We start from the raw sequence: 57523 nt of genomic DNA, 5'->3' as shown, positions 1-57523 counted from the left end.
GCGATCGCTGTCTTCGAGGCCATCCTGATAACGCCCGATGCGCCATTCGATCGCTGGCTGCGAGGCGACGACAATGCGCTGACCGTCACCCAGAAGCAGGGACTGAAGATATTCGTCGAAAAGGGCTGCGCCAGCTGCCACAATGGCATCAATGTCGGCGGCGGCATGTATGCGCCTTTCGGCGTGGTGGGAAAGCCAGGATGGGAATATTTGCCGCCGGACGACCGAGGCCGATTCGTTGTCACCAAGAGCGTCAGCGACGACTATGTTTTCAAAGTTCCGACGCTGCGCAATATCGAGTTGACGGCGCCGTACTTCCATAGCGGGCACGCTTGGGATCTGAAGCAGGCCGTGGCTGTAATGGGCGAATCTCAGCTCGGCGAAAAGCTGACCGAGAGCGACATCGATAAGGTTACTGATTTCCTAAAATCTCTGACCGGCCGCCCGCCACAGTTCACTCTCCCGGTTCTGCCGCCCAGCGTGGCGACGACGCCGCGACCCCAGCCCTAGTCGGGCTCACTGCAGAGAAAGCCGCCGAGCGGAAGTCTCGACGGCGACGTTAAATACGTAAAATCAGAGGGTTGGAACGAGAGTGACGACCCGGCGGCGTCTGGGGGCTACTCGAGTCCAGGATCGATGCCCGCCAGGGACATGGCAAAAACGGCGACACACAAGCCAAGCGCAACCGTGACGCCGACAAGCGGCGCCGCGAGACTTTGAAGTTGTTTCAGGAAGCGCATGAATTGGTTCGCCTGAGAAAGGATCACGATCTAATAGGCGGAGCCGTTAAAGGGGCGTTGAGCGTCGCTGTCAAGCCGTAAAACAACGGCCGGGAGCCAAAAGCGAGATTCGACGGTGAAGGGACCTACTTTCCGCGTCGACGACGCCACGATTCGAAAACCCAGGACCCTACGACCAGCACCAGAAGGTAGACGATCGCCGCACTAGCCATCTCCGGAAGCTGATCCGCGACTCCTGGCCAGAACAGCAGCGCGAGCAGGGTCACGACGCCGGCGACAAGAGCAGCCAAGAGCGCATCGTAATGCATGTTCTGAAAACCTCTCATCCTTAGCGTCGCCCGCGCGACGCCGCTCACGCGCGGCGGGAGGATCCCCGCAGACGACTTGGCGTCGTCTCTAGCGCGATCGTCTCTCTGAATGTAGCGCCCTTCGCTCAAAAGCCCTCAATCTGGTTCGTTGTTAGCAACGCTTTCGAATGCGACGGCCGCAATTTCGATGCGATCGACCGACCCGCGCAGCGCTGAAGAGACCCCGTCCTGCTGCCGCTGGCGGCGCGCGATGCGGAAGCGGCGACGCTTGCCGCAGGATTTCTCGCGCTCTACGTGCGTTGCGTTGCGAATGTAGGGCGAAGTCATGTCGCGTTTGCGCTTATCTTGGTTCGGCTCATTGCTCTTTAAGACGCTTCGCCAACCAATCGCGCGGCGCTCGCCGCCGATCAGAAGAACTGGCCGATGGCTTCGCGTGACTACGCAAACACGCGCTACAGCAGTCTCGACCAGATCAATGTTCAGAACGCCTCTCAACTGAAGCTCGCATGGTCGTTCTCAGTTGGCGTCGCTCGGGGCCAAGAAGCCGCGCCGCTCGTCATCGACGGCGTTATGTATGTCGTCGCCCCTTACGACGGTCCGCGTCCCAATCAGGTCTTTGCGCTCGACGCCGCGACTGGCGAACTCAAATGGTCCTATGCTCCAAAGCCGGACGTCGCGGCGAAGGGAGTCGCCTGCTGCGACGTGGTGACGCGCGGCCTCGCCTACGACAATGGCAAGATCTTTCTCAACACGCTCGACAATCACATGGTCGCGCTCGACGCACGGACGGGCGTCGAAAAATGGGTGACGAAGCTCGGCGACATCAATCTCGGCGAGACGATCACCATGGCGCCGCTGGCGGTCAAAGGTAAGGTGCTTGCGGGCAACAGCGGCGGCGAAATGGGCGTTCGCGGTTGGCTGACCGCCGTCGACCAGAACACCGGCAGAATCGTCTGGCGCGCGCATTCGACCGGCCCCGATACGGAGGTGCTGATCGGCCCGGACTTCAAACCGTTTTATGACTGGATGAAGGGAAAGGACCGCGGCGTCGACACCTGGCCGCGCGATCGATGGAAGACCGGCGGCGGCACGGTCTGGGGCTGGATCTCCTACGATCCCAGTCTCAATCTTGTTTTCTACGGCACCGCCAATCCAGGACCGTGGAACTCCAATCAGCGGCCCGGCGACAATCTCTGGACGGCGACGATTTTCGCGCGCGATGCAGATACAGGCATGGCGAAATGGGCGTATCAGGCGAGTCCACATGATCTCTGGGATCACGACGAGATCAATGAGAGCGTGCTCGTTGATCTTGAGATCAACGGCGCGCAGCGCAAAGCGCTCATTCACCCCGGTCGCAATGGCTACATGTATGTGATGGATCGTACGACGGGCGAGGTTCTCTCGGCCGATCCCTACGACACGATCACGGTCTACAAGGGCGTCGATCTAAAGACGGGAAGAATCGAGCCCAATCACGCCCTAGACCCGCAGCTGAACAAGACGATCGAGAATGTCTGTCCGGCGCCGCCTGGCGCAAAGGACTGGCAGCCGACGGCCTGGTCGCCGCGCACGAAACTTCTCTATGTGCCTCACCAGCATCTTTGCGCGAACTTCAAAACAAGCGAAGTGAGCTATATCGCCGGCACGCCCTTCATCGGCGCGACCGTCGACATGTACGCCGGCCCAGGCGGACACCGGGGCGAATTCATGGCCTGGGACCCCGTCAAACGCGAGAAGGTCTGGTCGATCACTGAAAATCAGCTCGTCTGGAGCGGCGCCCTCGTCACCGGCGGCGACGTCGCCTTCTACGGCACGATGGACAGGATGTTTAAAGCCGTCGACGCGCGAACGGGGAAATTGCTCTGGCAAATTCGTGCGCCTTCCGGTCTGATCGGACAACCGGTCACCTATGTCGGCAATGACGGCGTCCAATACGTCGCCATTCTATCGGGCGTCGGCGGATGGCCGGGCGTCGTCGCGAACGCAGAGGTGGATCCACGCGTGCGAAATAGCGCGCTGGGTTTTGTCGGCGCCTCGCAGGATCTGCCGCTCTATACCGTCGGCGGCGGAACGCTGCTGGTTTTCTCGCTAGGAAATGCAGCGACGCCGCAACCGTCGAGAGCTCCATCGGCGCCAGGAGGCGAACGGTGATCAAACGTTCGGCTCAGGTCCTCTGCGTCCTCGCTTGTACGGTCTGCGCAGACGTGGGCGCTCGCGCCGATGACCTGCGGGTTTGCGCCGATCCCAACAATTTGCCGTTTTCCGATTCGCAGGGGCGCGGCTTCGAAAACAAGCTTGCCGAGCTGGTCGCGCGCCAGCTTGGGAAATCGGTGTCTTATGTTTGGTGGGCGCAGCGGCGCGGCTTTGTTCGCAATACGCTGAAGGCCGGCGATTGCGATGTGATCATGGGCGTGCCCGCGCATTATGACCTCGTCGAAACGACCCGGCCCCATTATCGATCGAGCTATGTTTTTGTATCCCGCGCCGATCGGGACATGTCCGTCTCGTCGCTCGAAGACCCGAGTTTGCGCAGCTTGAAGATCGGCGTGCACCTGATCGGCGACGACGGCATGAACACGCCGCCCGCCCATGCGCTCGGCGAACTGGGGATCGTCGAGAATGTCGTTGGCTTCACGATCTACGGCGACTACCGGCAGGAATCGCCGCCGGCCCGTCTGATTGATGCGGTCGCAAACGGGAACATCGACGTCGCTGTCGCCTGGGGACCGCTCGCCGGCTACGCCGCTCTTCATGCCGCCGCGCCGCTGCGGGTGACGCCTATCTCCGACACGCAGCAATTCGCGCCGCTGAAGTTTTCTTTCGCCATCGCCATGCGTGCGCAAGGGCGACGATGCGCTCAAGCGGCGACTTGATGCGGTTCTCGAACGCAAGGGAGAGGAAATCGCAACACTGCTCGCGATTTTCGGGGTCCCTAACGTTCAAGAGCCCGCGGAGTAGGAAGCCCCGCCTATGCCCTTGCGAACTATCACCGCCATTGCGCTTACTTTGTCTGGCTACGCGTGGATCGAGGCCGCTTCAGCGCGTTCAGAGCATCGTCACGTCCCGGACGCCCCCGCGCCGCATTCTCAGCCGCATGCCGCGCCGACGCCCACGGCGCCGTCACCCGCTCAGCGGCAACCGACGCCGAACGCTCAGACGGCGCCAATGCGAGCGCCAGAGAGTTCGGCGTTGCGCGCACCCACGGAGACCCGCGAGCCCTCGATCAGCTTTTTCGAGACAAGCGAGAGATACCTCCGCGCGCCAGTAACCACGCTCATGCCCGGGAACCCGCCGCCGCCTGCCCCGATCGCCAATCCAGTCGCAGGCGATCCGCAGGCGCTTCAGCGGGGCATGTCCTATTTCGCCACCTTCAACTGCGTCGGCTGCCACGCGCCGAATGGCGGCGGCGGCATGGGACCTTCACTCAGCAACCGCCTCTTCATCTACGGCGGCGAGCCAGTGAACATCTATCTCAGCATCTATCACGGCCGACCCAGCGGCATGCCCGCGTGGGGCGCCACCCTGTCGGACGAGATCATCTGGGATCTCGTCGCCTATGTGCAGAGCATCAGCCAGGCGCCGCAGAGCGGCTGGGGACGAACCATCTCTCGCGAGACCTTGAAGCTCCAGCAGACGCCTGCGGAGTTCGTCGAAACACCCAGGCCATGGGATTTCACGCAGCGATTCAGCTTTGGCCGGAAGCCGAGCGGAAGCAGCCCATGAGAGCCATACAGGCGCTGCTTCCCGCACTTCTCGTCGCGTGGTCCATATCGTCCGCGCGCCGGGGCGAAGCCGCCGACACGTCGCCCGGACCGTTGGGCGGCGATCCGAAGCGTGGCGCCGCCGAGATCCGCAACGCGGGATGCGGTTCCTGCCACAGAATACCCGGAATCGCCGGGGCCGACGGTCTCGTCGGTCCGCCGCTGGATGTGATCAGCCGACGGATCTATCTCGCCGGCGTTCTTCGCAACACGCCCGAGAACATGATCGCCTGGCTGCAGAATCCGCAGAGGTTCGTGCCGGGCAACGCGATGCCGGACATGAATCTCAGCGAAGCACAAAGTCGAGACATTGCGGCTTACCTATATACACTCAAGTGACTCGACTGCGGGGCGCGACGGCCAGAAGTGAACCATGCGGCACAAGATCGGCGTCCTGACCTTCCACCGCTGCGTGAATTACGGCTCCTATTGGCAGGCGCGCTGCCTTCTCGAGTGGCTCGAGCGGCGCGGCCATAGCGCAGTGCTCCTTGATCACATGTTTGAAGCGGTGCGCAGGGCGGAACTCAGATGCGCGCTGTCGCCGACCCTTCCTACGGCGACGCGAAGCGAGGACATTCCACGCTACGTCCGGAAGATTCGCGCTTTTCGCCGAGCTGTGCAGCGCCTGCCGAGAACAGCGCCATTCCCGCTCGATCAGCCGCACAACAGCGAGCCCTGCGACCTGGTCATCGTCGGCAGCGACGAAGTCTTCAATCTCGACCATCCCTGGTATGGCGGATGGCCGCTGTTCTTCGAAGAGGGCGTTCCACGTCAGCGGCTCGCGGCCTATGCGGCAAGCTTCGGAAATTATCAGCGCGGCTGCATCGGCGCCCCCTGGCGCAACTGGATCTCGAATTTCGACGCCATATCGGTGCGCGAGCAGACCGCGATAGGGATCCTCGACGAAGCGGGTCTGTCGGCGTCCGAACTGGCGCTCGACCCCTGTCTGCTTTATCCGCCCGACCAGCGCGACGCCGATCCCCATTGCGCCGACGCGCGCTACCTCGCGGTCTACGGACACAGCTTCCCCGATTGGTTTACGCGCCGCATGTTGCGCTGGGCGCGGGCGGGCAGCTTGCGTCTCGTCAGCATCGGTTATCGCAATGACTGGGCCGATGACCAAAGGATTGACGCAGGCCCCGAAGCGTTTCGGATGCTGATGTCCAACGCAGCGGCGGTGGCGACAAACTTTTTTCACGGCTGCGTTTTCGCGCTTATAAACCGGAAGCCGTTTGCATGCGCTGCATCTGCGTATCGAAGCAACAAAGTGCTCGACCTTGCCGCTCTGCTCGGCGCCGGCCGCCATCTCGTATCGGAGTCTGCGCCGCACGCCATTGATGCGGCGTTGGAGGCGTCGCCGGAGCCAGCGGTCTATAAGAGAATTGCTGCGATGCGCGAACGTTCCGAGGCGTTTCTCGATCGCGTTCTGGCGTGAGGCGCAAAGTGAACAGAAGAGAGCACCGCCTGACCGCCGAAGCGATGCGATGTTCCGGGCTTTGTGTCGGCTGCGGCGTATGCGTTCGCGACGGCGTCACGATGGAGCTCAATTGCTATGGGGAATTGATTCCGCGCAGCGAAGCGGGCGCGGCAGTCGCGCGCGACGTGGCGCATATTTGCCCCTTTTCCCCAGAGGCCGTCAACGAGGACGATCTTTCCGCGCGGCGCTTCCCGGCGGCCGCCTCAAGCCATCCGCTGATCGGCCGTTTCGAGGCGGCCTATGTGGGACATGCGGCGGAAGATGGCTATCGCGGCGATGGGAGTTCAGGCGGACTGGTGAGCTGGGTCGCCGCGGAGCTGTTGCGCGCGGGACTTGTGGACGGCGTAGCGCATGTCGCCGCCTTGCAAAGCCCCCTGCCCGACGGTCGACTGTTCGACTATCGCATCTCGCGCAGCATTGAAGATCTGCGCGCCGGCGCCAAGTCGCGCTACCATCCAGTGGAGCTTTCCCACGTGATCGCCGAGATACGCGAGAACCCCAGGCGTTACGCCGTCGTGGGGATCCCCTGCTTCATCAAGGCGATCCACCTCCTGCGCCGCCAGGATCCGCTGCTGCGCGCGCGCGTGGCCTTCACGCTGGGCCTGTTCTGCGGGCATATGAAAAGCGCTCGTTTGGGCGAGAGCTTTGCTTGGCAACTCGGCGTCGCGCCAGGCCGGATGACGAGCATCGACTACCGACTCAAGAATCCGGATCGCCCCGCATTGGTACCGCGCGCGAATTGCGCGTCTCGACGGCCCGCCGCGCGAACAGGACTGGTGGCATCTCGTCGATGGGGACTGGGGCGCGGGATTCTTTCAAAACTCGGCATGTGATTTCTGCGACGATGTCGTCGCTGAAACTGCGGACATATCCTTCGGCGACGCATGGGTGGAGCCCTATGCGTCGGACGGTCGCGGGGTAAATGTCGTCGTTGTTCGATCAGCCTTGATCCGAAGCATGGTCGAGCGCGGCATGAAGGAGGAGAGAGTGGCGCTTACGGAAGTCGACGCGGACTTCGTCGTGCGCACGCAGGCTGCCGGCCTGCGACATCGCCGCGAAGGCCTCGCCTACCGGCTCGCGTTACGTCTCAAGCAACGCCAACTCATCCAGCCGCGCAAGCGCGTCGCGCCTGATCGGACGCTCCCGTTTCGGCGCAGGTTGGTCTACCGCTCTCGCCGCCACATCTCCGTCTGGAGCCGGCGTGTCTATCTCGTCGCCCGGCGCCTTAAGGCGCTTTGGATCTACCTAATGTGGGCGCGCGCCGCCGGCGTGGTTTATGGCGCGCTGACATACGGGCGAGGTCCGCTCGGGGCGGCAATCGATCGACTCGAAGCCATTAGCCGAACCTTGGGGTTTGGGCGCGCGGTCGACTCGTGCTCATCACAACCGCGGTCGCGACGAATGGAACAACACGACGCGCCCGAGGTTTAATCCTTTGTAGTTCTTTAGGTCTTGTCAGACAGCGGAGCGGAAACTGGGCGCGCGAAAACTCCGCATAGCGATCGTCGGCGTGGGCAATTGCGCGTCCTCGCTGGTGCAAGGGATCGCCTATTACGGCCAAACGCCCTTCGGCGGAGCCATTCCCGGACTTATGACGCCAGACCTAGGCGGATACGGCGTCGGCGACATGGAGATCTGCGCCGCCTTCGACGTCAACGCAACCAAAGTGGATCGCGACGTCAGCGAAGCAATTCACGGCGCGCCCAACAACACACATATATTTGCGGATGTGCCGCCAGCCGGCGTGCGCGTCTCGCGAGGACCGACGCTCGACGGCATCGGACAATATCTCGCCGACGTCATCGAGGAATCCGACGCGCCGGTCTGCGACGTTGCGCGCGTGCTTCGAGCATCCGGCGCGGATGTGCTGATCTGCTATTTGCCTGTTGGATCGCAGCGCGCGGCCGAGTGGTACATGGAGCAAGCGCTCGCGGCCGGCTGCGGCGTGGTCAACTGCTTGCCGGTGTTCATCGCATCGCGCCCCGAATGGCGGGCGAAGTTCGAAGCGCGCGGTCTGCCGATCATCGGCGACGACATTAAGAGCCAGGTCGGCGCCACGATCGTTCACCGGGTGCTCGCAAATCTTTTCGCCGAACGCGGCGTCAAGCTCGATCGAACCTATCAGCTCAACGTCGGCGGCAACGCGGATTTTCAGAACATGCTGGAGCGCGAAAGGCTCGTTTCGAAGAAGATTTCCAAGACGCAGGCGGTGACCAGTCAGTGTCCCGAACCCCTGCCGGAAGGGAATATCCATATCGGGCCGAGCGATTTCGTTCCCTGGCTCACCGATCGGAAGTTTGCCTTCATTCGCCTTGAGGGTACCGCTTTCGGCGGCGTTCCCTTGTCCGCCGAAGTGAAGCTCGAAGTCTGGGATTCACCCAATTCCGCCGGCATCGTCATTGACGCTGCGCGTTGCGTAAAGCTCGCCATGGACCGCGGCGAAGCCGGCGCGCTCATCGGACCTTCCAGTTATTTCATGAAGTCTTCCCCGCAGCAGTTCACAGACGCCGAGGCGCGCGAGCGCACGCAGCGCTTCATCGCCGGCGCTGACTCGCCACAGACGCTTCTGAGGCTGCAGGCGTGAGCGAGATCCTGCTCGTGCGACATTCGGCCTACGACAACGTGGGCCGATTTCTAGCGGGTCGAGCGCCGGGCGTCCGACTTGGCGTCGAAGGTCGCGCGCAGGCGGCAAGACTCGCTGAGCGACTGCGGCGGGAGCGTCTTGAAGCGGTCGAGGCAAGCCCCAGGGAGCGCACGCAGGAGACCGCTCGGGCGATCGCAGACGCGAGCGGCCTCGCGCAGCCGCGCACGGTCGACGCGCTCGACGAAATCGACTTCGGCCAATGGTCGGGCCAGGAGTTCGCCACGCTCGACGCCGATCCGCTCTTTCGCGAGTGGAACAATGCGCGCGGCGCCGCGCGCACGCCGGCCGGCGAGAGCATGGGCGAGGTCCAGGCCCGCATCGTGCGGCACATGAAGCTTATCGCGCGCGCGCCGAACGCGGCGCGCATCGCGCTGGTCAGCCATGCCGACGTGATCAAGGCCGCGGTGTGTTACGTGCTCGGGCTGTCGCTCGACTCATACCGGCTTTTCGATATCGACCCCGCATCCATCACCAAGGTCCGAGCAGGCCCCACCGGCATGCGGCTCGCCTGTCTGAATGAAGTGGCGTGGTGAGGAGACCTTTAGAGCACCGAGGCGCGCATGAGTCTCTCGACCGAACAGATCAGGGCGCAGGTGGCGGCGCTAGGACCGTGGTTCCACAATCTCGATCTCGGCGGAGTCATGACGGCGCCGGATCACTTCCTGGGAGACTATCCTCAAACGAAATGGCGTCGTTTCGCGGACAGCATTCCACAGGATCTTGCCGGCTGCAGCGTGCTCGACATCGGCTGCAACGCCGGCTTCTACAGTCTGGAAATGAAACGGCGTGGCGCGGATCGCGTTCTTGGAATCGATTTCGATGACGCCTATCTCGCCCAGGCGAGGTTTGCCGCCGAGGTCTCCGGGCTCGACGTTCGCTTCGAGAAGCTTTCGGTTTACGACGTCGCGAATCTGCAGGAGCGTTTCGATGTCGTTCTCTTCATGGGCGTGCTGTACCACCTGCGCCATCCGCTGCTCGCGCTTGACCTCGTGCGCGAGCACGTCGTGGGCGGCCTGATGGTGTTTCAGTGCATGTTGCGCGGGAGCATGGAGGTGGAAGAAGCGCCGAAAGATTGCGATTTCTTTTCGACCGATGCGTTCGACGCGCCCGGCTATCCCAAGCTGCACTTTATCGAACATCGATATGCGCGCGATCCGACGAATTGGTGGGCGCCGAACCGCGCCTGCATCGAAGCGATGCTGCGCTCATCCGGATTCGAACTGATCGGCCACCCGGAAGACGAGGTCTATCTATGCCGCTGCGCGGGACGGCCGGCGGGAGAGGGCGCGGTCTATCCGGCGCGGGGAGCGTCCGCATGATCGAAGCGGCGATGATCTGGAATGAACCGAACAACAAGTCTCATTGGGATCCGGAGCTTGACCCCGATTGGGCGCTCTTTGCGGAAATGGCGATCCTCGCCGGTCAGGCGATCCGCGCCGAGAATGCGCAGCTCACGCGCGTGCTCGGCGGCATTTCTCCCATCGATCCCGGTTTCATCGCCAATATGCAGGCGCGCGGCGTGCTGGACCATGTCGACGCCGTCGCGGTGCATGGTTTTCCGCTCGACTGGAATCTGTGGCAGATTCAGGAATGGCCGATAAAGATTGCGGAGATCGAGGCGATCACCGATCTGCCGGTCTGGGTGAGCGAAGTCGGCGTTTCGAGCTTCGGCGCAGACGAGGTTCAGGCCTGGGGCCTCGAGCGCACTGCTGAGCTCCTTAAAGGGCGCGCCCCGCGCCTACATTGGTACAGCCTGTTCGATCTGCCCGAGGCGTGGGGCGCCACAACCCGCCATAAGGAAGCGGAGGGCTCGTCTTATTACCGGCACTTCCACATGGGCCTCATCCGCGCTGACGGAACGCCGAAGCCGGCGCTCGACGTGTTTGCGCGCCACACCCCGGCTTTGGGCCTCGTCCAATGGTTCCATTTCGAAGATCCGCGCCTCGATGAGGCGGTCGCCTGGATGAAGCGTCTGGGCGTCACCGATTTGCGCACCGGCCTGTCGTGGGCCGACAGTTTCCAGCCCGGCGCCGAGGCGTTCTTTGATCGCCTGATGCGGGCGCTCGAAGACTTCAACGTCACAGTGACCTTCTGCTTCACCCCCGAACATCGCGGCCTCGCGCCCCATCACACGAGCGCGCCTGTGGCCCCTGAAGAGTTCGCGGAGTTCTGCGCGCGCATGATCCGTCGCTACGCAGGCGCGGCGCGACCAACCGACGTTAGGCAAGCACAGCTGGCGTTGCGATAACCGAAGCGGCCTCGCGATCAACCCGCCGCCCGTCCCCGCAGCTCCCCATCGGGGGCGCCGGACTTTTCCCGGCGAATTCGACGCTTGGTCAACGGCAGCTGCGCGGCTTCGAGAGCGGCGACTTCCGCGAAGTGAGCGATCGTGCGCTCCAGCCCAGCCGCCAACGGCACCTGCGGCGTCCAGCCGAGCACCTTGCGCGCGATGGTGATGTCGGGTCGCCGCCGCTGCGGATCATCGACCGGCAGCGGACGATAGGCGATGGTCGAATGCGTGCCGGTAAGGCGCACCACCTGTTCGGCAAGCTCCCTGACTGTCATCTCTGCCGGATTGCCGAGATTGATCGCGCCTCGATAATCGCCCTCATGCAGCATCAGCCGAACGAGTCCTTCCACGAGATCGTCGACATAACAGAAGGAGCGGGTCTGATCGCCGCTGCCGTAGATCGTGATGTCGTCGCCAGACAACGCCTGTGTGATCGCGTTTGAGACGACGCGCCCGTCGTCCGCGCGCATTTGGGGGCCGTATGTATTGAAGATGCGCGCCACGCGCGCGTCGCCGCGCTTCGCCCTGTAGTAGTCGAAGGTCAGCGTCTCCGCCGCCCGCTTGCCCTCGTCGTAACATGCGCGCGGACCAGTAGGATTGACGTGGCCCCAATAGCTCTCGCGCTGTGGATGGACCTGAGGATCGCCATAAACTTCGCTTGTGGAGGCCAGCAGGAACCGGCCCCCATGGGCCTGCGAGAGCGCGAGGAGATGGCGCGTCCCCAGCACGCTCGTCATCAGCGTGTGCTCCGGGTTCGCCTGGTAGTGCGGCGGGGATGCGGCGCAGGCGAGATTGAACACGTAAGACAACCGGCAACCTGAGCGCGTCAGGCGCGCCGGCGGCGGGTCGGTGACGTCCGCCTCGATGAGGTCGAAACGCGGTTCGCGTTCGAGGTGTCGCAAATTGTCATAGCGGCCGGTGATGAAGTTATCCAATCCCAGAACCCGCCATCCGCGCGCGAGCAGCGCATCGGTAAGATGCGATCCAATGAAACCCGCGCCCCCGGCGACTAGCGCGACGTTTTCGTTTCTACAGGCCATAACAGTTCCTTCCTTCGGGCGCGCGTCATGCGACAGCGGCGACCGCCTGTCGCTCCGCGGCCCCGATGTATCGGGCGAGTTCACTTGCGCGGCGGGCTGCCGTATGAGCGCCGAGCACGCGCGAACGGGCGCGGTTCGCTATCGCGAGCCGCTCCGGCTTTGCAATGTTGTGAAGGGCATGCAGCACATCGTCCGCGCAGCGTCCGATGATGATCTCGTTCCCGGGCGCGAGCAGAGTCTCAAGACCCTCCCATGCATCGGAGATGATGGGCGTTCCGCATGCGGCGGCCTCGAACAGGCGAACGCTCGGACTGAAGCCGGCGCGCACCATGTCCTGACGCGTGACGTTCAGAGTAAAACGGCACTCGCCGTAGAAGGCGGCATGTTCGTCCGGGGGATGTGATCGACGCGCAAGACATTTGCCGGCCAGTCGATATCGTCCGGATAGAGCGGGCCGGCGACGGCGAAGATCATCTCCGGCGCGCGCCGCGCCGGCTCGATCAGCAATTCCTCAAGCGCCGGCTGCCGATCCTTCGCGTAGGTCCCGAGGTAGCCCAGATCGAAGCGCGGCGCGACGTTGAGCGGCCGATAGGGGCCGGGGTCCACGGCGCAATAGAGCGCGCGCGCCGCCTTCGCGCCGTAGTCGCGCTCGATCCGCGCGAGCGTCGGTCCGCCGGTGAAGGACAGATAGAGGTCGAAGCCGGGGATCAGCTCGGGCGAGAGATACGGGCAGTCGTTCTCTTCAAGTTTCGCGAGCGTCACGGGCGTATCAATGTCGTAGAAGGCGGTGACGCCATTCGCCTCAGACTGCACGAAGCGGCAGACGTCGATTCCGTCGGGAACGTAGGAGCCGACCATCGCCGCCCGCGCTGTGGCGATTGCGTCCCGGAACCCTTTAAGCTCGTCGAGACTGCGATAGAAGGCGAGTTCGCAGAAGTTCGGCTCCAGTAGATCGCGATTGTCGGCGTACCAGGGCTGATCGCGCTCGAGGAAGAGCACGCGCGCCCCCTTCGCCGCATAAGCCTTCAGGAGCGCCCGGTAGGTGGTCGCGTGGCCGTTTCCCCAGGAAGAAGAAAGGCTAAGGCCGACAACCACGAGGTCGAAGTCTCTCATGCCAGAGCCCTTTCCTGCTTTTCGGCCATCGCTTGGCGCAGCAGTGAATCCACCTGCGCGGCGCGGCGCGCATAAGTGTGTTCGGCGCGTATCCTTCGCCCGGCCGCCGCTCCGATGGCGCGGGCGCGCGCCGGATTCAGACCGGCGAGACAGTCCGTGACGTCGGCGCCGTCGCGCGCGACGAGGATTTCCTCGCCAGGCGTCAGGAACATTTCCACGCCTTGCCAGGCGTCGGTGATGAGGCAGGCGTCGGCGCCCGCGGCCTCGAACACGCGGGTCGCCGGCGAGAAGCCCGTCTCGGCCATGCTGTCACGCGCGATATTGAGCACGGCCAGCGCGCTGGAGTTGAGCGCGTTGTGATCGCGCGTATAGACATGACCGATCTTGCGCACATTGGCGGGAACGGCGCGATCTTCCCATCCATTGCCGCCCAGAAGAAAATCGCGATCTTTCAACCGAGCGGCGGGCGCCAGGAAAAAGCGCGCCACGCGCTCCTCGCGATCCGGCAGGCGATTGCCAAGAAAGGCCAGATCACAAGCGAACCGGGGATCCGCCGCCACTCGATAATGCGTGTCCGGATCGAGCGCGTTATAGACCGGCTCGCATCGCGCCGCGCCAAGACGCTCATAGCTCTCGACGACAGGCGCGCCGCCGCCATAAGTGAGGACCATATCAAGCGCCGGCAGCATCCGGCGTAGCGGATGAGCCGACGATTGACGAAGCTCCGCGAGAGTCGCCGGCGCGTCGACGTCCCAGAACAGCCGCAGCGCGCCAGGACGAGCGGCCGACACAACGCCCTCAAGGAGCGCATCGTCGAACACGCCGACACCGCTCGCCTTGATTGTCACGTCGGCCGCGGCCGCCTCCGCAACCACGCTCCGAACGCCTTCGAGCGTCGCCGGATAAACGACGACCTTCGCCCAGTCAGGCGGATCGAGATCGCGGTGCTGCTGCCGATCGAAGGCGTCAGGTTCGTAGAATGCGACCTCATGTCCAAGCGCCGCAAGATGCTTGATGACGCCGCGATAATATGTGGCGGCGCCGTTCCAATAGGAGGACAGCAGGCTGGAGCCGTAAAAGGCGATCTTCATGCGGCGCTCTCCCGGAACTTGGGCGCGAGACGCACGACGATCGACATCAGCTCAGCCGCGCGATGTGCGCAGGTATGTCGCGACCTGACGGTCGCGAGGCCATGGGTCGCCAGGCGATCGCGCAGGTCACGATCATCTCGCAGCCGTGCGAGATGCGCCGCGCACTCAGTCGCATCGCGCGCGACAAGATAATCTTCGCCAGGCGTGAAAAGGCCTTCGCTATCCTCCCAGGGCGCTGCAACGAGCGGAATGCCGCAGGCAAGCGCCTCGAATACGCGTATGGTGGGAATGCCCGGCAGCGCGGATGCGTAAAATCTTCGCGGCACATGAACCGTGGCGATATGCTTCGCGAAGGCTTCGGGCGCCAGCGCATTGGCGAGCCAGCCACAGTATCTGGCGCCGTAGCTGCGCAGGCGTTCGAGGGCGGACGCGGGATAGCGCACGCCATAGATATCGAGCGGCAATCCGGCTTCGGACGACGGGCCCAGCAGAAATTCTTCGATTTCCCCGCTGCGCTCGCCGTCTCCCCAGTTGCCGATCCAGATCAAACCTTCGCGTGCAGAATCCTGCAGCGGCGGGTGGAAGCGCCGCACGTCCGCGGCCTCGTGCCAGACGAAGACTCGGCTGCCCCATCCCCATCGCCGATAGACCGCAGCCAACGCCTCCCCGAAGGCGAGCACGCCGTCATAGCCCGAAAGATCAAAGGCGCGGATGGCGTTGGGATCGCTGACCGCGCGATGATGCGTGTCGTGGAATAGCAGGAGGAAATGCGCGCCCTCGGCGCGCATCCGCCCCAGCCTGGCGACGAGTTCAGGATCGTTCCACTCATGAACGATGACGAGACTGGCGTCTTCCACCGCAGCCTCGATGTCCTCCAAGGATGACCAGCGTACAGGCTGTAGCTCTGGATAGGCGGCGCGGAAGGGTCGCAGCGCGGTTTCCCCGTGGTCGGCGAGCAGATTCGCGAGACTCCACGAAGACGCCGGTTCGATCGGAACCACTTCGTGCCCTGCATGGACGAATTCTCGCAGCACGCCGCGAAGGAAATGCGCGTTGCCGTGATTCCAGCACGAGAGCAGCGAATGGCTGAAATAGACGATCTTCATGCAGCCGCTCCGTCGAGATTGATCTGCGGCCGTCCCGTGCGTGCGACAAGTGCGCGGTAGAGATTCGCCATGGCGGAAGCCATCTGATGAACGCCATACGTGCAAGCGCGGTCGGAGGCGGCGACGCCAAAACGTCGGCTCAGCTCCGCATTGCTCGCAAGCCGGTTGACGCCTTTGGCGAATCCTCCGGAGTCGCGTGGAGCGACAAACACCGCCGCGCCCTCCCACAGCTCGCGAAAGGTTGGAATGTCCGAAAGAACCAGCGGGCAGCCCGCTTGCGCCGCCTCCAGAACCGACAAGCCGAAAGGCTCGTAAAGCGCCGCCGAAACAAAAACGGGGCGCCTGGCGAGGCGCTCGCGTACGGCTTTCTCGGCAAGCGGACCAAGCGCCTTGGCGTGACGCGACGCGAACCGCTCGCCGTGCGGCGCTTCCAGTGGACCGGCAAGGAGCAACGGCACATCCATGTCGCGCGCGGCCGCGTCGAGAGTCGCTGCGTTCTTGCCTTCATCCCAAAGCCGGCCAGCCGTGAAGGCGAACGACGGCGCGACTGTCGCGGCGGTCGACGGCAGCGCGGGCGAACGATCACGTCCGTTGTGGACAACGATCGGACGCGCGCCATAAAGGCGCCTGACCGCACCGGCGTAGGCATGGCTTGGGCAGACGAGCGCGTCGGCGCGGGCGATGCCTTCGCGCATCAGACGCGTACGCCAGGCGAAGTCGACCGGAAGCGGGCCGCTCTTGACGTCACCCCACCAGCTCGCAACGCAGGAATGCGCGACGCCAACCACAGGCGCCGGATAGTCGGCCAACGCCAGGGACGGCGCATTCAACTGGACGACATCGGCGCCTGCGCCCCGCGCGAGATCCGCGAGCGCCTCGGCCGAGGATCTTACGTCGTGATCCGATCGTGCGAGCCAGTCGAGCGGGAGGTCGGGCCAGATGACGGAAAGCCCCGGCGTCGCCAGCGCCGCTGCGTGCTGACGCTCGCTCATGGCTGGGCCGAGAACCACAAGGGTGACGCCAACCTCGAGCGGCGTCAAGGCGCGCGCGAGATCGAGAGCGTAAGTGAAGACTCCGCCCACCACGTCGGCGGTCATGAAGAGGTTCAGCGGCAATGCGCGCATGAGGCCTCCAACGCCGGCAGCGGAAGAGGATGTTCTTCCTGTATGTCGCTGAAGCGATCGAACTGGCTCAGGTAATATTCGTGCGCGCGCTCCCATGCGTCGCCATCGGGTTCGCCCCAGAGACGGCGGTAATCGGGCGATGAAGGATAGGGATAGAGCGGCACGGGATCGTTCGCCCATACGCCCGCCCGCTGCAATTTCTCTCGCCATGCCGAGACGAGAGCCGCTTCGTCTTCAGGCGTCTCGATAAGATTGGCCTGCACAAAGGGCACGCGGCGGCGCGCATAGATGAGTCGCGCGGCGAGTTCGTCGGTGGACATGCGGCAGTTCTTATCGAGCGCCTCGCGCCCTTCGGGGGTCAGGCTTTCGACTCCAGCCTCGATCGAGACGCAGCCGGCGGCGCCCAAAAGATCCAGCATCTCCGGCTTCCACAGATCGATGCGCGTCTGAACGCCGAAACGCGTCCGCCGCTGCACCAGCGCTTCGAGCAGCGCTTTCTGAGGCAGAAAGATTTCGTCGATGAAATAGAAATAGGTCACGCCCTGATCGATCAGCCGATCGATCTCGATGAGCAGCTGACCGAGATCGCGTCGGCGATAGGCGTCGCGAAAGTCCATCTTGGCGCAGAAGCTGCAGTGATAGGGACAGCCGCGTGACGCCTCGACCTCCACGCCCGGCCCGTCCGGCTCGGCGTCGAACCGATGATGGTGATGGCGATGCGCCGTGATCCATTCGTCTGGCCAGGCAAGGCAGGTCCGTAAAGCGCGTCGCGCGCGGACCCCCGGTGATGTGGACCGCATCGCCCCGCCTGAAGGCGACGCCGGGAATCTCTGCGAGCCCTCCCCCCGAGGCGATGTCTGTCAGCGCCTCTTCGCATTCGCCCCGCACAATGATGTCGACGCCGAGCTTGGCGAGCGCGGCGGCGGGCGTGACCGATCCATGCGGACCGACCGCGACGGTGCGCGCATTGCAGTCGCCGAGGGCGAGCAGAAAGGCGCGCGGCGCGCGCAGTTCGGGCGGCGCGCATCGCCAGAAGAGATAAGTTGGCGCGGTCGTCACCACGATGAGCTCCGCGCCGAAGGCCTTCGCTTTATCCGCCAGCTGCGCGTCGGTCATCCCCGTCAGATGGCCGTCGCAGATCAGAACGTCGTGTCCGGCCAGCTCGAGCAGGGTTTTCGCGGCGCCAAGCTCGAGAGGCAGATGCGGCGCGCGGCATCCGAAATAGATGGAACGTTCGAAACTCCAAGGCGGATTCACCAGAGCGACGCGCATGTTCACGTCCCTACCTGTTGCAAGGCCGCGGGCGTCGTTCGCTCTGTGTTTTCGTGTGACGTAATCCAGTCGGCGAGGCCAGCCATGCCTTCGCGCCAGCCGAGCGGCGCTGCGAGGCCGAGCGCAGCGCGGACCTGGCGCGTGTCGGAGACGTAATAGCGCTGGTCGCCAGACCGCCAGGGCTGGAATTCGACCGCTACCGTCCGATTGAGGAGCGCTTCGGCGCGGGCGACCACGTCTCTAACCGTGACGGCATTGGCGGGTCCGCCTCCCAGATTGAATGCGCGTCCAGCGATGCGCCCGATCCGGCGCCAGGCTTCCACATAGGCGCCAACGGCGTCGTCGACGAACAGGATGTCGCGTACCTGATGGCCGTCGCCGTAAATGGTGACAGACTCGCCGGCGGCGATTTTGAGCAGGAAATGCGCGACCCAGCCCTGATCCTCGGTACCCATCTGACGCGGGCCGTAGATGCAGCTCATGCGCATCACGGCCGTCGGCAGGCCATAGGAGCGGGCGTAGTCGAGCACATATTGCTCGGCGGCTCCCTTTGAGCATCCATACGGCGTGTGGAAGTCGAGCGGCTGGTTCTCGGAGACCCCGCGCCGAGCGAGCAGTTCGTCCACCGGACGGTAGGCGCCGTCTTTCAGTTCGACGGGAACGTTGGCGAGATCGCCATAGACCTTATTGGTGCTGGCGAAGATAAAGGGCGTGCTCGGCGCGCTTTCGCGCAGAGACTCGAGAAGTCCGAGCGTGCCCGCCGCGTTGATGGAAAAATCTTCGCGGGGATCGACAAGGCTGGTGGTCACGGCGACCTGAGCGGCGAAGTGGAAGATCGCGCTCGCCTCGCGGCAAGCGTCCGCGCTGGCCTGCGCGTCACGAACGTCCGCAGCAATCAGTGAGATCTTGGAAGGGTGGTGCGCCTTCAGCCAGGCGACGTTCCGCTCCACCCCCGGGCGCGCGAGACTGTCGAGCAAAAGCACATGCTCGCCTTCCCGCGCCAGGCGATCAGCGAGATTGGCGCCGATGAAGCCCGCGCCGCCCGTGATGAGAATCGGCGAAAGGCCGCCGATGGGAGGCGCCGCTGGCGTCATGCGACCAACCCGCGCGCTTCGAGTTCGCGACGCGCCTCTTCGGCGCGGTCGACCGCGCGCTGCTCGGCGAGCCACTCCGCCAGCTCGCGAAGTCCCGCCGAGAATTCGACGGAAGGCGTGAAGGAGAGTTCGGCGCGAGCCTTGGAAATGTCGGCGAAGCAATGGCGAATGTCGCCCCCGTGCGGTATTTGCCTGTGATTTCCGGCGCAACCTGCGGCCTGTCCATGGCCTGCGCCAGCGCCTCCGCGACTTCCATCACCGAGCGGTCGGCGCCGCTCCCAATGTTATAGACTTCGCCATCCGCGGCTGAGGCGTCGAGCGCCAGAAGGAACGCGCGCGCGACGTCGGAGACATGCACAAAATCGCGCCGCTGACGTCCATCCTCGAATACAAGCGGCGCGCGGCCATTCAGCAGGCGCGCGGCGAAGATCGCGAGCACGCCGGTATAGGGATTGGAGAGCGCCTGGCCCGGCCCGTAAACATTGAAGAGCCGCAACGCCACGCCTTCCATGCCATAGGCGGCGCACACGTTGAGCGTCAGGCGCTCCTGCACGTATTTCGTAAGCGCGTAGACTGACGCCAAAGCGGGGCGCTTCCACTCGGGCGTCGGCATGGGCCGCAGCGGGCAACCGGCGGCGTCCAGCACGTCCCATATTCCGGGCGTTACCGCTGCGCGCTCAGCGTCCTCGACGACGCGCCCGTCGGCGTCCTGGTAGAGGCCTTCCCCATAGATGCTCATGGAGGAGGCGACCACGACCCTGCGGACAGGCCGCTCGATCAGCGTCTGCAACAGCACGGCCGTGCCGAGATCGTTCACCGCGACATAGCGGTCGATCGCGTACATGCTCTGACCGACGCCGACCTCGGCGGCGAGATGCACGACGGCGCCGACACCCTCGAGCGCTTGCGCAACTCGACCAGCGTCGCGAATGTCGCCGACCATCAGTTCGGCTTCGTCGGGGAGCGTGGCGCTTGCGCGGCCGTGAACCTGATCAATAAGGGCGTCGAACAGTCGCACCTCGTCGCCACGCGCAACAAGCGCCCGGGCGACGTGGCTGCCGATGAAGCCAGCCCCGCCCGTGATGAGGATTTTCGCCATATGCTGAAATCCCCTTCAGTGCGCGCTACGTCGAATGAGCTTGTTGAACCGGCTTTGGCCTTCGTCCTGGTAGAGAAAAGCGAGTTTGTTCCGCTCAAACGTCTCGAAGAAATCGTCCCAGGAAATTTTTTCCAACCGCTCCTCTTCGGGACCGAAGTCGACGCGAAGCAGGCCAGCGTCGGATTTTCCTCCGGTGCCCCTTACGCGCGCGGGCGCGCCTCCGCGCGCTTCGACCCATTTCCGGATTGTTTCGTGGTCGACGGTGGTTTTTCCCTCTGCCATGAACCGTCTCCTCAAATTTCGCCTGAACGAGCAGCTGGGCACCTCCAATAACCTGGCTTTTCGTGACTGGGTGTTGGGCGTGAGGCGGCTCGAGGCCATCCTTCCGGGGAGAATCGGTTCATGGGCTTCGAAAGCGGCGTCGCCCGGTGAGCGGCGCCGTCTTTGCCGCTAATTTTGCTACGCAGGCGCCCCTCTCTCGCGCAGCCAGACGAAGCGGCGCATGTTGTAGGCGAGATTGGCGAGCCCGATCTTGAGCCGCGCCCGCGCCAGGCCGATTGTTCGCACGAACAGGCCCATCAGCCCTTTCTGATGCGCGAACACATGTTCGACGGCGCTGCGCACTTTCGACTTCTGCGCATTGGCGATGCGCGTTCGCTCCGGCATCGGCTTGCCCTTGGGCTTCTTGCGATGAATGCGCGAGACGAAGCCGCGCCGCGACAGCATCGCTTCATTCTTCGCCGAGCGATACGCCGTGTCCGCATAGACCTCGCTCGCCGTGTTGGTTTTGTCGAGCACATCCTCCAGCCGCGCGCCGTCATGCGCGGCAGCGTGCGTCGCCGTCCATTTGCGGATCAGCCCATGCGCCCGGTCGATCGACACATGGTTCTTGTATCCGAATGCGGGGATGGCGAGATCGACCGGCGGAACAGAGCCGTCCTCCTCCCGCACTTTGGCTTTCGTATATTTGACCGTCCAACGCGCATCGCGATCTTTCTGTGCGAGCTTCGCCGGCTTGTCCTTCCAGCCCTCTGGAATGCGGCCGTCCTTGATCGCCTGCTTCTCGCCGTTCGTATTGCGCTGCTTGGGCGCGGCGACAATCGTGGCGTCGACGATCTGGCCCGACATCGCGAGAAAGCCGGCCTCGCGCAGCGCTGCGTCGAACTGCTCGAACAAGCGGTCGGCCGCATTTGCCTTCTTCAGCGCCTCGCGGAACGTCCAGATCGTATTGGCGTCGGGAACCGCGTCGGCCAAACCCAATCCGAGAAAGCGCATGAACGACAGGCGGTCCTTGATCAGATATTCGCAGCGCTCGTCCGACAGAGAATGCATTGCTTGCAGGATCAGCACCTTGAACATGAATACATGATCAAATGGCGGACGCCCGCCCTTGGAGCGGTCGGCCCGCGGGACTGCCGCCTCCAGCGCCGCCCGGAACATCTCGAAATCGACAAGCGCCTTCACGCGCTCCAGATCGTCGCCCTTCGCCGACAGCTCAGCCAGCCGTTCGTCGACATCAAAAAATCCGGGCGTTCCCTTCGCCATGGCCGCGATCCCCTTGCGACATGACCAAGTGAATCAACTCAACGCCGATTTGGCCAGAGGTTTTTGGAGGCGTCCAGCTACTATTCCTGCTGAACCAGCGGCTACAGAGAAGGTTCCAGCAAACACGTCGGGAAAACGACAGTACATCTTGACCTTATGCTTGGTCGCCAAGCCATAGAACAGGTATAACCATCAGCTATGGCAGGTGAGTTCTTGGCCTTATCAGTAATTTCATGAACTTGAGTGTTCAGCTTGCGCGGCGGAAGCGCTCGGAGCCCGAAGCGCCACGAAATTCCCTCCGGCCCGCCCGGTAGCGTTGGACCGGAGCTGCAGCTACATCTCTTGAGGTCTCACCGACGCGCCTGCGCCGCGGCGTAGATGTCCAGCAGGCCGATGGCGGCGACCGCCGCGAGCGCCATACCGCTTGTCAGCTGCTGACTTTTGCGAAGGCTGTAGAGGCCCGGCGCGAGAGTCGCCACGTCGATCGCATCGCCCGCGACACGCGCCCAAAGCCAAGGCGCTTTCCGCCGCGAGACGAGAATTCCGAGACCCGACAGGAACTCGCGAAGCCCATAGGCTTGCAGCAAATCCTTCTTGCCTTCCGCGCCGACCATGCGGCCGACGCGGCGTGGCGCGAAGATTTCCGCCAGTCCTAGCGCAATGGAAAACCATCCGAGAAAGTTGGCGAGCTTTGAAGGCGCATCTTTCCTCATCAGAGTCGTCGCCATCTCAGTCACCTCCGCTACATCCGCTAGCAAGAACGCCGGCCGCCTTCTGCGACCGGCGTCTGCACGTAACGGCTACGCTAGGGGACGGCGCGTTTCGGCGGCGCCGCTGCCAAGTTCGGCGCCGGTCATCGGATCCGAAGCCGGATCGGATTTCGTCCGGGCGGCGAAGTTGGCAAGATCGTCGCTCTGCGACGAAGCGAGATGCACGCTTGCAGCGCCGTCTCCGCCGTCGAGCGGAATGCCTCCGATCACGTCATCCATGCGCCGCCAGCCATCGCCGGAATTCCAGGGACCTTCGTGATCGCTGGGACCCTGCGATGTGTTGACGTATAGATGCGAAAATTGCGGCATGCCTTGCATCTTGCCGGGCGGGAAGTTTGCTTCGATCGCGTAGAGCGCCTTCTCGAAGGAGATCTGATGAGCGATTTCGCGCGTCATCAGAAAGCCGAGCGCCTCTTTGACGCCGGCGTCGTCGGTGACGTTGATGAGCCGCTCGTAGACAATCTTCGCCCGAGCCTCGGCAGCGATATTGGAGCGCAGGTCCGCCGTCGGCTCGCCGATCGTGTCGATATACGCCGCCGTCCAGGGAACGCCGGACGAATTGGTCAGGCCCGCGCCGCCGCCATACAGAATTGCTTGCGTGTGGCTGTCGCCGCCCTGCGTGACTGAACGATAGAGTTCGGCCTCCGATTGCGTCGCTTCCGCCAACTGGCCCTTAGCGCCCTTGTTCAGCATGGCGACGATGCTGCCGATGATCTCGAGATGGCTCAGCTCTTCGGTGGCGATGTCGAACAGCATGTCGCGACGGCCGGGATCGTCTTCGGCGATCGCCTGCGTGAAATAGCGCATCGCCGCCGCGAGTTCGCCCTGCGGTCCGCCGAACTGTTCGAGCATCAGGCTCGCCAGGACCGGGTTCGGTTCGGAGACCCGAACCTGTATTGCAGTTTCTTGTTGTGCGTGAACATGACCTCTCCTTGGTTCGAGGGTCGTGCGTCACGGAAAACTTGAGTGAACGCATCGGCCTCGACGGATATCAATGAACGTGCGCGAATGAACTTCGTTCCGCACAAAGGCTGCAAGGCCTCAAGCGACGGCGGCGCCAAGCCTCAGCCGAAATCGGCGCGACGCCAGCAGGCGGGAACAGGGGCATTGCAGCGGCGTTAGGTAATCGTGATGGAACGTGCCGTGCACGCAAACTTCGCTATCGGATCGTCGCTCCATCGACGTAAGCGACAAAGTTGTGATCGGATGTTTACCCATGCCGGCGACGTGACGCTGGGTCGAACGCCATGAGAGCGCCGCGCGTCACAATTTGTTTTGCCCTCACAACCGCTCTGTCAGGCTGCAACGACCGGCAGTCGGCGCTTTCTCCTCACGCCGCCGAGGCGCAGCATCTGTTCTGGCTTATCCTGGGGTTTGCCGCGCTTCTTGGCGTTATCTGGCTTGTCGTCATGATCGCGCTCGGCTTCGCCGTGCTTCGCCGGCCAATCGACCACCGGAGCAATGAGCACGCCGCAGACGCGGCGATTTCATTCTGCGCCGGACTGACTGGCGTCATCGTCATCGGCCTGACTGTGGTGAGCTTCGCCAACCAGCGTGCAACACATGGCCGCCATCCCCCGCTCATCTTGCGCATCATCGGACACCAATGGTGGTGGGAGCTGCACTATTCCGATGACAATGGCCGTCCTTCCTTCGTGACGGCGAACGAGCTTCATATTCCTGCCGGCCGCGATGTCGTGTTGAAGCTAGAATCCGCCGACGTCATCCACAGCTTCTGGGCGCCCAGTCTTGCCGGCAAGAAAGACCTGATTCCCGGCCGAGTGAACGAACTGACGATTCGCGCGCCTGAAACGGGCGTCTACCGCGCGCAATGCGCCGAGTTCTGCGGACAGCAGCACGCCCATATGGGAATCGACGTCATCGTCGAAAACGCCGAGCGATTCGCATACTGGCGCAAACGCCAGGCTGCGTCGGGACGAGCCCCCGAAACTGAAGCGCAGAAGTTTGGTCAGCAAGTATTTCTCACCCGCGCATGCTTCATGTGCCACGCCGTCCGCGGGACAAGCGCAAAAGGTTTCGCCGGGCCTGATCTCACTCATTTCGCGAGCCGACGGTCGCTCGCAGCCGCTGTTTTGCCGCGCACGCGCGGCGCGACCGCAGGCTGGATCGCCGATCCGCAGCGTCTGAAACCTGGCGCGAAAATGCCGCGCCTTCCCCTGTCGCCGGCCGAGCTCAACGCCTTGGTGTCCTATTTGGAGAGCTTGGAGTGAGTCTCGCCCAACCAGAAGACCGCGATCAGCGCGACGAAGATCTCGACGGAGAGGCGCTGACGGCGCGTCTTGCGCAAGTGTGGTCGACGCCTCGGGGATTCTGGGGAGCCTTGTCGAGCGTCGATCACAAGGTCGTTGGGAGACGCTACATCCTCACGGCCTTCGTCTTTCTGTTTCTTGGCGGCATCCTCGCCGTCATGATCCGCTTGCAGCTTTCGAGCGCGGAGGCGCGCTTCGTTGGGCCGGAGGTCTACAACCAGATCTTCACCATGCATGGTTCAACGATGATGTTTCTGTTCGCCGTGCCGGTGATGGAGGCTTTCGCGGTCTATCTCGTGCCGTTGATGGTCGGAACGCGCAACATCGCCTTCCCGCGCCTGAACGCCTTCAGCTATTGGGTCTATGTCGCCGGCGGCGCCTTTCTTTGGATTGCTTTCATTCTGAATGTCGGACCCGACGTCGGCTGGTTCGCCTATGTTCCGCTGTCAGGCCCGCAATTCACGCCAGGCAAGCGCAGCGACGTCTGGGCCCAGATGATCACCTTCACGGAAGTCGCGGCGCTGGCGGTCGCCGTCGAGATCATCGTCACCGTGTTCAAGCAACGCGCCCCCGGCATGACGCTCGACCGCATCCCGTTGTTCGTCTGGGCGATGCTTGTCACGTCGTTTCTCGTGCTGTTTTCGATGCCGGCCGTGGTGACCGCCTCGACGATGCTGATCATGGACCGTCTTGTCGCAACGCATTTTTTCGACCCGTCGCGCGGCGGCGACGTCTTGCTATGGCAGCATCTCTTTTGGATCTTCGGCCATCCTGAAGTCTACATCATCTTTCTGCCGGCGACCGGCATGGTGTCCGCTATCGTCGAGACGTTCTCGGGTCGGCGGATGGTCGGCTATCTCGCCCTGGTGCTGTCGCTGATCGCCGTCGGCTTTCTGGCGTTCGGACTCTGGGTCCACCACATGTTCACGACGGACCTGCCGCAGCTCGGCGCAAGTTTCTTCACTGCTTCGAGCATGTTGATCGCAATTCCGAACGGCGTGCAGATTTTCTGCTGGATCGCCACGCTCTGGCTGGGGCGGCCGCGCCTTTCTCCGCCGCTCTTGTTCGTGCTCGGCTTCTTCTTCATTTTCATCATTGGCGGCATGACCGGCGTCATGGTCGCTTCAGTGCCGATCGACGCGCAAGTGCATGACACCTACTTCGTCGTGGCGCATTTTCACTATGTGCTCATCGGCGGGGCGGTCTTTCCGCTGCTCGGGGCCGTCTATTACTGGGCGCCAAAAGTCGTTGGAAGGATGCTTGGCGCGCGCCTGGCGCACTGGCATTTCTGGACTGCCTTCATCGGCTTCAACATCGCTTTTTTCCCCATGCACATCCTGGGGCTGATGGGGATGCCGAGACGGGTCTACACCTATCAGCCCGAGTTCGGATGGGACGGCTTGAATCAGCTCTCAACGCTCGGCGCGCTGCTGTTCTTTGCAAGCTTTCTGATCTTTCTATGGAACGTCGCGACGAGCTGGCGTAACGGCGCGCCCGCGCCTGCGAATCCCTGGAACGCATCGACCCTGGAATGGGCGCCGCCTTCGCCGCCGCCGCCGCAGAATTTCGACCGAATCCCGTTTGTCGATAGCCGCACGCCGTTGTGGCGCGAGGATCCCTTGCCGGTCACGGCAGGACTCTCTGTAGCGGAACGCGAGTTGGCGATCACGTCGCTGACTGAGGCGACGCCGCAACTGCGCGAGCAATCGCCCGACCCTTCCCTTTGGCCGCTGATCGCCGCCGTCGCGGTCACGATTGCATTTGTCGGGTCGATCTTCACGCCCTGGGCGGTGGTCTGGGGCGGCGCGCTGGTCGCCGCCGCCCTGGTCGGCTGGTTCTGGCCGAAGAGCATGGCGGAGGACGAGTGATGGAGCAGCGCGTCGCTCGAAATCTGCGTGAGCTCCGGACCTATGGCTTCGGCGCAAGGAGCACGACATGGTGGGGCACGCTCGCCTTCGTCGCCATCGAAGGCACAGTGTTCGCCATGGCTGTCGGCGGCTATTTCTATTTGTCGGCGCTCGCTGAACATTAGCCTCCTGGCCCGATGCCCAACCACTGGCCGGGTTCAATCATGTTGGCGCTTCTGCTCGTCAGCCTGTGGCCTAATCTGCGCATCGATCACGACGCAAGAGCTGAGAACCTCAAGGGGGCCCAGGGCAAACTGCTGCTGATGTCAGCAATTGGACTCGTCGCCATCGCGGTCCGCTTTTACGAGTTCTACAATCTGCCGGTGAAATGGTACGTCAACGCCTATGGCTCGATGCTGTGGTTCCTGCTCGGCCTGCATGCGGCGCACATCATCACCGACGTCGGCGATACGCTCGTGCTTACTGTGCTGATGTTCACCAAACATGCTCGCGGCAAACGCTTCAGCGACGTGAGCGACAATGCCTTTTATTGGTATTTCGTCGTCGGCGCCTGGGTCCCGCTCTATCTCGCCATCTATTGGTTCGAGAAGGGATGAGCGGATGGGCGAGCGCTCTGCGGAACAGTTCAGCTGGGCGGGACTCGCGCTGGGCCCCGGCGCCTGGGCAGTCAACACCTTAGCCGGTTATGCTCTCGTAACCGCCGTCTGCCCACGCCATTCCCTCGCGCTGCTGTTGCTTGCGGTCGCCCTTGCCGGCGTGGCGATCTGCGGCGCAAGCGTCTCCGCGCTCTCCTACAGAGCCGGCGCCGCTGATCGCGACGGCGCGCCGCACGCCCTGTTGGCAGGCGTGGGGGCGGGTCTTGCCGCTCTCCTGGCGGCGGTCGTCATACTCCAAGGCTCGGCGGTCCTGCTGCTTGGATGCGAGCAGTGAGGCGTTGCGGTCCTATCGTCCTCCTGCTGGCGTTTTGCGCGCCCGCCGAGGCGCATGGCAATGCCGGTTACGAGCGGGCGGAGACCGCGAGCGTCATTTCCCTGCTGGTCATCGCCATGCTCTATGCTTTCGGCGCAACAAGGCTATGGCGCCGCGCGGGCGTTCGCGGCGTCACCGGAGGTCAGGCGGCGATGTTCGCGGCGGGTTGGGCGGCGCTCGCGCTGCTTTCGCTGCCCCCGGTGCGCGAGCTTTCAGCGGGCCTGTTCGCGGCTCACATGATCGAGCATGAGTGGGCGATGCTGATCGCCGCGCCGCTGCTCATCCTGTCGCGGCCCTTCGTCGCCTTCGCATGGGCTGCGCCTCGGCCTCTCCTGTCGAACTTCACGGCGCTGCGAAAGCGGCTCCAAACGGCTTGGACCTTGGCGACGCAGCCGCTCTTCGCAACGACTCAGCACGCCTCGGCGATCTGGGTCTGGCATGCGTCGAGCCTTTATGGCCTCGCGCTTGAGGATCCGACGGCGCACTTCGTTCAACATGCTTGTCTTGTGGGGTCCGGGCTGATTTTCTGGCGCGCGATGCTTCTATCGCCGCAGAAGGGGCTGGTCCTGTTCTGCCTGTTCTTCACCGTCGTGCAGAGCGGCTTCCTAGGCGTTCTGTTGACGGTCTCGGAACGGCTCTGGACCGAGAGTCAAAGCGCGAACGCGGGCGCATGGGGGCTGACGCCGATTGAAGACCAGCAACTCGCCGGTCTGATCATGTGGGTTCCCACCGGACTTCTCTACACAGCAGCGGCTCTATGGGTCGCGGGCGGCTGGATCAAGCACGCGCAGCATCGATCTCTGCACGCCAGCTGACGCGACGTGGACCGCCTGCGGCTTACGCAGCTTTCGCTGGCTTGCTGGGCGATACGGATCGTGCGGCTTCTTTAGCGAGGCGGCTGCGCAGAAACGCAAGGACAGCGGCCTCTTCGGATTTGAGGTCTGCTGCGGCGCCTAGCGCATCGGGGTCGGTCCCCAATCTGAACCCAAGCATGAAGCTGCCGTCGAGATACGCGTTCAGCACTTCGGGGTGTACGTAGCATTTTCGGCATATGGTAGGCGTATTGCCTAGTCGAGCGGCCACATTCTCGATCGCTGCGCGAAGATTGCGCTTCGCCTGCGCGGCGCTATCGTAGCTTGTGAGCCTGCTAAGCGCCATCGCGGCGAGGACAGTTCCTGCCCAGGTGCGGAAATCCTTGGCGGTGATGTTCCTCCCGGTGATTTCCGTGAGATACGCATTCACGTCAGTCGATGTGACGTCTCGACGGATCCCGGCCTCGTTAAAATATTCGAGCAGCTCCTGTCCGGGCAGCTCCTGACACGCCTTTACGATCTTCGCGACTCGCCGGTCATTGACTCGAAGCGACCATTGCTTGCCGCTCTTTCCCGTAAACCGAAAGCGGACCTCGTTGCCGTCGACGGCGACATGGTGGTTCTTCAGCGTCGTCAGGCCGTAGCTGTCGTTCTGCTTTGCATAATCGTCATTGCCGACGCGAATCAGGGTCGTCTCCAGGAGATGGACGACGGTCGCCAGCACCTTTTCGTAATCCGCGCATGCCCATATGCTCCCGCACCCTTGCCCGTATGCTGGGCAGCGCCTCGGCGAATGCGACGACGTGCTCGTATTTGGCGGTCTCGCGCAGCTCGCGAAAGCCGGAGTGATAGCGATATTGCTTGCGCCCCTTGGCGTCGCGGCCCGTCGCCTGAACATGGCCGTCGGCGAAAGGACAGATCCAGACGTCTGTCCATGCCGGCGGGATTGCGAGCGCCCTGATCCGCTTGACGTGACAGGATCCGACAGCTTCGAACCATCCGGGCGCAAATAGACGAAACCGCTTCCAGACCTTCTTCGTCGAATGCCTGCGCGCGAGTCGGAGACATATCTGAGACCCACGGACTCGGCAGCGTTCTTTGGGTCAACGATGGCCTGACGAAACTTCGGCGCTTCGAGCGACACGGGCGCATTCCTTTCAGGCGCTCCTTCCGTTCAGGCGCCTTTTTAAAGCTCAACAAACCAGTCGGACGTCAGTTCCCGCAAAGCAAACTGCAGCAGAGCGAGCGGAGCTCGACCTGCGCGTGCGCGGCGATCTCAAGTGGAGAGCTGGATAGGCGCGCAAGCGTAAGTGGCCCAACTGGCTACGGCGCCGCTGCTGAAAGCGCTGCGTGGAACATGGAGGCTGCGGGTTCGTTCTGCTATGGGCCGCCATTGTTACAGCTTGGATCCGCGATGAATGTCTCCTTCGAAAAGAGTCGCTCCTATTGGGTGGATCAGCCGGTTCTCGACGGCGCCGGCGCCCTTGTGAACGATCAGCGCGCCGATGTCGTGATCGTCGGCGCAGGCATCGGGGGGCTTTCAGCGGCTTATGAGCTCGCGAGCGCCGGCAAGAAGGTTGTCGTCCTCGATCGAGGACCGATCGGCAAGGGAATGACCGCGCGCACCACCGCGCATCTTTCATCAGCCAGCGATGATGGCTTTCAAGAGCTCGCGCGTAAGGGGCGAAGACATGGCGACCGCCTGGCGCGAAAGCCAGCAAGCCGCGATCGACCGCATTGAGGCCGTGCAGAAAAGTCTCGGCGTCGAGTGTGATTTCCGGCGGCTCGACGGCTATCTCTTCGCGGCTAAGCCAGACGACGTGGAGTGGCTCGAGCGTGAATATGACGCGGCTCGAAAAGCGGGACTGCCCGTGTTCAAGCAGGAGGGCGTTCCGTTATCTGGCCGTGACGCGACGCCGACGCTTCGCTTCCCCGATCAAGCGCGCGTCCATCCGCTGAAATATCTGCACGGCTTGGCTCGCGCCATTGGTGAAGCCGGGGGCCGTTTCTACGAGAACGCCACCGTCGTCGAGGTGACGGAAGACGACAACGGCGCCCGCGTCTTGAACTCCGACGGTCACACCATCCATGCAGATTTTGTCGTCGTCGCGACCAACGCGCCGATCAGCGACCGTTTCTCCATCCATACGAAGCAAGCGCCTTACCGCACCTACGCCATGGCGTTCGAACTGCCCTCTGGAGCGCTCCCCGACGCGCTCTATTGGGACACGCTGGATCCCTACCACTATGTGCGCCTGCAGCCTGGAAACGGCCTCGACATATTGATCGTCGGCGGCGAAGACCATCGCTCCGGCGAAGAGAATGACGCGGATGATCGCTTCGCGGCGCTAACGGACTGGATGCGCGGGGCGTTGCCTTCTCTGGGCAAGGAGATTCAGCGCTGGTCCGGCCAGGTTCTCGAACCTATCGACGGCATGGCCTTCATCGGTCGAGACCCGGGAAGCGAACGCATTTTCGTCGCGACTGGCGATTCAGGGCAAGGGATCACGCATGGCGCGCTCGCCGGGCTGATGATCAGGGATCTGATCGTGACCGGCGCCAATCGCTGGACCGAAGCCTACGACCCGGCGCGAAAGCCGTTGGCGGCCATCGGCGAATATCTGAGCGAGAATCTCGCCGCCCCAAAAAACCTGGCCGAATATATCGCGCCTGGCGAGATCGACTCATGGGATCAGCTGAAGCCCGGCGAGGGCGCGATTGTCCGCAGCGGGCTCGGAAGGTCGCCGCCTTTCGTGACGACGACGGGAAGCTTCATCTGCGCTCCGCCGTCTGCACGCATCTCGGGTGTCAGGTGAAGTGGAACGCCTTCGAACGCTGCTGGGACTGTCCCTGTCACGGATCGCAATTCGCGCCCGACGGCGAGGCGCTTAATGCGCCCGCCTTCTAGCCGCTGCAAGAATACGAACCCTGAGAGCAGATGCGGATGGATCAGGATCCAACATTATTGGTGCTGATGTATTTTGTCGTGCCGCTCTGGCTGGCGGCGGGTTTCGCGGATTGGCTGTGTCATCGCGCGACAAACATTGAAACAACCGCGGGACCGAAGGAATCGATCATTCATCTGCTGCTGTTTGCCGAAGTCGGAGCCCCCTTCCTCGCTGTTCTCCTGCTGGAGGTCAACGCGCTTGTGCTGGCCTTTATGATCGTGATGTTCTTCATTCACGAGGCGACGACGCTCTGGGACATCAGCTATGCTGACGGCTTGCGCAACGTGTCGCCATTCGAACAGCACGTCCACAGCTATCTCTCGATGATGCCGATGGCTTTGGTGCTGGTGACCGCGCGGCATTGGCCGCAATTCCTGGCGCTCTTCGGCTTCGGCGATGAAGCGGCGCGGTTTGATATCGCGCTCAAAGCGAACCCGCTGCCGTTGTCCTACATTGTAAGCGCAATAACCGCTGCGCTGCTGTTCGCCGTGCTGCCCTTTACCGAAGAGCTTTGGCGCGGCTTGCGGGCAAATCGTGGTCGATTGATTCCGCGCGTCCCTAAAACAGCATCACGGTAGCTCAGCTGTCGAAGCGGCAGAAAGCTCTTGGTCGAGAGAAGCGCACGCAAATTTTGAGATCGCGCACGAGACCGAAGTTTTTTCGACAAGGGTCGCAAAACGAAACCCCCGCGCCACACTGGGACGCGGGGGTTTGCTGACAACGAAACAAAAGGCTTGAGGCCAGACTGAGACGCTTTACTTCGTCGCCGCCGATTTCAGTTTTGCGAGCGGCCGGATTTTGACGCGAACGCTTGCAGGCTTCGCCGCGGCTTTGACCATCTCGCCCGTCGCGGGATTGCGAACCAAAGTCCCCGCCTTGCGCGCCGGCACCTTACGAAGCGACACTTTCAAAAGCCCCGGCAGGGTGAACTCGCCAACGCCCCGCGGATGAACTGAACCGAGAAATACATTCTCCAGCGTGGCGTAGACGCCCACGGCGGTCTTGCGAGGAAGTTCATTCTCTTCGGCAATCAGATTGATGAGCGCCGATTTCGTATATGTTTCTTTGACTGGCCGAATGGCGGCAGGTTCAGCCTTGCTAACCTTCCGGCCCGCGGCCTTCACAGTTTTCCCTCTAGCCATAAGATGTCCTTTACTGGATAAGGCCTCATTGTAACTTACCCGTGCAAACATGATTGCTAACCGCTTCGTTGGTGATTCGCAAACTGCTACGCAGCATTTCCCACGCGAAGATGAGGCGCCGCTATGCCGCCCACCCGGTCTCTCCGGCTCTCCTGATCTGCGAAGATCAAATTCAAGTAATCAGAAAGACGTCCTACGCCCTACGCGGCGGGAGGACGATCGAGCGCGACTCTCCGTTCGTCCATCTGCCCTCGTATGATGGGCCGAGGAAGCCCGCATAAGCTGCGATGAGGTTCTCGCCTCGCCAGCTTCGCTTCGCTTCGATTCGCCGCCGCGCCCGACGGCGAGCTTTGGAATTCCATCCACGCGATCGCCTTCCTCACTTGAAAGCCCTGCCTTGGCCTCGACAATCGACGACGGCAGCACCAAATATAAAGCGACGATCCAGCTTCTGAGGGGGCGTCGCAAAAAACCAACGTTCAAAGGCGAGTGGAGGCAGATATGCGTAACACATTGAAATCGATGCTCACGGGAGCCCTGTGCAGCGGTTTGGCCGTGACGGCTTTGGCGGGCTCCGCTTGGGCGGGGCCGATGAACGCGACGCATTCCAAGGGAATCGAAGCGCCATCGCTAGCCTATCAGGTCTATTACCGCCGTTACTATCGCGGCGGCTATTATCGTCGCGGCTATGATCCAGGCGCCGCCGCCGCGGCGGCGGCAGCCGTCGGCGTGCTGGGAGCCGCCGCCGCAGCCGGCGCCTATGCGCAGCCGTATTATGGTTATCCAGCCTATGGCTATTACGGCTATCCCTACGGCTACGGCTGGTAAGCTAAGGGCAGGCTTCGTTTTTGCGGCGGCGGTCTGCTAAAGGACCGCCGCCACGACGCAATTCAATTCCGCGGCGACCCGTGATCGGAAAACCTGCGGACGCGTTGGGGCTCTCCGTCAGAGCCGAGAGCGTCACCCCTTTTCAAATCCTCGCGCAGGGACTGATTCTGCAGCAGGATCAGGAGCGACGACCGGCACACTGGAAGACGGCGAGACTTTCCGCCGACGGCAACTCGCCATGTCAGCTCCGGAGCGCGGCCCCGGCGTCCGCGACGCCCTCATGGGCGCCCAGCAAGGCGTCAAAACCACTCACCGACATCACTTCTTTCACATTGCCGCGCAGGCCACAGAGGGTGAGCGCGCCGCCCAGTGACTTGGCTTTCTTCGCGACGACGAGAATGGCTCTCAAGCCCGCGGAGCTTACGTACTGAACTTGCGAAAAATCGATTATGACCCTGTTGGGCCCTTCGGCGATCAGCGCCGCGCATTGCTCTTCGAAAGACGTCGCTGAACCGCTATCCACGCGGCTGCTCGGCCTGACCACCAGCATCCCATCCGAAATTTCGTGCGTGAGCTCCATTGGGTTCCCCGGTGACGGTTACGTAATCGCGGTGTAATGCTTGCGTATCCATAAACCCCCTTTCTGCTGATCGTCCAGCCGCCGCTTCTCGGGGAACAAATGACGCTAGTGTCCTGATTCAGAAGTTTCTATCCAGCTTTGGCTTGGAGGTCGAGGGTGCGACGGCAGAAGCGTTCGATGGAGGCCAGAATGTCGTCGGCTGACTTGGTCCAGCGCAGCGGCTTCGGATCAGCGTTCTGTTGGGCGAGGAAAGCCTTGATGGCGGCGATGAGGTCTTTGACGGACTTGTGCGCGCCTCGCTTGATCTGCTTTTCGGCCAGCAGCGCGAAGAAGCGTTCGACCTGATTGATCCACGACGACGATGTCGGCGTGAAATGCATGTGCCAGTGGGGCCGCTTGGCGAACCAGTTGCGGATCACTTGCGTCTTATGGCTCGAAGCGTTGTCCATCACGACGTGAATGTCGAGGCCGGCGGGAACGTTGCTCTCCACTTCGTCGAGAAACTTGCGGAACTCCTGCGCGCGATGGCGCGGCATGCATGTGCCGATCACACTGCCAGCCTTCACGGTCGTCTCAGCCGTGACAGCAGCGATGAAGCCGGCAAAGAGCGTCGTAGTGCCGTGGCGGTCGTAGTCGTGCGTGCGCCGCTCGACTTGTCCAGGGCGCATCGGCAGCAGCGGCTGCGTTCGATCAAGCGCTTGTATTTGGCTCTTTTCATCCACGCATATCACCAGCGCCTTGTCGGGCGGATCGAGATAGAGGCCAACGATGTCGCGCACTTTCTCGACGAACTGCGGGTCGGTCGAGAGCTTGAAAGTCTCGGTGCGATGCGGCTGTAGGGAGAATGCACGCCAAATGCGATGAACCGACGAAGTCGACACGCCCGATGCTTTCGCCATGCCGCGCGTGCTCCAGTGCGTCGCGTTCTTGGGCTGCGTTTCGAGTGTCCTGGTCACGATCTCCTCAACGCGGTCGTCGCCGATCTTGCGTGGCGCGCCACAGCGCGGCTCATCGTCGAGACCATCGAGACGGTGCTTGGCGAAACGCTCGCGCCATGTGCGCACGGTCTGCCGCGTTACACCGACCGCAGCCGCGATCTCGCAGTTGTTGAGCCCGTCAGCGGCCCGCAACACGATCTCCGCGCGTTGCGCATGCCCACGCGCCACCTTGCGTCGCCGGACGAGCCTTTTGAGGTATTCCCGTTCGTTCTCGCTGAGCTCAATCTTGCTCGCTTTGGTCGCTCCGTCCCTCGCCATGCCGCCCTCCCGAATCCCGCCTGGGCCGAAGGAATCACAATCGCGAAAACGTGGCTAGTAATTTCTGGGACAGGACACTAGCCTTAGATCGTCCGGCGAGCCTCGCGCCCGCGTCACAGATAAGCCTCGTCGAGGAATTTCTGCTGCTCACGCTGGAGGACAGCGGCGGCGAATTCGACAGTGTGCCCGAGATTTATCTCAACTGCGGAATCGCCGGCGCGGCCTTGATGGATCTCGCGCTGCGCGGCCGCATCGACTCGGACCTCGATGGCGTCTTCGCAGTGAACCCCGCTCCAACCGGCGACGCGGCGCTTGATCAGGCGCTCGCCGAAATCGCAAGCGAGCCGCGCCGCCTCGGCGCGCAGCATTGGATCACGCATCTCTCGCGCAATGCGCCGGCCATGCGCCGGGCCGCCCTCTCAGATCTCTGCGCGCGCGGCATCCTGCGCCAGAGCGACTACGCCTTTTTCTGGGTCCTCAAGGAACGTCGCTATCCGGTTGTCGAAGGGCAGAAGCGGCCGGAGGCGAAAAAGCGCATCCTCGCCCTGCTCTATAACGACGATATTCCCACGCCCGCCGACGCCGCGCTGACATCGCTCGCTGACGCCTCCTTCGTCTTTGAGCGCATCCTTACGCCGAAGGAGCTCGAAAGGGTCAGGCCGCGCATCCGGCAGATCGCGCGCATCGATCTCATCGGCGCCGAGATCGCGCGCACCGCCCATCAGGTGAATCTCGAAACGCGCGCCGCCGAGCGGCGGACGGTGCTCGCGGGCCTCGCCGGCAATGTGGTCGAGTGGTACGATTTCGGCGTCTACGGCTTCTTCGCGGCCACGATCGGCGCGCAATTCTTTCCCTCCGAGGATCCTTCCGTTTCGCTTATCGCCTCCTTCGGCGTGTTCGCTGTAGGCTTCATCGCGCGTCCGCTCGGCGGGCTGCTCTTCGGCCACATCGGCGATCGGCTGGGTCGGCGCGCGGCGGTCGTCAGCTCCGACATACTGATGATCGTGCCAACCCTGCTGATGGCGTTGCTCCCCACCTATCGGCAGATCGGCCTCGCGGCCCCGGCCCTCTTGATTGTGTTGAGGCTTGCGCAAGGCCTCGCTGTGGGCGGCGAATATACGACATCCATGGTTCTTCTGGTGGAAGAGGCGCAGACCCGGCGGCGCGGCTTCGTGGGCAGTTTCGCTCCTTTCGGCGCGCTGGACGGGCTGCTTCTCGGGTCGGCGATCGGCGCGATGCTCACGGCCTTCCTGCCGGAGACGGCGACGGCTTCGTGGGGATGGCGGCTCGCGTTCTTCACGGGGCTCCTCATCGGCCTCGTCGTCTTCGTCATTCGCCGCCGCCTGCCGCCCGATTCCACGATCGTCGAGACGGAGGAGGCGCGCGCATCGCCGCTTTTCGAGGCGTTCCGCACGCAATGGCGCACGATTCTCAAGGTCGTGGGATTCACGCTGGGTAATGGCGTCGGCTTCTATCTCTGCTTTGTCTATGTCTCGACCTGGCTCAAGCAGCAGCAGCACCTTTCCGCTCCCACCGCGCTAACGCTCAACAGCATCGCTCTTTTCCTGATGTTGATCATGACGCCTCTCGCTGGTGCGCTCTCCGACAGGATCGGACGCAAGCCCGTGTTGATCATAGGCGCGGCGGGGCTCGCTCTATCCGCCTGGCCGCTGTTCTGGCTGATGAGCAGCCCGCATCTCGGCGCCATTCTCGCGGGCCAATGCGTCTTCGCGCTCTTCATGTCCTGCTATGGCGCAAGTCCGGCCTTTCTTGTCGAGGCCTTCCCCAAACATGTCAGATGTTCGGGTCTCTCTGTCGGCTACAACCTCTCGCTCTCGGTCTTCGGCGGAACGGTTCCCATGGTCGCGGTGTCTCTCATCAAATTCACCGGAAACCCGCTGTCCCCCGCCTTCTATCTTTCCTTTGCGGCGATCATCTCGCTGTCGATGGCGCTTCTCATCGGCGCCGACTCGGAAGAAGCGGCGACGCTTTGATAGGCTCGAGAGAAACACGTTACGTCAGCCTTGGCGTCACGGGCGCCGATATTCCGAACGCCGTCGCCTGGATCGCCTCCGAAGCGGAGGAGCTTGGCGCGACTGAACGGCAGTGCTTTGGCGCGCAACTTTGCGCCGAGGAGATCCTTGTCAACGCCCTCAGTCACGGCGAGCAGGCGCGCCTGTCGATCGTCATCACGCTCGAATCTCTTCAAGATCGGCTCCGCCTGACGCTTCGGGACGACGGCGCGGCTTTCGATCTCGCCGAGGCGCCCGCAAGAGAGGTTGACGCCACTCTCGATGAGTCGCGGCCTGGCGGATGGGGCGTCGCCCTGGTTCGCCGCTTCGCAGATCACGTCCATTGGCGGCGCGAGGGAGACCGAAACGTCGTCGTTCTCGATTTTGTCAGCGCGCGTGGAGCATGACGCCGCCTGAGAAGGACTGGTTTCAATCATGGATACCGCGACGCGCGTTGCACTCGAGAAGCTTCTGGCGCGCGCGCGCAGGATCGAGTTGCAAGCCGGCGACATGCTCGTCCGGCAAGGCGATGCGAGCGACTCCGGCTTTTTCCTGGCCGTCGGCGCTGTGCAAGTCTACGCGGAGACGGCCTATGGCGCTGCGCCGCTGGCGACGCTGGAGGCGCCGCGTCTTCTCGGCGAAATCGGCGCCTTCGCCGGTCTGCCCCGCACAGCCAGCATCAAGGCTGCGACAGAAGCGCGCCTGTATGAGATCAGCCGCGGCGAACTCGTCGAGCTTGGCCGACAGTCGCCTGACCTCCTTTTAGGGGCGGTAGAGCAACTTGGCCGTCAGATCGCAACCGTCAATGAAGCCTTGGCGCTTTACGCCAACGCCCTCGCCGCGCTCGAGAGGCGCGAGTTCGACAGTCGCATTCTTGCGGATCTCGACGATCCGCCGCCGGCCCTTGCGACTTTCGCGGCGGCTTTCCATCGGTTTGCGACCGAGATCGTCGGAAAGCGGCGCCGTGAGGACGAAATGGCGAGTGCGGCCTTCATCCAGCGGTCGCTCCTGCCCAAGGAAGCGACGATCAATCGCCTTCGACCGGACGTGAAAATCGCCGCGCGGATGCGGCCGGCCCGCGAGGTCGGCGGCGACTTCTATGATTTCTTCCTTCTCGACGACGACAGGATCGCCTTCACGATTGGCGACGTTTGCGGCAAGGGAACGCCTGCGAGCCTCTTCGCATCCATCGTCGTGACGCTTCTGAGAACGCTCGGGCGAGACCGGGCGGATGTCGCGACGGTGGTCAATCGCGCAAACCTTCTGCTTTGCGAAGACAATGACGCGGCGATGTTCGCGACCGTATTTTTCGGCGTTCTCGATCTGCGCAACGGCGAGATGACCTACGCCAATTGCGGCCATGTCGCGCCCGCCCATCTCTCTCGGACCGGACTTGTCGCGCGCCTCAAAGCGACAGGCGCGGCGCTCGGCATCGATTCCTCATGCGTCGCCCGGGCGATGCAGACGCGGTTTGAGCCGGGCGACAAACTCATCTTGGTCACGGACGGCGTTACGGAAGCAATGAACGCCGCAAAGGAGGAATTTGGCGAGCCGCGTTTCGTGGAGGTCGTCGAAACAGGGCTGCAGGAGTCGCCTCGCGAGTTGGTGTCGAGACTCTTTGCAGCCGTCGACGCCTTCGCGCAGGGCGAGGAGCAGTCGGACGATATCGGCTGTCTGACGATCGAACGAAAACCTCGCGAGACGCCGCGTCTGTGATCCTCGCGAGATTTGCGGTTCAAGGAGATGGGCGCTGCGCCGCCAGATAATCGCATAGCCCCTGCTGTCCGCGCATGGTCGTCCACCGGTGATTCCAGGCGAAAGCGGTGCCTCAGAAGCGGCGCGAGAAGCTTGAGTATCGGCCGCGACACCGTCACCTCCCAGAGCAGGTCGACATGCACGCCGCCCTGCCGCGGTAGAAGAATTGCGATCCAGCGGCCGTCGAGATCGCCGCTTGTCTTGACGTCGACGCGGTAGGGCCACTCGAGCGCCACGGCCTCGAGAATGAATTGCAGGCGATAGGGCAGAAACCCGCGCGCCTTGGCGCGGATGCGATCGCCCACTTTCGGCGCGCCCTCGCCGCTGAGCCGTTCAGCTTCGAGATAAACCCCTTTCCACCACTGCGGCAGCAGCTCGCCGCGCGCGAGCACGTCATAGACCTGATCAACGCTGGAATTTGGTATGTCCCAGCTTTCCTCGAAACGAAAAACATTCGCAGCCATTCTCGTCTCCCCGTGATCGCGCCAACGCACGTGAGCGTTACACGGGGCGCCGGCATTCGGTTGCAACGAGAGGACAGAGGTTCAAAAAAATTCGCCAGCCCGCATCCAAACGGCGAAGCCGCGCGTATCTCCCTGACCGGGAGCGTGAGCCCCGGCAGGACAGGAGCCGACGATGAGCAATTCCGATTTGATCCGATCTCTTTATGCGGCCTTCGGTCGCGGCGACGTCAGGTCCATTCTCGACGCCCTCGATCCGTCGATAGAATGGCAGTCGAACGGCGACGCGAGGATCATTCCCTGGGGTGGCCGCCGCGGCGGCCTCGCAGGGGCGGCGTCCTTCTTCGAGGCGCTTGCTGACAATCTCGATTTCGAGGCTTTCGAGCCGCGGGAATACTTTGAGGATGGCGACACCGTCGTCGTGCTCGGCCGCACCAGGGCGCGGGTGAAGAGCGGCGGCGTCTTCGATAGCGACTGGGCGCATGTCTGTACGTTCAGGAACGGCAAGCTGCTGCGTTTTCGAGAGTTTTACGACACAAAATCCATCGCCGACGCTCTCGCGGCGTAAACCATAGCCGCCGGAGAATCCGGCAAATTTTTCAAGAAGAGATTACGCCAATGGAAGCTGCACCAATATCCGAAGCCTCCTCCCAAGTCCTCCCGCCCGTTCACGGACTGATCGCCGAGGGGCGGAGCTACGCCAATTGGGGCGGATCGCGCGCCACGACGCCCGCGGTCTATGTCGAGCCGATCAGCTACGTGGACGTGCAGTCCGTGGTACGCGATTGTCGACGCTTCCCGACGCCCGTCAATCCGGTCGGCGCGATGCTCTCGGTTACCGACGCGATCGTAAATGACGGGGGAACGCTCATCTCTCTGCGCAAGCTTGATGCAGTTCTGGGGATCGAGATCGATGCGCTCGGTCGCGAAGTCGTGCGCGTTCAGGCAGGCTGCCGCCTGAAGAAGCTGAACATGTGGCTGAAAGAACGTGGGCTCGAGATCGGCTTTCAGGCGGAGATCGGCGAGGCCACTGTCGGCTCGGTCGCAGTGGGAGACACGAAAGAGTCTTCGCTCGATGCGCCGGGCTTCTTCTCGGCTCACGTCGTCGAAATCACTTACGTAAACGAGAATGGCGACCTGCAAACGATCTCTGATCACGCCAATGACGCGATCTTTTATGAGTTCAAATGCAGCTTCGGGCTCATGGGCGTTGTCGTCGAATGCTGCATCGAGACTCGGCCGGCGCGACTCTGCCGCAGCGATGTTTCACTCGAGCCTTACGAGACGCCAGAGCAGCTTGCGCGTAGCCTCGCCGAAAAACGTGGACAGTGTGACGCGCTGCTCGCCATTGTTTTTCTCGATAAGCTCCTCAGCGTCTACGATCAGCGCTATGGCGCGGGCGCAGGGAGCGTCGCACCCTTCCTCCAGCCCGAATGCGAGGAATTCCGCCTCGCCAAGCGGCTGGCGATCCAGCGCGGATTCGACGGCGTCCAGGTGCCGCAGCCGAAGGGAATCCTCTATCCGCGCGCGGATTTCGTCAATGAATATTGGCGTCCCTCTCGCGAAGAGAAACGTCTCGATTTTCAATATTATGAGCACGACATTTCTCATCTCGAACGCGTGATCGCCGAGAGCTACGCCTTCACCAAGGCCTATGAAGCAGAGACAGGTTTTGCGCCGGGCGGATGGGCGACCTATTTCGTCAACCGTCCGCCCCGCGCGCAAAAACCCTTTGGGCTCTATTCGGATGGGCCGGGAGTGTCATTCTCGCTCGATCCGTTCTGCAGCGATCCCTGCTCACCACGCTGGCAGGATTTTTCACGACGTTACAACCGCCTCGCGATCGACGCGCTCGGCGCGCGGGTCTCGCCGATCCAGACGCAATGGCTCGCGAGCGGCGACGTCGTCATCCCGAAAAGGCTGGCGAAGCCGCGCTTCACGACGCCCTATTTCGCTCAGTTCCTGGAATGATCGTCGGTTGCGCCACGCAGGCGGTCCGTCTCGACGGGCCGGCGGACGTTGTCTATGCTGTTTGCGACGCGGCGCCGTCTCGCGCGGGGGCGATGGTGGACGTGCAGAATTCGCTCGAAGCGCTTTTGCAGCGGGTCGCGAAAAAGGATCGCGCCGCCTTCCGCGATCTTTACGCCGCGACCTCGTCGCGCCTGTTCGCCATCTGCCTCGGCCTGCTGCGCGATCGCGCGCGCGCCGAAGAGGCCCTGCAGGAAAGCTTCACCCGCATTTGGGAGCGCGCGGCGAGCTACGATGCACAAAAAGGCGCCGCGCTTGCCTGGATGACCGTGCTGACCCGGCGCATCGCGCTCAATGAACTGCGGCGGCGGGACAGCGCGCATGCTTCGCTCGAAGAGGACGAAGCGCCGCAGATCGCGGCGGATCTTCCGGAGCGCGATCCTTTGGCCAAGGGGCGTCTCGTGGAATGTCTCGACAGGCTGGGCGAGGAGCGCCGGAACTGGGTGATTCTGGCTTACGTCCACGGCTATTCGCATGAAGAGCTGGCGCAACGCTTCCAGCGCCCGCTGGGCACCATGAAATCCGCCCTGTTTCGTGGATTGGCGGATCTGCGAAAGTGCATCTCATGACGAGCGAAGACGACATCGACGTCGCCCTGTTTGCGGCCGGAGCGTTAAATCGCGAGGAGACGGAAGCGTTGAAAACGCGTCTCAAGCGTGATCCTGCGCTCGCCGTGAAGGCGGGTGAATGGGAAGAAGCGCTCGCCCCGCTCGCGATACACGCCGGCGACGTCGCGCCGCCGCCAGATCTCCTCGCCAGGATCGAAGCGCGCATCGACGCGCGAGAGAAACTCGCATCGATGAGCCGGACGCTCCGCGCCAATGAGGGCGAGTGGATCATGCTCTGCCCTGGCGTGCGCTTCAAGGAATTGCATCGCAATGTCGCGCTTAACCGCTGGACCGTACTTGTTGACGCGCAGCCCGGCGCCGTCTTTCCGGCGCATGAACATACGCAGGACGAGGAGATCTTCATGATCTCTGGCGATCTCGCCTTCGACGATGTCGAGCTGGGGCCGGGCGATTTCTACTTTTCGCCCATGGGCAGCCTCCATGCCGCGCATCGCACCCGCGCCGGCTGCCGCTGCATCATCATCCAGGCGATGTGAGATGTCGGATTAAACGAAGTTGCGGCCGTGAAAGGCTCACGGCCGCTCCGGAATCTCACTCGACTCACCGGGTAACGTGGATGACGCCCGTCATATTCGGATGCAGGCGGCAGTAGTACGGATAATCGCCGACCTTCGTTGCGCGCCAGCGGGCGGGTCGCGCCTTCGGCGTGTTGACGTCAAAGTCGCCGTTGCGCGACGTCGCCGTGTGCTCCACAAGATCCTTGTTGATCCAGGTAACCGTTTCGCCGACGCGAACGGTGACCGCCGACGACGCAAATTCGAGATCTGCGATCACGATGCTGGCCGCCTCGCTGGCAGGCGCGAAAGTCGCGTCCGCCAGCAACAGCGGGAGCCAGAACATCGCTAGCAGCGCAATGTTCCGCATGCGCGTTACTCCCGGCTCGCCGATTTCTTGCGGCCGAGCGTCTCGACCATGTGCTCGGCGTGCTGCTGATGGCCCTGGAAGATTTTCAAGCCGACTTTCAGCAGATCCTTCAATTCGCCATTGCTGGCGGACGGAATGAGCTGCGTGTCGACCGCGGCATTCACCAGCGAATGATAGGCGAGTTCGTTCTCCGCATAGGCGCGATCGAAGGCCGCGCCCGACAGGCGCTTCAACTCGGCGCGCTTTGTCGCCGCCTGACTGGCGATCGTCTGGCTCGTCGCATTGTCCTCGGGCGTCACGCCGAGCTTCTTGACGAGCGCCAGCGCCTTGTCATTGACGGCCTTGTGGTCTTTCACCATTTCCATCGCGAATTCGCGCACGGCCCTGTTTTTCGATCGCTGAAGGGCGATTTCGGCATAGCCGATGTCGACCATGCCGGCGGTATAGGCGATGTGCGCGATCTGGGGATCGGTCGGCGTATCCGCCGCGCGGGCGGCGGCGTTCGCGGCGAATAACAAGCCGACGACGATCGGCGCAATGACTTTCATGATGTCCTCCGTTGAATGTGGTCCGAAGCGACCGTTGCCTTTACGGAGGAGCGAGACGTTTGGATGCATGCTTTTTAAAGGGCGCTCGTTGAGGCGCGTCGTCTGCTCGATCAGATCGCGAGGCGCTACCTTGGGGCTCGTGAAGGCGCTATAGGCAGGCGCAGCAACGCGTGCGATGGCCGCATGTCGCCGTTAATAGCAGTTGCGGACGATTTGAACCGTGGTCGGCCTTCCGGGGTAACGGCAAACCAGTCGCTTTGACCCATAGGCATAGGGGAAGCAGCGGCAAAACGCTGCTCTGCCGGCGATCGAGTTCTGGCGCGTATTTGGGCTGTACTGCTGCAAGGGACTGTACCGCCGGTAGGGTCCATATTGCGCTGGCGACGCAACGGACGAACGCAAAGTCTCCAATACCGGGAAGGAGGCCGCTTCCGCGACGTTACCGAAAGTCAGAAAACTTGCGCCAGACAATATGACTGCAGTCGCGCGCGCATAGAGAGGCTTCATCCTGCCCTCCACCTTCTGGCCAAGCCTCGTCCGGCGAGAGGCTACGCCTCTTCCTCCATCTTGAAAGTCGGCCGCTGTTTTCAAGTCCGCCCTTGAAGGGAAGCGCACGACGACGTCCATACTCTTTTGATGAAACCGGGAGGTCGCTAACGATTGCCGTAACAGAACGAACTATTCGATAAATTGAAATTGAGAGATATTCGTGTTCGGCTAAATATAGTGCCGTTAGCATATTGCGGCAATTGCAGTCTTGCCTGACCGAACCAGATCGCGACATCGACGGCTCGGGACCATCACGCCTGGCGCCGCCGGAAGCGCAAGAGGCGCTGCGCTTCGCGATCGTGCCATCGGTTCAGCCATGTTGGGAGGTTGAGTCCGTCACCGACCGAGCAACTGCAAGAGGGATGGAGCCTGTGATTCTTGAAGAAACAGCAAAAAGCAGCGTCAAGTCGGCGAGGTGGCGAATGTGGTCAGAACTGCGCGGACTGAAAGAAGAGATCGATTTTGGCACCCCGCCACGAGACGGATCGCCTGTAACGCTTGATATCGACGACGTGACCGTCACGGTTCCTGCGGGCAGTTCGGTAATGCTTGCCGCCGCGACAGCGGGCCGCGCTGTGCCGAAGCTCTGCGCCACCGATATGCTCGAGCCCTTTGGCAGCTGTCGCGTCTGTCTCGTAGAGATCGAAGGCCGCGGCGGGTTCCCGGCTAGCTGCACCACGCCGGTCGTGGAGGGCATGAAGGTCAAGACCCAGACCGAGACGCTGCAGCGCCTGCGCAAGGGCGTTCTGGAGCTTTACCTTTCCGACTTCCCCGAAAGCGAGATGGCGGACGGATGGAGCGAACTCCACGAAACGCTGAAGGCCGAAGGGATCGCATCCCATCCGTACGGCAAGGGCGGCGCCAATCACTTCGACGCGCCCGTCGACGCCTCCAACCCATACTTCCTGTTCGATCCCACCAAATGCATTGTTTGCAGCCGGTGCGTGCGCGCCTGCGGCGAGGTGCAGGGAACCTTCGCGATCACCATCGCCGGCCGCAGCTTCGAGTCCAAAGTCGTAGCCAGCCAGGATCAATCGTTTTTTGAGTCCGAATGCGTGAGTTGCGGCGCCTGCGTGCAGGCCTGCCCGAGCCATGCGCTGGTCGAGAAGAGTCTCTTCGAGGGAGAGTACAAACATGCCGAACCCGCTGAAGCCTGAAAGATCCGTCGTCACGACCTGCGCCTATTGCGGCGTCGGCTGCGGCTTCAAGGCCGAGACGCGCGGGGGCAAGATCGTGCGCATGACGCCATGGAAAGAAGGCAAGGCGAACCATGGCCACAGCTGCATCAAGGGCCGCTTCGCCTATGACTATTACAATGCGCCTGATCGTGTCCGCACGCCACTGATCCGCGCCTCGATCGACGACCCGTGGAAGCCCGTGAGCTGGCAGGAGGCGTTTGACTACGCGGCGAGCGCGTTCAGGCGCATCCAGGGCAAATACGGCGTTAAGTCGGTGGGCGCTGTCTCCAGCTCGCGCTGCACGAATGAGGAAATCTTTCTCGTTCAGAAATTCGCGCGCGCGGTGCTCGGCAACAACAATATCGACAACTGCGCCCGCATCTGCCACTCGCCGACGCAGTTCGGCCTGACCAACACCATCGGCGCGGGCGCGGCGAGCCAGCACTTCGATTCTATCCTTCAGGCCGACGTCATCATGGTTGTCGGCGCCAATCCGACCGAGGGCCATCCAGTCTTCGGCTCTCTGATGAAGCGGCGCATCCGCCAGGGCGCGAAGCTCATCGTAATCGACCCGCGCAAGACCGAGACCGTGGAATCCGCCCATTGCAAGGCCGACGTCCATCTTGCGATCCGTCCCGGCACGAATGTCGCGATCCTCGACAGCGTCGCGCATGTCGTCGTGCGCGAGAAGCTCTACAACGAAGAATTCGTGCGCGCCCGCTGCGAGGTGAAGGAGTTCGAGAATTGGAAGGCGCTTGTCGGCTCCGACAAATATGCGCCCGAAGTCATAGGCCCGCTCGCCGGCGTCGATCCGGCGGACATTCGCAAGGCAGCGCGGATGTATGCCGGCGGACCCAACAGCGCCATCTATTACGGCCTCGGCGTCACCGAGCATTCACAGGGCTCGACCGGCGTGATGTGCCTTGGCAATCTCGGCCTGTCCTGCGGGATGCTCGGACGCGAAGGCGTGGGCGTAAACCCGCTGCGCGGCCAGGGCAACGTGCAGGGCGGCAGCTGTCTCGGCAGCTGGCCTCATGTGTTCAGCGGCTATCGCTTCGTCACCGACGACGCCACGCGCTCGAGCTTCGAGGCGGAATGGGGCGTGCCGCTCGATCCGGAGCCTGGCCTGCGCCTGCCGAACATGCTCGACGCCGCCGTGGCTGGCTCGTTCAAGGGCATGTACATCATGGGTGAAGACCCGGTGCAGAGCGATCCGAACCAGCATCACGTCATCGCCGCGATGAAGAACATGGAGTGCGTCGTGCTCCACGATCTCTTCCTCAACGAGACGTCGAAATACGCCCATGTTTTCTTTCCCGGCTCCTCGTCCCTGGAGAAGGACGGCACCTTCACCAATGCGGAACGCCGCGTGTCGCGCGTGCGCAAGGTGATCGAGCCGCTCGCCGGCCTTCAGGACTGGGAGATCACCGTCAGATTCATGAACGCCATGGGCTACGACGTCTCCTACGACAATCCGGGCGAGGTTCTCGACGAAATTGCGCGGCTCTCGCCCAACTATCGCGGCATCAGCTTCGCGCTCATAGACCGCATCGGCTCGGCGCAGTGGCCCTGCAACGAGGATGCGCCCGAGGGCACCGAGGTGCTGCACATCGAGAAGTTTCCGCGCGCCAATGGGCTCGGCGCCTTCATGCTCACCGAATATGTGCCGACGGCGGAGCGCACCAACGACAAATATCCGCTGTTGCTGACGACGGGTCGAATTCTGTCGCAGTATAATGTCGGCACGCAGACCCGGCGCACGCCCAACTCCATGTGGCATCCAGAGGACCTGCTCGAGATCAACGAGCAGGACGCGCTGACCCGCGGGGTCAAGGACGGCGAGTGGGTGAAGGTGTCGAGCCGCTTCGGCGAAATCGAGTTGCGCGCGAAGATTTCCGAGCGGGTGAACCCGGGCGTCGTCTACACGACCTTCCATCACGCCAAATCGAAGGCGAACGCCGTCACGTCGGATCTGTCCGACTGGGCGACGAACTGTCCCGAATACAAGGTCACGGCGGTCGACGTCGTGCGCACCAACGGCCCCGCCGAAAACAGTCATCGCGAAGCGGAAAAGCCGCGGATCGAGGAAATGGAGCCGGCGGAATGAGCACGACGCAATCTGCTTCGCGGAGCGCCGACGCGCCGGTCATGGCGATTGATCGCATCGTGCTGATGGCCAATCAGATCGGCGATTTCTTCGCGCCCTATCCGCCGGAAAGGCGCGCGGAAGGCATCAGGAATCATCTGCGCACCTATTGGGATCCGCGGATGCGCGCCGAGTTGCTGGCGCTGGTCGAGATCGGGGGCGCGGGGCTCGCGCCCCATGTCGTTGAGGGAGCCAAGCTCCTTATGGACGAGTCGCATGCGAAGCCGGGATACTATGGGCCGCCGAAAGCGTGATCTATCCGAAATTGCGAGAGCATAGCGATAGAGGAAAGCGCAACGGCCGCGCCCTTTTGCCGCCCCTCATGCTGCGCGCCGGCGATCACGCCGCGAGACGCCCGCTGGCCTTCTATGACGCAGTGGGGCGCCGGCTGGCGATGCAGGGAGGCTCGCGATGAATGCAACGCCCTCCGCCGTCATCGACCGCGTCAAACGCAATCTCGTCGGCCTGAGAATGCCGCGCGCCCTCGAAATCCTCGACATCACCCTGCGCGGCATCGAGCGTGGCGAGACTACGGCGCTCGACGCGCTCGACATTCTGCTCACCGAAGAACTGACGCTACGCGAGAACCGCCGCGTCCGGATGGCGCTCCAGATGGCGCGCCTGTCCGCCGTCAAGACGCTCGCCGGCTTCGACTTCGCCTTCCAGCCGTCGCTCGACAAGAGCCGCGTCATGGCGCTCGCCGAATTGCAGTTCATCGATCGCGCCGAAGCGGTTCATCTCATCGGACCGCCCGGCACAGGCAAAACCCATCTCAGCCTGGCGCTCGGCGTCGAGGCGGTTAAAGCCGGCCGCAGCGTCTACTTCGCCTGCCTCGCCGACATCATCGCAACATTGGCCAAGGCCGAACGCGAAGGGGCGCTGCGGGAGAAGATCCGTTACTTCTGCCGCTTCTCGCTGCTGATCGTCGACGAGATCGGCTATCTGCCGGTTACGCCCGGCGGCGGCAATCTGTTCTTCCAGCTCGTCAACGCCCGCTATGAAAGGGGCGCCATGATCCTCACCTCGAACCGCGGCTTCGCGGAATGGGGCGAGATCTTTGGCGATCCAGTCGTCGCCACGGCGCTCCTCGACCGTCTCCTGCATCACGCCGTCGTCTTCCAGATCGAAGGCTCGAGCTATCGCCTGCGCGAGCACGCCGACCTCTTGCCCGAACATGTTCGGACGAAAGCCAGCATCCAACCCGCGCCAATCCCGCCGACCCTGCGTCGTCGCGGACGCCCGCCAAAAAACGGAGGCGCCGATCAGGACCTCGGCTGATCGCCACGCTCGCCAACTGGGGAATTTTACTCCGGCGCTTCTGGGGAAATTAACATCGGCATTTACAGGAATTTCTCGCCGAGAAAAAAATTCCCTTCGCGATCGAGTGGGAAGACTGGGTCGATCCCGAACCTCATCCGCAGCCGCCGCCGAGATTTTGACGACGCCTGTTAGTCATTTTGGCGCGGTTGGGAGATCATCTCTTGAGCAAATGGTGCACACCAAGGACGACGGGAAGCACGCCATCTTGCCTGCGGCAGGTCCGCCGGACCGCGCACGAATGCCCGTGACTCAGCCTCGTGAATCTGACGACAAAATGCGCCTCGACGGATCCGAGGTTGTTCGACTTGCAGTCGAACGACGACGACAGTTCTCCGCCGCAGCAAGGCGCGTGCGGAACGCCGCGCCGAGCACATCGCCTAACTGCGTCGGCCGACGGCGGATTGTCCGGCGCCTCGCTGGAGCGTCCGGCCTTACAAGGTCTTTTAGAGCAGGTTCGATCCCGTAAGATCGACATGATCGTCGTCTACAAGGTCGTCGCCTGACGCGCTCGCTCGCCGATTTCGCTAAGCCGGTCGAGCTCTTCGACGAGTTCGACGTCTCCTTCGTCTCGGTCACCCAGTCCTTTTACACCACCTCAAGCATGGGAAGGCTGACCCTGAACGTGCTGCTGTCCTTCGCTCAATTTGAACGCTGAAATCACGCCCAATAGATTGACCGAGCTGACGATCCCCTTTGCTCCAAAACCAATTCCCCGGAAGGGAGTTGTGCATGCGCCAATAAACCAGAGGACGATCGACGCCGAAACGCGGGAGGCGCTGCTGAAGGCGATTGCGCGTTCACGCAGATGGATGGAGACGATCCTTTCGGATAAGACCGCCTCCGTCGATGCCATCGCCTCGATCGAAGGGAAAGCGACCGCTGCAAAACCCCTCTCGTAACCCACGGAAATATTTGGCCCTCCCCTTCTCAACCGGGAGCCTTCAGAGCGAGGAAATCAGGGAGTTAGCTGGCTGTGCGCGCAGTCCACTGCGAACGCGTCTCCGCAACTAAATTCCCTGCTATCAGGGAAATTAACAGGGCATTTCAAAAAAGGGACGCAACGCGGTGTTTATGTACTCGTTAGGCCCGGCAAATCAGTGCTTTAATAAGCAAATTCCCTACGCCGCACAACAGGGAATTATTTTGACGGAACTGGGAATTTCATGCAGCGAGCTGGGAAACCAATCCAGTAAGCAGGAGGGCTGGACAGCCACTCGCCCCGACCAGGGGTGTCATATCTCAAGCTTGGCCGAAGCCCTCACTCGCTGGCGACCTCACGCAACCACTAAGAGAGGCTCGAGGCCCGCTTACCCAACGCGACGCATCCGCGCACGCCGCTCTCCCTGCAGGGAAACAGCCGGTTATCCCCGGGATGACGGTGCAGACGGCTGAGAGCAGTTACGGCCATCCCCACCCCGACAAGCAGAAGGGCGGCGTCGAGGCGATCGGCCGGCGGACGCGTTATAACAGGTCTGATTTGCGCCCCGCGGAAACGCGCTGCGCGCGGGCGTGACCAGATGGCGCGGGCGGGAGAGCACAGCCCTATGAACCTCGACGAGCTCACGATTGCTCGGACGTTGCACCTCTTCGGGTGTGGTGAACTGAGCGCCGTTGAATTGTGCCAAGCTTTTCTCGATCGTATTGAAGAGATCGATTGATCGGGCTCTACCTTGCGGTCGGTGTTGGAGGTGGACGCCCTCGCATCTGCGGAGGCCTTTGATCGTGCCCGCGAGGCCGGCGATGCTATTCCACCATTGAACGGCATACCGATCCTCGTGAAGGACAGCATCGACACTGAACCGCCCCGGATTCGCCGGAGGGGCCATTTTGTTTGAGTCACGCCGCCATGGCGCACTCTTTAAGTTGCGCATAATAGCGCGCTTCAGCTTCGGCTGGCGGAATGTTTCCGATCGGCTCCAGCAGTCTTCTGTTGTTGAACCAATCGACCCATTCGAGCGTGGCGAACTCAACCTGCTCCAGGGAGCGCCAAGGGCCGCGCCGCCAGATCACCTCCGCTTTGTAGAGGCCGTTGATCGTTTCGGCGAGCGCATTGTCGTAAGAGTCGCCGACGCCGCCTGCCGACGGCTCGACCCCGAAGTCCTTCAAGCGCTCGGTGTATTTGATCGAAACAGACGATATGACCATGCGGGTGGGAGACGGGGTGGCCCGTCTCCACGATGTGCAATCAGCGAGGGTTGCGCCATAAGCGCCTATCCTCATGCACAGGGAGACGGACCGCCATGGAGTTTAACAGCTACATCGGGCTCGATGTCCATAAGGAAACGATTGCCGTAGCCATCGCAGACGCAGGCCGAAATGGCGAAGTCAGATTCTTCGGAGAAATCGCCAACAACCCGGACGCGGTGGCGAACTTGCTGAAGAAACTCGGCGGCCGTCACGGCAAGCTGCACTTGGTCTACGAGGCCGGACCGTGCGGCTATGGTCTCTACCGCCAGATCCTCGCCGCCGGTCATGCCTGCGATGTCATCTCACCGGCCCACACACCGAAGCGCGCCGGCGATCACGTGAAAACCGATCGACGCGACGCAGCCATGTTGGCGCGCCTGTCCCGCGCCCCGCGATCGCTGTGATGGATGAGGCCGCCGCGAAGGGGCCGGCGCTCATGCACGGCTTGTTCGAGCGCGTCGAGCACAAAGCTCGTTTGCGCCGATCGAGAGGCGCGCCAGCCGACGATCCGCCGGGCAAAAACGTCGATGATGAAGGCGACGTAGACGAAGCCGGCCCAGGTCGCGACATAGGTGAAGTCCGCCACCCACAGCGCATTCGGCCAATCCGCCGCAAACTGCCGGTTGACCTTGTCCAGCGGGCAAGGCGTCGCCTTGTCGCTGATCGTCGTTTTAACCGGCTTGCCGCGGATGACGCCCTGCAGACCCATACGCCGTATCAGCCGTTCGACCGTGCAGCGCGCCACGTTCTCGCCATCGCGCAGCAACTGCCGCCAGACCTTGCGGGCGCCGTAAACGTCAAAGTTTTCGTCGAAAACTCGACGGATTTTTTCACAGAGTTCAGCGTCGCGCCGGGCCCGCGTCGAAAGTCGCGCAGGATCCTTATGTTGCGCCGCATGCGCCCAATAGGTCGACGGGGCGATCGGCAACACTTTGCAGATCGGCTCGACCCCGTACGCTTCCCGGCTTCACCGGCGGTCGAGCTCCGCCTGGGCAAAATAAGCGGAGGCCTTGCGTAAAATCTCATTCGCTTGCCGAAGCTCGCGGTTCTCCCGCTCCAATGCCTTCAGTCGAGCCCGCTCGTTCGTCGTCAGCCCAGCGCGGTCCCCCGCGTCGCGCTCCGTCTGCCGGACCCAGCGACGTAAACTTTCGCCCGTGCAGCCGAATTTCGAGGCGATCGACGTAATCGTCTCCCTTTCCGAGCCGTATTCGTCGCGATGCTCGCGCACCATTCGAACAGCCCGCTCTCGAACTTCAGGTGAAAAACCCTTCGATGTCTGCTTCGTTTCCATAGCCCCAATCTCTCAACAGTTGGGGCCTCCGGCAAACCCGGGGCGGTTCAACAACGCGGATAGGACGATGACCACTTCCGGTTCCATCGCGATGCTTGGCAACGTCGCCCAGCGTGACGCCTTCGTCGTACTTGGCAAGGCCAACATGACAGAGTGGAGCTATATGCGTTCCGCGCGGATCAGAATATCCGCTCTGCCTACTTCCCTTCCACGACGCTGACGAGATCGAAGTGACGATTGACGCCGGCATGGATCAGATTGCCGTTGAAGCGCGTCGAGCTCGTCGCGCCATAGGCGTAGAAGCCGTCCGGCTGCACGGCGAAAGTGGCGGCCTGAGCGGTTCCGAGATCGTAGCGTAGATAATCGACCTTCACGCTCCAGTCCGGCGCAAACATCCACTCGGCGCCGCCGCCCGCCGTCCAGCCGATGAGACTGTCCTGATAGACCGGATTGACCAGGGTCTGGTTCGTCGCCCCGATGCGCCGGGTGAACAGCGCGGCGTTGGAGGTGACGCCGCCATAGGCCATGCCGCCCGTGCCGTAAACAGCGAGCGTCGGCGTGACGAGATAGCCCAGCCGGCCGCGGATCGTGCCGAGATAGTTCAGCGTCGCGGTGCGTTGCGCATAGGTGGCGAAGCTGTCGCCGCCCGCGGCTGTCAACGCGGCCTGCCATTTAGTGTCGGTATTGCCTGAAACGCCGTGAAGATCCGCCTCCGCCCCGACGAGGAAGCTGTCGGCGAACTTCCAATTGGCGCCGATCTGCAGGCCGCCGATGAAGCCGGCGAGATGGTTCGTCTGGTTGATCGGCGTCGCGCTCGCGGCGATCGCCGGACTTGCCGCCGCCGGTCTGAAGGGCCACGGCTGAACGATCGAGCGGGGATTCGACCAGGACCCGCCCCCGTTCAGCCCGACGTAAACATCCGACCAGCTCGGCGGCGGCGCAGGCGGCGCAGCCTCCTTTGCCGGCCCATGTGGCGAGAAGAGCGCGAGAAAATCCGAACCCGGCGGCTTGGTGATCGGGTTGCCGTCGCCAAAGGCGTTGGCCGAGACTTCGAGATAGAAGAAGTCGGTGGGGCGCGCGGTCAGACCGTTCGTCGTGGTCGTCTGTCCGGGAAAGGATTGCGGGAAGTAAGGCTGCCATGCGACAGGCGACGCGAAGCTGGAGGTGAATGAGCCGGGCCAGAACCTCGAATAGCTCGCCGTCATATTGATGAACGCATTCAGCTTATAGCGGATGCGCAGATCATATTCCGTGCCAAGGAACGTGCCCCTGTTGCCGAGCGGCGCGAAGAGATTGGCGCGGTCCCAGGCGGCGGCGGCGCTGGCCAACCAATAGGCGCTGAAGGCGGTGTCGACCTGGAGATTCTTGAAGGGCGAGAATTCGAGACGCGCCTTCGCGGCCTTGATGTTGTTCCACGCAATGTAGTCATTGCGGGAGAACGGCTGATTGAAGCCGTAGAAAATGTCGAAGGTCTGGTTGACGCTGTCGAAGGGGCTCTTGTTTCCGGTCCCATAGATGTAATCGGCGCTGAGGCGCGGCTTCCAAAAAAGGTCAGAGAATGTGTAGCCGAGTTCGACCGAATAGGCGATGGCGTCATGCTGGACCGTCGTCTGTATGGCGTTTTGAACAGCGCCGAATCCGCGAAATTCGCCGGTCTCGCCCATCTGCTTATTGACGTCGGCGTCGTAGTCAAAGTCGCCGAGCACGCCGTAGACGCGCAGGCCCGGCGCATAGGTGCTTCTGTGGAGCTTTAACGCATTCGACGTGTTGAGGAGATCCGCATATTGCTTGCGGCCGAGGAAATACGGCTGGATCGTTGCATATTCCGACCACCGGCGGATGCTCAACACCGTGCCATATATCCAGTTTCCCCATTCGGGCCTGTCGAACTCATAGGGATAGCGCACGACCGGCCGCATCAGGAAGCTGTCGATATCCCAGTCGTTGTCCTTCTTGCCCAGCCTTAGGCGAAAGCCTTCGAAATTATTTGTCGTGTTGCGGAACTCATTGTTCGCGATCAGACGCCTGTCGAGCAACTCCAAATGGAAGCGGCCGGCGCGAATGCTGAGCGGCCGATCATTGCCGAGATCGTCCTTGCCAAGCGCGTCCTTGAAATAGAGCTCTGCGAACGCCTGGATGAGATCGGTCTGATTGATCTCCTGTCCCTGCAATTGATAGAGGCTGTTGTAGGCGCGCGAATCCTGAAATTCGACGACGAAGCGCAAGGGATCCAGGACGTTCTGGACGCCGAGATAGGCGCGCGTCCGCGACAGCCATAGCGAGTTGGGGAAATATCGTCTTGTCGACGTCCAAGGATTCGTCGTCGTGTTCGTCCACGGCCGATAATCGTCCTTGCGGTATTCGAAGCGAACGCGCGTATCGAGGCCGACATTCAGCCAGTCGACGCCTTCGAATTCCTTGTAGGTCTTGCCGAGATTGCGGACATAGGGCGGGATATCGGGCTCCTGCGACTCCACGCCTGGACGAGGTTGATGAGGAGCAGCGCGGCGAAGGAGATCGCCAGCATGATCGTCGCGATGTCGGTGGCGCCCGCGACATCATACTGCTCAAGTTTCACGACGATGAGCAGCGGCGCGATCTCTGAGACGTAAGCGATATTCCCCGCGATGAAGATCACCGAACCGTATTCGCCGATCGCTCTGGCGAAGGCGAGCGCAAAACCGGTCAACAAGGCCGGCACCAACCATTTTTTATCAGTGGGGCCGAGCGCAAAATGTTTTCAGACCCTGACATGGCGAATAATTCTTGGATGCGACCCAGCTTGCATGCTTCAGCGGAGTCGCTGCTAGCCGCAGTTGAACAGGTGGAAACTCTTGGTGAATGGTTGGAAGAACGCATGTTCGATGCGAAATATCCAGCACGACGGCACGAGCAAAACCTTCGCCGCTGAGCGGCGAGCGTCCATTACAGCTGGGCGAACACGTTGGCGACTTGCTGAGCCTGCGAGTGTCGGTGGCGAGCCTTGAGAACGCGGCGAGCGTTGAGCGTGTCGGCTATGGCGCGCGGCGACGGTGCGCCACCGACTTACGCAGTCCGGATCGTGGGCGGGCGCGACAGAAGTGAGAAAGTTCGACCGTCGGCCGCGTTCGAGAGCGTTCACGGGGACTGTCGAATCGAGGCCGAAGTAACTCACCAGCTTTTGTGGCGAGAAGAAACGACAGACGTCGCCGATGGCCGCAACGATGCCGGCCGCCACGATGAGATTGACACCCGTGATCGTCAGCAACCGCGCAATGGCGGGATCGTCGAGCGCGTCGGCGACGATCTCCTTGTCGATGACCGCCAGATCATCGGTCAATCGGTCGAGTTCGCGGACGTGCCGCTCGAGCGCGTTGCGTTCGTCTTTGGGCACAGGCTGGCGCAACAACCAAGCCCGTCCAACCCCGCTGAACAAATCAGCATGTGGGCAGCGGGGGACAATATGCGCGTGCAGAGGCGAGATTTAGATAGCCGCCGATGACGGACCCTGCCGGTCGGGTGAACGGTCAAATTCAGATCGGGGCACGCGCCGTCTGGAAAGCTCGACGCGCGCGGCTGCCAGTCGCAGCTTCGCGACTGTCGCCGCGGTCAGTGCCTTTGCCAACGTCAAATCCTGAGTAACGCTGCGGTAACGAAATGGAGCCGTTACGCCGTGTTTCCCCAAGTTTATAACTTGCGCAGACATTGGCGTAAAACATATGATTAAAAAAGATAAATCAGGATTGGATTTTTTGCGCCGTGTTAGGCTATGTTAGGCGCGGTACCGCCTTCCTAAACCCAAGGTCACAGGTTCGAAACCTGTCGGAACCGCCAATGAATTGCAATGCCTATTGGCCTCGCCGCGCGATGACACAGCTGCGCATCGCACAACATGCCAACCGAACCTCGGCGGTCAGCGCCGCAACCTTTGGTTCTGACGGCTGCTCCGGCTGAGGACTTTGGCCAATAGTTTAAGAATGGACGGGACATTCGATGACCGACAAAGGCGAAGCAAAAGACAATTCGGCTAAGGTGCCGCGCCGCAGCGTTCGCATCACGGCCAACCTCATCATGATCGCGCTGTGTCTGCTGATTATGGAGGCCGGTTTTACGTTCTATTATTATATTTCTGAAGGAAAACTCACGGACCCGCAAACGCGCGAAGAAGCGCATAATACCTTCGTGGCGCAAATGGGGTCCAAAACCAACGCCAAATGCCGCTACATGGACACGGTCTATCCGCACCCTTATCTGACCAATGTTCACGTCGACAATCCGCCCTGCGAGAACGCCAAATTCGAGTTGAATAATCTCGGCTTGTTTGGACGCGATTTCCCTTACAAAAAGGGAGGTGACGCGTTTCGCATCATGATTAGCGGCGGTTCGGTGGCGGCCATGTTTGGCCAACAGAACAAGGACAAGCCGAATTTTCTCGAAGAAGAACTCAACAAATGCTATGCGCCTCCAGAAGGCCGGAAGGCGTTCGAAGTTTATAACGGCGCCGATGGTGGCTGGAAGCAGCCACAACAAGCGATCATGACTCTTCTTTTCGGCGAAGTGTTCGACGGCATCGTAACGCTGGAAGGCTTCAACGAAAAAGATATGCTGCTCGATAAATGGACGTCCTGGTCAAAGCGTTTTGAATGGCCGTCGAACAATTTCATCCTTGTGAATCCTATCGCATCCGGCAGCTATTTTCCGCTTCTCGGCGGCGCGGCGCTGAACTCATTCTATTCGCTCTATTCCAGCACGCCGCTCTTGCGTTCGTCGAACGCGATATATTTCCTCGTCGACACGGCTCGCACGAAGCTGAACGACTCGATCGTCAAGAACATGGCGTCGCTTCATAAGTCGCATCTGACGATCTTCTCCGTGCCCAAGGAGTGGAGTCGCGAAGAGGTTTTCGATTACAATTTGAATCAGTATAGAAAGTATTTCAGAATGACCTCCGCGCTTGCCCAGGCGCAAGGCGCAAAAGTCGTGTTTTTCATCCAGCCCTCTCCCGTCTACGGCAAGACGCTGACGGAGGAGGAAAAAGGCGTTGTCGGCGACCTGAGCTACAAGGATTTGTATCTCACCATGACGGATACATTGCTCATGCTGAAACAGGAAGGGATCGCCGTTTACAGCTTGCTGGATGTTTTTTCGCAAGCTCCGGACACGGTCTACGCAGATCATATTCACTTCTTTGCCGACCCCGACACTGGAGAAAGCCTCGGCAACCGCCTTGTCGCCAAAGCGATCGCCAGGCGCCTCGCTGAGGAATGGCGGCTGGACAAGATGTGTAACGATTGACGCGAACTTTCGGCCAGCAGCGACGGCGTCGCACGGGGGGAGACGTCGCCCCGGCCGCGCGCCCCCCGCCGCACCAATGCCGGGCATGCACGCCTGAGTCGCCCGCGATATTTCTGCTGGCCGATTCTGAA

General features: G+C 62.3%; 45 protein-coding genes, 15 pseudogenes and 1 other annotated feature (2 of these 61 cut by a window edge). Of the genes and pseudogenes, 35 read left to right on the top strand and 25 right to left on the bottom strand.

Features of this window, described 5'->3' with window-relative positions:
• Positions 1 to 12 (top strand): annotated as a pseudogene (locus tag AC0X69_RS16090) (cytochrome-c peroxidase); its annotated part reaches 531 nt to the left of the window's first position; the annotation flags it as partial.
• A protein-coding gene (locus AC0X69_RS16085; RefSeq protein WP_482613421.1) for a cytochrome-c peroxidase crosses the window boundary here: on the top strand, positions 1 to 510 show its 3' portion. The gene continues 9 nt to the left of window position 1, outside the view; the window shows 510 of its 519 coding nt (coding positions 10-519); its start codon lies beyond the left edge, outside the window; it ends in the stop codon at positions 508 to 510. The pseudogene AC0X69_RS16090 and the gene AC0X69_RS16085, both read left to right, overlap by 21 nt.
• A 355-nt stretch (positions 511 to 865) precedes the next feature.
• Here AC0X69_RS16085 and AC0X69_RS16080 read toward each other — a convergent pair whose 3' ends face one another.
• Positions 866 to 1066 (bottom strand): hypothetical protein, encoded by a 201-nt coding sequence (locus tag AC0X69_RS16080; RefSeq protein WP_482608751.1) that lies wholly within the window; start codon positions 1064 to 1066, stop codon positions 866 to 868.
• Positions 1067 to 1453: 387 nt separating this feature from the next.
• On the opposite strand from AC0X69_RS16080, the pseudogene AC0X69_RS16075 reads away from it, so the two are divergent.
• From AC0X69_RS16075 to AC0X69_RS16030, 10 genes and pseudogenes are all read left to right on the top strand, one after another.
• A pseudogene (locus AC0X69_RS16075) lies at positions 1454 to 3202 on the top strand (PQQ-dependent dehydrogenase, methanol/ethanol family); the annotation flags it as partial.
• 53 nt (positions 3203 to 3255) lie between these two features.
• Positions 3256 to 4009, top strand: a pseudogene (locus tag AC0X69_RS16070) (substrate-binding domain-containing protein).
• A gap of 231 nt (positions 4010 to 4240) precedes the next feature.
• A complete protein-coding gene (locus AC0X69_RS16065) occupies positions 4241 to 4774 on the top strand; it encodes a c-type cytochrome (protein ID WP_482608750.1) in 534 nt (177 codons plus the stop codon).
• Positions 4771 to 5151 carry a c-type cytochrome gene (locus tag AC0X69_RS16060; RefSeq protein WP_482608749.1) on the top strand — a complete coding sequence of 127 codons (381 nt, stop codon included), beginning with the start codon at positions 4771 to 4773 and terminating at the stop codon, positions 5149 to 5151. The genes AC0X69_RS16065 and AC0X69_RS16060 overlap by 4 nt, the downstream gene beginning before the upstream one ends.
• Positions 5152 to 5185: 34 nt before the next feature.
• On the top strand, positions 5186 to 6247 hold the full coding sequence (locus tag AC0X69_RS16055; protein WP_482608748.1) for a polysaccharide pyruvyl transferase family protein: 1062 nt from the start codon (positions 5186 to 5188) through the stop codon (positions 6245 to 6247).
• 44 nt (positions 6248 to 6291) lie between these two features.
• Positions 6292 to 7720: pseudogene (locus AC0X69_RS16050) on the top strand (Coenzyme F420 hydrogenase/dehydrogenase, beta subunit C-terminal domain).
• A 43-nt stretch (positions 7721 to 7763) separates the two neighbouring features.
• Positions 7764 to 8873 (top strand): inositol-3-phosphate synthase, encoded by a 1110-nt coding sequence (locus tag AC0X69_RS16045; RefSeq protein WP_482613420.1) that lies wholly within the window; start codon positions 7764 to 7766, stop codon positions 8871 to 8873.
• Entirely contained in the window at positions 8870 to 9466 is a 597-nt protein-coding gene (locus AC0X69_RS16040) for a histidine phosphatase family protein (RefSeq protein ID WP_482608747.1), read from the top strand. Before AC0X69_RS16045 ends, AC0X69_RS16040 begins: the two co-directional genes overlap by 4 nt.
• 27 nt (positions 9467 to 9493) lie before the next feature.
• Positions 9494 to 10252 (top strand): TIGR04290 family methyltransferase, encoded by a 759-nt coding sequence (locus tag AC0X69_RS16035; protein WP_482608746.1) that lies wholly within the window; start codon positions 9494 to 9496, stop codon positions 10250 to 10252.
• On the top strand, positions 10249 to 11181 hold the full coding sequence (locus AC0X69_RS16030) for a glycoside hydrolase 5 family protein (protein WP_482608745.1): 933 nt from the start codon (positions 10249 to 10251) through the stop codon (positions 11179 to 11181). The genes AC0X69_RS16035 and AC0X69_RS16030 overlap by 4 nt, the downstream gene beginning before the upstream one ends.
• Before the next feature lie 17 nt (positions 11182 to 11198).
• On the opposite strand, the gene AC0X69_RS16025 is transcribed toward AC0X69_RS16030, so the two are convergent.
• The 12 genes and pseudogenes from AC0X69_RS16025 to AC0X69_RS15970 form a co-directional block, all read right to left on the bottom strand.
• Positions 11199 to 12263, bottom strand: a complete 1065-nt coding sequence (locus AC0X69_RS16025) for a UDP-glucuronic acid decarboxylase family protein (protein ID WP_482608744.1) — start codon at positions 12261 to 12263, stop codon at positions 11199 to 11201.
• A 25-nt stretch (positions 12264 to 12288) separates the two neighbouring features.
• A pseudogene (locus tag AC0X69_RS16020) lies at positions 12289 to 13376 on the bottom strand (CgeB family protein).
• Complete coding sequence (locus tag AC0X69_RS16015; protein WP_482608743.1) at positions 13373 to 14467, bottom strand: CgeB family protein; 1095 nt, start codon at positions 14465 to 14467, stop codon at positions 13373 to 13375. Before AC0X69_RS16015 ends, AC0X69_RS16020 begins: the two are co-directional and overlap by 4 nt.
• A complete protein-coding gene (locus tag AC0X69_RS16010; protein WP_482608742.1) occupies positions 14464 to 15573 on the bottom strand; it encodes a CgeB family protein in 1110 nt (369 codons plus the stop codon). The genes AC0X69_RS16015 and AC0X69_RS16010 overlap by 4 nt, the downstream gene beginning before the upstream one ends.
• Positions 15570 to 16697, bottom strand: a complete 1128-nt coding sequence (locus AC0X69_RS16005) for a glycosyltransferase family 4 protein (protein WP_482608741.1) — start codon at positions 16695 to 16697, stop codon at positions 15570 to 15572. The genes AC0X69_RS16010 and AC0X69_RS16005 overlap by 4 nt, the downstream gene beginning before the upstream one ends.
• Positions 16679 to 17969, bottom strand: a pseudogene (locus tag AC0X69_RS16000) (TIGR04295 family B12-binding domain-containing radical SAM protein). The gene AC0X69_RS16005 and the pseudogene AC0X69_RS16000 overlap by 19 nt, the downstream one beginning before the upstream one ends.
• Positions 17970 to 17971: 2 nt before the next feature.
• Positions 17972 to 19063 carry an SDR family NAD(P)-dependent oxidoreductase gene (locus AC0X69_RS15995; RefSeq protein WP_482608740.1) on the bottom strand — a complete coding sequence of 364 codons (1092 nt, stop codon included), beginning with the start codon at positions 19061 to 19063 and terminating at the stop codon, positions 17972 to 17974.
• A pseudogene (locus AC0X69_RS15990) lies at positions 19060 to 20162 on the bottom strand (NAD-dependent epimerase/dehydratase family protein). Before AC0X69_RS15990 ends, AC0X69_RS15995 begins: the two are co-directional and overlap by 4 nt.
• A gap of 15 nt (positions 20163 to 20177) precedes the next feature.
• Positions 20178 to 20444, bottom strand: a complete 267-nt coding sequence (locus AC0X69_RS15985; RefSeq protein ID WP_482608739.1) for a hypothetical protein — start codon at positions 20442 to 20444, stop codon at positions 20178 to 20180.
• 177 nt (positions 20445 to 20621) lie between these two features.
• Complete coding sequence (locus AC0X69_RS15980; protein ID WP_482608161.1) at positions 20622 to 21707, bottom strand: transposase; 1086 nt, start codon at positions 21705 to 21707, stop codon at positions 20622 to 20624.
• Positions 21708 to 22057: 350 nt separating this feature from the next.
• Positions 22058 to 22435, bottom strand: coding sequence for a hypothetical protein (locus AC0X69_RS15975; protein WP_482608738.1), 378 nt, complete (start codon positions 22433 to 22435; stop codon positions 22058 to 22060).
• A gap of 72 nt (positions 22436 to 22507) precedes the next feature.
• Entirely contained in the window at positions 22508 to 23329 is an 822-nt protein-coding gene (locus AC0X69_RS15970; RefSeq protein ID WP_482608737.1) for a manganese catalase family protein, read from the bottom strand.
• 395 nt (positions 23330 to 23724) lie between these two features.
• On the opposite strand from AC0X69_RS15970, the gene coxB reads away from it, so the two are divergent.
• Genes coxB through AC0X69_RS15940 form a run of 6 tightly spaced genes read left to right on the top strand, consistent with a single transcriptional unit; the run spans position 23725 to position 28399 of the window.
• Positions 23725 to 24708 carry a cytochrome c oxidase subunit II gene (gene coxB / locus AC0X69_RS15965; protein ID WP_482608736.1) on the top strand — a complete coding sequence of 328 codons (984 nt, stop codon included), beginning with the start codon at positions 23725 to 23727 and terminating at the stop codon, positions 24706 to 24708.
• Complete coding sequence (ctaD, locus tag AC0X69_RS15960) at positions 24705 to 26615, top strand: cytochrome c oxidase subunit I (RefSeq protein ID WP_482608735.1); 1911 nt, start codon at positions 24705 to 24707, stop codon at positions 26613 to 26615. Before coxB ends, ctaD begins: the two co-directional genes overlap by 4 nt.
• Entirely contained in the window at positions 26615 to 26779 is a 165-nt protein-coding gene (locus AC0X69_RS15955; protein ID WP_482608734.1) for a hypothetical protein, read from the top strand. Before ctaD ends, AC0X69_RS15955 begins: the two co-directional genes overlap by 1 nt.
• Positions 26780 to 26818: 39 nt before the next feature.
• Positions 26819 to 27211 (top strand): cytochrome c oxidase subunit 3, encoded by a 393-nt coding sequence (locus AC0X69_RS15950; protein ID WP_482608733.1) that lies wholly within the window; start codon positions 26819 to 26821, stop codon positions 27209 to 27211.
• Between the two features lie 4 nt (positions 27212 to 27215).
• Positions 27216 to 27545, top strand: a complete 330-nt coding sequence (locus AC0X69_RS15945; RefSeq protein ID WP_482608732.1) for a hypothetical protein — start codon at positions 27216 to 27218, stop codon at positions 27543 to 27545.
• Complete coding sequence (locus tag AC0X69_RS15940; RefSeq protein WP_482608731.1) at positions 27542 to 28399, top strand: cytochrome c oxidase assembly protein; 858 nt, start codon at positions 27542 to 27544, stop codon at positions 28397 to 28399. Before AC0X69_RS15945 ends, AC0X69_RS15940 begins: the two co-directional genes overlap by 4 nt.
• Before the next feature lie 22 nt (positions 28400 to 28421).
• Here AC0X69_RS15940 and AC0X69_RS15935 read toward each other — a convergent pair.
• Positions 28422 to 29540, bottom strand: a pseudogene (locus AC0X69_RS15935) (DNA topoisomerase IB).
• A 270-nt stretch (positions 29541 to 29810) separates the two neighbouring features.
• Here AC0X69_RS15935 and AC0X69_RS15930 point away from each other — a divergent pair.
• Together AC0X69_RS15930 and AC0X69_RS15925 are read left to right on the top strand one after the other, a co-directional pair.
• Positions 29811 to 31304, top strand: a pseudogene (locus tag AC0X69_RS15930) (FAD-dependent oxidoreductase).
• A 36-nt stretch (positions 31305 to 31340) separates the two neighbouring features.
• Complete coding sequence (locus AC0X69_RS15925; RefSeq protein WP_482608730.1) at positions 31341 to 31922, top strand: diguanylate cyclase; 582 nt, start codon at positions 31341 to 31343, stop codon at positions 31920 to 31922.
• Between the two features lie 177 nt (positions 31923 to 32099).
• Here AC0X69_RS15925 and AC0X69_RS15920 read toward each other — a convergent pair whose 3' ends face one another.
• Positions 32100 to 32486, bottom strand: a complete 387-nt coding sequence (locus AC0X69_RS15920; RefSeq protein WP_482608729.1) for an HU family DNA-binding protein — start codon at positions 32484 to 32486, stop codon at positions 32100 to 32102.
• 501 nt (positions 32487 to 32987) lie between these two features.
• Between AC0X69_RS15920 and AC0X69_RS15915 the strand changes: the two genes are divergently transcribed.
• On the top strand, positions 32988 to 33314 hold the full coding sequence (locus AC0X69_RS15915; protein WP_482608728.1) for a hypothetical protein: 327 nt from the start codon (positions 32988 to 32990) through the stop codon (positions 33312 to 33314).
• Positions 33315 to 33555: 241 nt separating this feature from the next.
• Here the strand turns inward: AC0X69_RS15915 and AC0X69_RS15910 are convergent, their stop codons facing one another.
• Both AC0X69_RS15910 and AC0X69_RS15905 read right to left on the bottom strand, forming a co-directional pair.
• Positions 33556 to 33894, bottom strand: coding sequence for an STAS domain-containing protein (locus AC0X69_RS15910; protein ID WP_482608727.1), 339 nt, complete (start codon positions 33892 to 33894; stop codon positions 33556 to 33558).
• Between the two features lie 128 nt (positions 33895 to 34022).
• On the bottom strand, positions 34023 to 35150 hold the full coding sequence (locus tag AC0X69_RS15905) for an IS630 family transposase (RefSeq protein ID WP_482607591.1): 1128 nt from the start codon (positions 35148 to 35150) through the stop codon (positions 34023 to 34025).
• 50 nt (positions 35151 to 35200) lie between these two features.
• Between AC0X69_RS15905 and AC0X69_RS15900 the strand changes: the two genes are divergently transcribed.
• The 7 genes from AC0X69_RS15900 (at position 35201) to AC0X69_RS15870 (ending at position 42511) form a co-directional block, all read left to right on the top strand.
• Positions 35201 to 37144: an MFS transporter gene (locus AC0X69_RS15900; protein WP_482608726.1), complete on the top strand. Its 1944-nt coding sequence runs from the start codon at positions 35201 to 35203 to the stop codon at positions 37142 to 37144.
• On the top strand, positions 37141 to 37569 hold the full coding sequence (locus AC0X69_RS15895) for an ATP-binding protein (RefSeq protein ID WP_482608725.1): 429 nt from the start codon (positions 37141 to 37143) through the stop codon (positions 37567 to 37569). Before AC0X69_RS15900 ends, AC0X69_RS15895 begins: the two co-directional genes overlap by 4 nt.
• 28 nt (positions 37570 to 37597) lie before the next feature.
• A complete protein-coding gene (locus AC0X69_RS15890; protein WP_482608724.1) occupies positions 37598 to 38878 on the top strand; it encodes a PP2C family protein-serine/threonine phosphatase in 1281 nt (426 codons plus the stop codon).
• Positions 38879 to 39553: 675 nt separating this feature from the next.
• Positions 39554 to 39946, top strand: coding sequence for a nuclear transport factor 2 family protein (locus tag AC0X69_RS15885; protein WP_482608723.1), 393 nt, complete (start codon positions 39554 to 39556; stop codon positions 39944 to 39946).
• Positions 39947 to 39996: 50 nt separating this feature from the next.
• A complete protein-coding gene (locus tag AC0X69_RS15880) occupies positions 39997 to 41349 on the top strand; it encodes an FAD-binding oxidoreductase (RefSeq protein ID WP_482608722.1) in 1353 nt (450 codons plus the stop codon).
• Positions 41350 to 41441: 92 nt separating this feature from the next.
• Complete coding sequence (locus AC0X69_RS15875; RefSeq protein WP_482608721.1) at positions 41442 to 41975, top strand: sigma-70 family RNA polymerase sigma factor; 534 nt, start codon at positions 41442 to 41444, stop codon at positions 41973 to 41975.
• The gene (locus AC0X69_RS15870) at positions 41972 to 42511 is read left to right on the top strand and encodes a cupin domain-containing protein (RefSeq protein WP_482608720.1); all 540 of its coding nucleotides are present in this window, start codon (positions 41972 to 41974) and stop codon (positions 42509 to 42511) included. The genes AC0X69_RS15875 and AC0X69_RS15870 overlap by 4 nt, the downstream gene beginning before the upstream one ends.
• Before the next feature lie 64 nt (positions 42512 to 42575).
• On the opposite strand, the gene AC0X69_RS15865 is transcribed toward AC0X69_RS15870, so the two are convergent.
• The gene (locus AC0X69_RS15865; RefSeq protein WP_482608719.1) at positions 42576 to 42899 is read right to left on the bottom strand and encodes a cupredoxin domain-containing protein; all 324 of its coding nucleotides are present in this window, start codon (positions 42897 to 42899) and stop codon (positions 42576 to 42578) included.
• 5 nt (positions 42900 to 42904) lie between these two features.
• Positions 42905 to 43447 (bottom strand): DUF4142 domain-containing protein, encoded by a 543-nt coding sequence (locus tag AC0X69_RS15860; RefSeq protein ID WP_482608718.1) that lies wholly within the window; start codon positions 43445 to 43447, stop codon positions 42905 to 42907.
• 971 nt (positions 43448 to 44418) lie between these two features.
• Here AC0X69_RS15860 and fdhF point away from each other — a divergent pair.
• From fdhF to AC0X69_RS15840, 4 genes and pseudogenes are all read left to right on the top strand, one after another.
• Positions 44419 to 47281: pseudogene (gene fdhF / locus AC0X69_RS15855) on the top strand (formate dehydrogenase subunit alpha).
• Entirely contained in the window at positions 47278 to 47574 is a 297-nt protein-coding gene (locus tag AC0X69_RS15850; protein WP_482608717.1) for a formate dehydrogenase subunit delta, read from the top strand. The pseudogene fdhF and the gene AC0X69_RS15850 overlap by 4 nt, the downstream one beginning before the upstream one ends.
• 157 nt (positions 47575 to 47731) lie before the next feature.
• Positions 47732 to 48598: an IS21-like element helper ATPase IstB gene (istB, locus tag AC0X69_RS15845; RefSeq protein WP_482608716.1), complete on the top strand. Its 867-nt coding sequence runs from the start codon at positions 47732 to 47734 to the stop codon at positions 48596 to 48598.
• 299 nt (positions 48599 to 48897) lie between these two features.
• Positions 48898 to 49292: pseudogene (locus AC0X69_RS15840) on the top strand (recombinase family protein); the annotation flags it as partial.
• Here the strand turns inward: AC0X69_RS15840 and AC0X69_RS15835 are convergent.
• Complete coding sequence (locus tag AC0X69_RS15835; protein WP_482613462.1) at positions 49236 to 49544, bottom strand: hypothetical protein; 309 nt, start codon at positions 49542 to 49544, stop codon at positions 49236 to 49238. The pseudogene AC0X69_RS15840 and the gene AC0X69_RS15835 overlap by 57 nt on opposite strands.
• A gap of 775 nt (positions 49545 to 50319) precedes the next feature.
• On the opposite strand from AC0X69_RS15835, the gene AC0X69_RS15830 reads away from it, so the two are divergent.
• Positions 50320 to 50475: an amidase family protein gene (locus AC0X69_RS15830; protein ID WP_482613419.1), complete on the top strand. Its 156-nt coding sequence runs from the start codon at positions 50320 to 50322 to the stop codon at positions 50473 to 50475.
• A 1-nt stretch (position 50476) separates the two neighbouring features.
• Here AC0X69_RS15830 and AC0X69_RS15825 read toward each other — a convergent pair.
• A pseudogene (locus AC0X69_RS15825) lies at positions 50477 to 50770 on the bottom strand (integrase core domain-containing protein); the annotation flags it as partial.
• A 110-nt stretch (positions 50771 to 50880) separates the two neighbouring features.
• Between AC0X69_RS15825 and AC0X69_RS15820 the strand changes: the two are divergent.
• Positions 50881 to 51216, top strand: a pseudogene (locus tag AC0X69_RS15820) (IS110 family transposase); the annotation flags it as partial.
• Here the strand turns inward: AC0X69_RS15820 and AC0X69_RS15815 are convergent.
• The 4 genes and pseudogenes from AC0X69_RS15815 to AC0X69_RS15800 all read right to left on the bottom strand — a co-directional run.
• Positions 51210 to 52118: pseudogene (locus AC0X69_RS15815) on the bottom strand (IS3 family transposase); the annotation flags it as partial. The pseudogenes AC0X69_RS15820 and AC0X69_RS15815 overlap by 7 nt on opposite strands.
• Positions 51741 to 51831, bottom strand: a sequence feature (AL1L pseudoknot). Its footprint overlaps the pseudogene before it by 91 nt.
• 197 nt (positions 52119 to 52315) lie before the next feature.
• Positions 52316 to 54595: an alginate export family protein gene (locus AC0X69_RS15810; RefSeq protein WP_482608715.1), complete on the bottom strand. Its 2280-nt coding sequence runs from the start codon at positions 54593 to 54595 to the stop codon at positions 52316 to 52318.
• Positions 54511 to 54822 (bottom strand): annotated as a pseudogene (locus AC0X69_RS15805) (hypothetical protein); the annotation flags it as partial. The pseudogene AC0X69_RS15805 and the gene AC0X69_RS15810, both read right to left, overlap by 85 nt.
• A 102-nt stretch (positions 54823 to 54924) precedes the next feature.
• Entirely contained in the window at positions 54925 to 55335 is a 411-nt protein-coding gene (locus AC0X69_RS15800; protein ID WP_482613418.1) for a hypothetical protein, read from the bottom strand.
• A 755-nt stretch (positions 55336 to 56090) separates the two neighbouring features.
• Between AC0X69_RS15800 and AC0X69_RS15795 the strand changes: the two genes are divergently transcribed.
• Positions 56091 to 57392 (top strand): hypothetical protein, encoded by a 1302-nt coding sequence (locus AC0X69_RS15795; protein ID WP_482608714.1) that lies wholly within the window; start codon positions 56091 to 56093, stop codon positions 57390 to 57392.
• Positions 57393 to 57523 lie beyond the last annotated feature (131 nt).

It is taken from the genome of Methylocystis sp. Uni0008 (genome assembly GCF_056838045.1).
This window is presented reverse-complemented; position numbering and strand designations above follow the sequence as displayed.

Excerpts from the sequence above, each read along its gene's own strand:
- AC0X69_RS16080 (WP_482608751.1), bottom strand. The coding sequence starts at position 1,066 with ATGAGAGGTTTTCAGAACATGCATTACGATGCGCTCTTGGCTGCTCTT.
- AC0X69_RS16060 (WP_482608749.1), top strand. The coding sequence starts at position 4,771 with ATGAGAGCCATACAGGCGCTGCTTCCCGCACTTCTCGTCGCGTGGTCC.
- AC0X69_RS16055 (WP_482608748.1), top strand. The coding sequence starts at position 5,186 with ATGCGGCACAAGATCGGCGTCCTGACCTTCCACCGCTGCGTGAATTAC.
- AC0X69_RS16035 (WP_482608746.1), top strand. The coding sequence starts at position 9,494 with ATGAGTCTCTCGACCGAACAGATCAGGGCGCAGGTGGCGGCGCTAGGA.
- AC0X69_RS16030 (WP_482608745.1), top strand. The coding sequence starts at position 10,249 with ATGATCGAAGCGGCGATGATCTGGAATGAACCGAACAACAAGTCTCAT.
- AC0X69_RS16025 (WP_482608744.1), bottom strand. The coding sequence starts at position 12,263 with ATGGCCTGTAGAAACGAAAACGTCGCGCTAGTCGCCGGGGGCGCGGGT.
- AC0X69_RS16015 (WP_482608743.1), bottom strand. The coding sequence starts at position 14,467 with ATGAAGATCGCCTTTTACGGCTCCAGCCTGCTGTCCTCCTATTGGAAC.
- AC0X69_RS16010 (WP_482608742.1), bottom strand. The coding sequence starts at position 15,573 with ATGAAGATCGTCTATTTCAGCCATTCGCTGCTCTCGTGCTGGAATCAC.
- AC0X69_RS16005 (WP_482608741.1), bottom strand. The coding sequence starts at position 16,697 with ATGCGCGCATTGCCGCTGAACCTCTTCATGACCGCCGACGTGGTGGGC.
- AC0X69_RS15995 (WP_482608740.1), bottom strand. The coding sequence starts at position 19,063 with ATGACGCCAGCGGCGCCTCCCATCGGCGGCCTTTCGCCGATTCTCATC.
- AC0X69_RS15985 (WP_482608739.1), bottom strand. The coding sequence starts at position 20,444 with ATGGCAGAGGGAAAAACCACCGTCGACCACGAAACAATCCGGAAATGG.
- AC0X69_RS15980 (WP_482608161.1), bottom strand. The coding sequence starts at position 21,707 with ATGGCGAAGGGAACGCCCGGATTTTTTGATGTCGACGAACGGCTGGCT.
- AC0X69_RS15975 (WP_482608738.1), bottom strand. The coding sequence starts at position 22,435 with ATGGCGACGACTCTGATGAGGAAAGATGCGCCTTCAAAGCTCGCCAAC.
- AC0X69_RS15970 (WP_482608737.1), bottom strand. The coding sequence starts at position 23,329 with ATGCTCGAACAGTTCGGCGGACCGCAGGGCGAACTCGCGGCGGCGATG.
- coxB (WP_482608736.1), top strand. The coding sequence starts at position 23,725 with ATGAGAGCGCCGCGCGTCACAATTTGTTTTGCCCTCACAACCGCTCTG.
- AC0X69_RS15955 (WP_482608734.1), top strand. The coding sequence starts at position 26,615 with ATGGAGCAGCGCGTCGCTCGAAATCTGCGTGAGCTCCGGACCTATGGC.
- AC0X69_RS15950 (WP_482608733.1), top strand. The coding sequence starts at position 26,819 with ATGTTGGCGCTTCTGCTCGTCAGCCTGTGGCCTAATCTGCGCATCGAT.
- AC0X69_RS15945 (WP_482608732.1), top strand. The coding sequence starts at position 27,216 with ATGGGCGAGCGCTCTGCGGAACAGTTCAGCTGGGCGGGACTCGCGCTG.
- AC0X69_RS15925 (WP_482608730.1), top strand. The coding sequence starts at position 31,341 with ATGGATCAGGATCCAACATTATTGGTGCTGATGTATTTTGTCGTGCCG.
- AC0X69_RS15920 (WP_482608729.1), bottom strand. The coding sequence starts at position 32,486 with ATGGCTAGAGGGAAAACTGTGAAGGCCGCGGGCCGGAAGGTTAGCAAG.
- AC0X69_RS15915 (WP_482608728.1), top strand. The coding sequence starts at position 32,988 with ATGCGTAACACATTGAAATCGATGCTCACGGGAGCCCTGTGCAGCGGT.
- AC0X69_RS15910 (WP_482608727.1), bottom strand. The coding sequence starts at position 33,894 with ATGGAGCTCACGCACGAAATTTCGGATGGGATGCTGGTGGTCAGGCCG.
- AC0X69_RS15905 (WP_482607591.1), bottom strand. The coding sequence starts at position 35,150 with ATGGCGAGGGACGGAGCGACCAAAGCGAGCAAGATTGAGCTCAGCGAG.
- AC0X69_RS15890 (WP_482608724.1), top strand. The coding sequence starts at position 37,598 with ATGGATACCGCGACGCGCGTTGCACTCGAGAAGCTTCTGGCGCGCGCG.
- AC0X69_RS15885 (WP_482608723.1), top strand. The coding sequence starts at position 39,554 with ATGAGCAATTCCGATTTGATCCGATCTCTTTATGCGGCCTTCGGTCGC.
- AC0X69_RS15880 (WP_482608722.1), top strand. The coding sequence starts at position 39,997 with ATGGAAGCTGCACCAATATCCGAAGCCTCCTCCCAAGTCCTCCCGCCC.
- AC0X69_RS15875 (WP_482608721.1), top strand. The coding sequence starts at position 41,442 with ATGGTGGACGTGCAGAATTCGCTCGAAGCGCTTTTGCAGCGGGTCGCG.
- AC0X69_RS15870 (WP_482608720.1), top strand. The coding sequence starts at position 41,972 with ATGACGAGCGAAGACGACATCGACGTCGCCCTGTTTGCGGCCGGAGCG.
- AC0X69_RS15865 (WP_482608719.1), bottom strand. The coding sequence starts at position 42,899 with ATGCGGAACATTGCGCTGCTAGCGATGTTCTGGCTCCCGCTGTTGCTG.
- AC0X69_RS15860 (WP_482608718.1), bottom strand. The coding sequence starts at position 43,447 with ATGAAAGTCATTGCGCCGATCGTCGTCGGCTTGTTATTCGCCGCGAAC.
- AC0X69_RS15850 (WP_482608717.1), top strand. The coding sequence starts at position 47,278 with ATGAGCACGACGCAATCTGCTTCGCGGAGCGCCGACGCGCCGGTCATG.
- istB (WP_482608716.1), top strand. The coding sequence starts at position 47,732 with ATGAATGCAACGCCCTCCGCCGTCATCGACCGCGTCAAACGCAATCTC.
- AC0X69_RS15795 (WP_482608714.1), top strand. The coding sequence starts at position 56,091 with ATGACCGACAAAGGCGAAGCAAAAGACAATTCGGCTAAGGTGCCGCGC.